This is a genomic window from Burkholderia sp. AU30198 (assembly GCF_020419825.1).
Lineage (GTDB): Bacteria > Pseudomonadota > Gammaproteobacteria > Burkholderiales > Burkholderiaceae > Burkholderia.
The window spans coordinates 281,971-339,241 of sequence record NZ_JAIZSA010000007.1; the positions used below are offsets into that span (position 1 = coordinate 281,971).

The 57,271-nt window shown below is 67.2% G+C and carries 49 protein-coding genes and 1 pseudogene (2 of these 50 running past the window's edge); 32 read left to right on the plus strand and 18 right to left on the minus strand.

Features of this window, described 5'->3' with window-relative positions; all coding sequences use genetic code 11:
• Positions 1 to 1,005, minus strand: the 5' portion of a protein-coding gene (gene glcE / locus LGN19_RS17915) for a glycolate oxidase subunit GlcE (protein ID WP_226216352.1). The gene continues 72 nt to the left of window position 1, outside the view; only the first 1,005 of its 1,077 coding nucleotides appear in the window; the start codon lies at positions 1,003 to 1,005; its stop codon lies off the left edge, out of view.
• Complete coding sequence (gene glcD / locus LGN19_RS17920; RefSeq protein WP_226216354.1) at positions 1,005 to 2,504, minus strand: glycolate oxidase subunit GlcD; 1,500 nt, start codon at positions 2,502 to 2,504, stop codon at positions 1,005 to 1,007. Before glcD ends, glcE begins: the two co-directional genes overlap by 1 nt.
• 223 nt (positions 2,505 to 2,727) lie before the next feature.
• Here glcD and glcC point away from each other — a divergent pair, with 223 nt between their 5' ends.
• Together glcC and LGN19_RS17930 are read left to right on the plus strand one after the other, a co-directional pair.
• Positions 2,728 to 3,498 (plus strand): transcriptional regulator GlcC, encoded by a 771-nt coding sequence (glcC, locus tag LGN19_RS17925; RefSeq protein ID WP_226216356.1) that lies wholly within the window; start codon positions 2,728 to 2,730, stop codon positions 3,496 to 3,498.
• 272 nt (positions 3,499 to 3,770) lie between these two features.
• Positions 3,771 to 4,214: pseudogene (locus LGN19_RS17930) on the plus strand (DUF6306 domain-containing protein); the annotation flags it as partial.
• Positions 4,215 to 4,319: 105 nt separating this feature from the next.
• Here LGN19_RS17930 and LGN19_RS17935 read toward each other — a convergent pair.
• Both LGN19_RS17935 and LGN19_RS17940 read right to left on the minus strand, forming a co-directional pair.
• Positions 4,320 to 5,342 carry a hypothetical protein gene (locus LGN19_RS17935; RefSeq protein ID WP_226216359.1) on the minus strand — a complete coding sequence of 341 codons (1,023 nt, stop codon included), beginning with the start codon at positions 5,340 to 5,342 and terminating at the stop codon, positions 4,320 to 4,322.
• A 351-nt stretch (positions 5,343 to 5,693) separates the two neighbouring features.
• Positions 5,694 to 6,335 (minus strand): GntR family transcriptional regulator, encoded by a 642-nt coding sequence (locus LGN19_RS17940; protein WP_226216361.1) that lies wholly within the window; start codon positions 6,333 to 6,335, stop codon positions 5,694 to 5,696.
• Positions 6,336 to 6,465: 130 nt separating this feature from the next.
• On the opposite strand from LGN19_RS17940, the gene LGN19_RS17945 reads away from it, so the two are divergent.
• Positions 6,466 to 6,942, plus strand: coding sequence for an OsmC family protein (locus tag LGN19_RS17945; protein WP_122948335.1), 477 nt, complete (start codon positions 6,466 to 6,468; stop codon positions 6,940 to 6,942).
• A 156-nt stretch (positions 6,943 to 7,098) separates the two neighbouring features.
• Here the strand turns inward: LGN19_RS17945 and LGN19_RS17950 are convergent, their stop codons facing one another.
• Positions 7,099 to 8,049 (minus strand): LysR family transcriptional regulator, encoded by a 951-nt coding sequence (locus tag LGN19_RS17950; protein WP_226216363.1) that lies wholly within the window; start codon positions 8,047 to 8,049, stop codon positions 7,099 to 7,101.
• 114 nt (positions 8,050 to 8,163) lie between these two features.
• On the opposite strand from LGN19_RS17950, the gene LGN19_RS17955 reads away from it, so the two are divergent.
• The 8 genes from LGN19_RS17955 (at position 8,164) to LGN19_RS17990 (ending at position 17,978) form a co-directional block, all read left to right on the plus strand.
• A complete protein-coding gene (locus LGN19_RS17955; RefSeq protein ID WP_226216364.1) occupies positions 8,164 to 9,915 on the plus strand; it encodes an IlvD/Edd family dehydratase in 1,752 nt (583 codons plus the stop codon).
• 106 nt (positions 9,916 to 10,021) lie between these two features.
• A complete protein-coding gene (locus LGN19_RS17960; protein WP_413227214.1) occupies positions 10,022 to 11,380 on the plus strand; it encodes an MFS transporter in 1,359 nt (452 codons plus the stop codon).
• A gap of 45 nt (positions 11,381 to 11,425) precedes the next feature.
• Entirely contained in the window at positions 11,426 to 12,355 is a 930-nt protein-coding gene (locus LGN19_RS17965; protein WP_226216366.1) for a dihydrodipicolinate synthase family protein, read from the plus strand.
• A 21-nt stretch (positions 12,356 to 12,376) separates the two neighbouring features.
• Positions 12,377 to 13,306 (plus strand): Gfo/Idh/MocA family protein, encoded by a 930-nt coding sequence (locus LGN19_RS17970; RefSeq protein WP_226216368.1) that lies wholly within the window; start codon positions 12,377 to 12,379, stop codon positions 13,304 to 13,306.
• A gap of 74 nt (positions 13,307 to 13,380) precedes the next feature.
• Complete coding sequence (locus LGN19_RS17975; RefSeq protein ID WP_226216370.1) at positions 13,381 to 14,394, plus strand: arabinose ABC transporter substrate-binding protein; 1,014 nt, start codon at positions 13,381 to 13,383, stop codon at positions 14,392 to 14,394.
• Between the two features lie 20 nt (positions 14,395 to 14,414).
• On the plus strand, positions 14,415 to 15,977 hold the full coding sequence (araG, locus tag LGN19_RS17980) for an L-arabinose ABC transporter ATP-binding protein AraG (RefSeq protein ID WP_226216372.1): 1,563 nt from the start codon (positions 14,415 to 14,417) through the stop codon (positions 15,975 to 15,977).
• A gap of 33 nt (positions 15,978 to 16,010) precedes the next feature.
• Positions 16,011 to 17,030 carry an L-arabinose ABC transporter permease AraH gene (gene araH, locus LGN19_RS17985; protein WP_226216374.1) on the plus strand — a complete coding sequence of 340 codons (1,020 nt, stop codon included), beginning with the start codon at positions 16,011 to 16,013 and terminating at the stop codon, positions 17,028 to 17,030.
• A 45-nt stretch (positions 17,031 to 17,075) separates the two neighbouring features.
• Entirely contained in the window at positions 17,076 to 17,978 is a 903-nt protein-coding gene (locus tag LGN19_RS17990; RefSeq protein ID WP_226216376.1) for an SMP-30/gluconolactonase/LRE family protein, read from the plus strand.
• 107 nt (positions 17,979 to 18,085) lie between these two features.
• Here LGN19_RS17990 and LGN19_RS17995 read toward each other — a convergent pair whose 3' ends face one another.
• From LGN19_RS17995 to LGN19_RS18005, 3 genes are read right to left on the minus strand one after another with little or no spacing between them, the layout of a single operon-like run.
• Positions 18,086 to 18,997, minus strand: a complete 912-nt coding sequence (locus LGN19_RS17995; protein ID WP_413227215.1) for a hypothetical protein — start codon at positions 18,995 to 18,997, stop codon at positions 18,086 to 18,088.
• Positions 18,963 to 22,817, minus strand: coding sequence for a type VI secretion system Vgr family protein (locus LGN19_RS18000; RefSeq protein ID WP_226216378.1), 3,855 nt, complete (start codon positions 22,815 to 22,817; stop codon positions 18,963 to 18,965). Before LGN19_RS18000 ends, LGN19_RS17995 begins: the two co-directional genes overlap by 35 nt.
• Positions 22,818 to 23,087, minus strand: coding sequence for a PAAR domain-containing protein (locus LGN19_RS18005; RefSeq protein WP_226216380.1), 270 nt, complete (start codon positions 23,085 to 23,087; stop codon positions 22,818 to 22,820).
• 232 nt (positions 23,088 to 23,319) lie between these two features.
• Between LGN19_RS18005 and LGN19_RS18010 the strand changes: the two genes are divergently transcribed.
• The 7 genes from LGN19_RS18010 (at position 23,320) to LGN19_RS18040 (ending at position 32,625) form a co-directional block, all read left to right on the plus strand.
• Positions 23,320 to 23,823, plus strand: coding sequence for a MarR family winged helix-turn-helix transcriptional regulator (locus tag LGN19_RS18010; protein ID WP_226216382.1), 504 nt, complete (start codon positions 23,320 to 23,322; stop codon positions 23,821 to 23,823).
• A 224-nt stretch (positions 23,824 to 24,047) separates the two neighbouring features.
• Positions 24,048 to 24,878, plus strand: a complete 831-nt coding sequence (locus LGN19_RS18015) for a p-hydroxycinnamoyl CoA hydratase/lyase (RefSeq protein WP_174957923.1) — start codon at positions 24,048 to 24,050, stop codon at positions 24,876 to 24,878.
• A 36-nt stretch (positions 24,879 to 24,914) separates the two neighbouring features.
• Complete coding sequence (locus LGN19_RS18020) at positions 24,915 to 26,363, plus strand: aldehyde dehydrogenase (RefSeq protein ID WP_226216384.1); 1,449 nt, start codon at positions 24,915 to 24,917, stop codon at positions 26,361 to 26,363.
• Positions 26,360 to 28,255, plus strand: a complete 1,896-nt coding sequence (locus LGN19_RS18025) for a feruloyl-CoA synthase (RefSeq protein WP_226216386.1) — start codon at positions 26,360 to 26,362, stop codon at positions 28,253 to 28,255. The genes LGN19_RS18020 and LGN19_RS18025 overlap by 4 nt, the downstream gene beginning before the upstream one ends.
• Positions 28,256 to 28,456: 201 nt before the next feature.
• Positions 28,457 to 29,662, plus strand: a complete 1,206-nt coding sequence (mhpT, locus tag LGN19_RS18030) for a 3-(3-hydroxy-phenyl)propionate transporter MhpT (protein WP_226216388.1) — start codon at positions 28,457 to 28,459, stop codon at positions 29,660 to 29,662.
• Positions 29,663 to 29,726: 64 nt separating this feature from the next.
• Positions 29,727 to 30,875, plus strand: coding sequence for a porin (locus LGN19_RS18035; RefSeq protein ID WP_226216390.1), 1,149 nt, complete (start codon positions 29,727 to 29,729; stop codon positions 30,873 to 30,875).
• A 28-nt stretch (positions 30,876 to 30,903) separates the two neighbouring features.
• Positions 30,904 to 32,625, plus strand: a complete 1,722-nt coding sequence (locus tag LGN19_RS18040) for a tannase/feruloyl esterase family alpha/beta hydrolase (protein WP_226216392.1) — start codon at positions 30,904 to 30,906, stop codon at positions 32,623 to 32,625.
• 69 nt (positions 32,626 to 32,694) lie between these two features.
• On the opposite strand, the gene LGN19_RS18045 is transcribed toward LGN19_RS18040, so the two are convergent.
• Positions 32,695 to 33,171, minus strand: coding sequence for an Lrp/AsnC family transcriptional regulator (locus LGN19_RS18045; RefSeq protein ID WP_122948327.1), 477 nt, complete (start codon positions 33,169 to 33,171; stop codon positions 32,695 to 32,697).
• A gap of 158 nt (positions 33,172 to 33,329) precedes the next feature.
• Between LGN19_RS18045 and LGN19_RS18050 the strand changes: the two genes are divergently transcribed.
• Complete coding sequence (locus LGN19_RS18050) at positions 33,330 to 34,562, plus strand: diaminopropionate ammonia-lyase (RefSeq protein WP_226216394.1); 1,233 nt, start codon at positions 33,330 to 33,332, stop codon at positions 34,560 to 34,562.
• 49 nt (positions 34,563 to 34,611) lie between these two features.
• A complete protein-coding gene (locus LGN19_RS18055) occupies positions 34,612 to 35,787 on the plus strand; it encodes a M20 aminoacylase family protein (RefSeq protein WP_226216396.1) in 1,176 nt (391 codons plus the stop codon).
• A gap of 135 nt (positions 35,788 to 35,922) precedes the next feature.
• Here the strand turns inward: LGN19_RS18055 and LGN19_RS18060 are convergent, their stop codons facing one another.
• The 3 genes from LGN19_RS18060 to LGN19_RS18070 all read right to left on the minus strand — a co-directional run bounded on the left by LGN19_RS18060 (position 35,923) and on the right by LGN19_RS18070 (position 39,067).
• Entirely contained in the window at positions 35,923 to 37,281 is a 1,359-nt protein-coding gene (locus LGN19_RS18060; RefSeq protein WP_226216398.1) for an aspartate aminotransferase family protein, read from the minus strand.
• Between the two features lie 483 nt (positions 37,282 to 37,764).
• Positions 37,765 to 38,274, minus strand: coding sequence for a GNAT family N-acetyltransferase (locus LGN19_RS18065; protein ID WP_122948323.1), 510 nt, complete (start codon positions 38,272 to 38,274; stop codon positions 37,765 to 37,767).
• A 157-nt stretch (positions 38,275 to 38,431) separates the two neighbouring features.
• Positions 38,432 to 39,067: a helix-turn-helix domain-containing protein gene (locus tag LGN19_RS18070; RefSeq protein ID WP_226216400.1), complete on the minus strand. Its 636-nt coding sequence runs from the start codon at positions 39,065 to 39,067 to the stop codon at positions 38,432 to 38,434.
• 293 nt (positions 39,068 to 39,360) lie between these two features.
• Here LGN19_RS18070 and LGN19_RS18075 point away from each other — a divergent pair, with 293 nt between their 5' ends.
• The 3 genes from LGN19_RS18075 to LGN19_RS18085 all read left to right on the plus strand — a co-directional run bounded on the left by LGN19_RS18075 (position 39,361) and on the right by LGN19_RS18085 (position 42,494).
• The gene (locus LGN19_RS18075) at positions 39,361 to 39,714 is read left to right on the plus strand and encodes a RidA family protein (protein ID WP_043186509.1); all 354 of its coding nucleotides are present in this window, start codon (positions 39,361 to 39,363) and stop codon (positions 39,712 to 39,714) included.
• A gap of 31 nt (positions 39,715 to 39,745) precedes the next feature.
• Complete coding sequence (locus LGN19_RS18080; RefSeq protein ID WP_226216402.1) at positions 39,746 to 40,996, plus strand: NAD(P)/FAD-dependent oxidoreductase; 1,251 nt, start codon at positions 39,746 to 39,748, stop codon at positions 40,994 to 40,996.
• Between the two features lie 106 nt (positions 40,997 to 41,102).
• A complete protein-coding gene (locus tag LGN19_RS18085) occupies positions 41,103 to 42,494 on the plus strand; it encodes an amino acid permease (RefSeq protein ID WP_226216404.1) in 1,392 nt (463 codons plus the stop codon).
• Positions 42,495 to 42,720: 226 nt separating this feature from the next.
• Here LGN19_RS18085 and LGN19_RS18090 read toward each other — a convergent pair whose 3' ends face one another.
• Entirely contained in the window at positions 42,721 to 43,371 is a 651-nt protein-coding gene (locus tag LGN19_RS18090) for a glycine zipper 2TM domain-containing protein (protein ID WP_122948319.1), read from the minus strand.
• 463 nt (positions 43,372 to 43,834) lie between these two features.
• Here LGN19_RS18090 and LGN19_RS18095 point away from each other — a divergent pair, with 463 nt between their 5' ends.
• From LGN19_RS18095 to LGN19_RS18105, 3 genes are all read left to right on the plus strand, one after another.
• A complete protein-coding gene (locus LGN19_RS18095; protein WP_175222721.1) occupies positions 43,835 to 45,034 on the plus strand; it encodes an amidohydrolase family protein in 1,200 nt (399 codons plus the stop codon).
• An 85-nt stretch (positions 45,035 to 45,119) separates the two neighbouring features.
• The gene (locus LGN19_RS18100; protein ID WP_226216406.1) at positions 45,120 to 46,304 is read left to right on the plus strand and encodes an amidohydrolase family protein; all 1,185 of its coding nucleotides are present in this window, start codon (positions 45,120 to 45,122) and stop codon (positions 46,302 to 46,304) included.
• Positions 46,305 to 46,371: 67 nt separating this feature from the next.
• Entirely contained in the window at positions 46,372 to 46,845 is a 474-nt protein-coding gene (locus LGN19_RS18105) for a nuclear transport factor 2 family protein (protein WP_226216408.1), read from the plus strand.
• A gap of 148 nt (positions 46,846 to 46,993) precedes the next feature.
• Here LGN19_RS18105 and LGN19_RS18110 read toward each other — a convergent pair whose 3' ends face one another.
• Positions 46,994 to 47,854 carry a LysR family transcriptional regulator gene (locus LGN19_RS18110; protein ID WP_122948315.1) on the minus strand — a complete coding sequence of 287 codons (861 nt, stop codon included), beginning with the start codon at positions 47,852 to 47,854 and terminating at the stop codon, positions 46,994 to 46,996.
• 583 nt (positions 47,855 to 48,437) lie between these two features.
• On the opposite strand from LGN19_RS18110, the gene LGN19_RS18115 reads away from it, so the two are divergent.
• Together LGN19_RS18115 and LGN19_RS18120 are read left to right on the plus strand one after the other, a co-directional pair.
• Complete coding sequence (locus tag LGN19_RS18115) at positions 48,438 to 49,241, plus strand: ABC transporter substrate-binding protein (protein ID WP_174957907.1); 804 nt, start codon at positions 48,438 to 48,440, stop codon at positions 49,239 to 49,241.
• Positions 49,242 to 49,272: 31 nt separating this feature from the next.
• Complete coding sequence (locus LGN19_RS18120; RefSeq protein ID WP_011353689.1) at positions 49,273 to 50,121, plus strand: phytanoyl-CoA dioxygenase family protein; 849 nt, start codon at positions 49,273 to 49,275, stop codon at positions 50,119 to 50,121.
• Between the two features lie 82 nt (positions 50,122 to 50,203).
• Here the strand turns inward: LGN19_RS18120 and hutC are convergent, their stop codons facing one another.
• Together hutC and LGN19_RS18130 are read right to left on the minus strand one after the other, a co-directional pair.
• The gene (gene hutC / locus LGN19_RS18125) at positions 50,204 to 50,941 is read right to left on the minus strand and encodes a histidine utilization repressor (RefSeq protein WP_122948313.1); all 738 of its coding nucleotides are present in this window, start codon (positions 50,939 to 50,941) and stop codon (positions 50,204 to 50,206) included.
• Positions 50,942 to 50,971: 30 nt separating this feature from the next.
• Positions 50,972 to 51,514, minus strand: a complete 543-nt coding sequence (locus LGN19_RS18130; RefSeq protein ID WP_226216410.1) for a helix-turn-helix domain-containing protein — start codon at positions 51,512 to 51,514, stop codon at positions 50,972 to 50,974.
• Positions 51,515 to 51,648: 134 nt separating this feature from the next.
• Between LGN19_RS18130 and LGN19_RS18135 the strand changes: the two genes are divergently transcribed.
• From LGN19_RS18135 to LGN19_RS18145, 3 genes are read left to right on the plus strand one after another with little or no spacing between them, the layout of a single operon-like run.
• Positions 51,649 to 52,431 carry an aldolase gene (locus LGN19_RS18135; RefSeq protein WP_226216412.1) on the plus strand — a complete coding sequence of 261 codons (783 nt, stop codon included), beginning with the start codon at positions 51,649 to 51,651 and terminating at the stop codon, positions 52,429 to 52,431.
• Positions 52,432 to 52,481: 50 nt separating this feature from the next.
• Positions 52,482 to 53,378, plus strand: coding sequence for a dihydrodipicolinate synthase family protein (locus LGN19_RS18140; protein ID WP_226216414.1), 897 nt, complete (start codon positions 52,482 to 52,484; stop codon positions 53,376 to 53,378).
• On the plus strand, positions 53,375 to 54,082 hold the full coding sequence (locus LGN19_RS18145) for an MOSC domain-containing protein (RefSeq protein WP_226216416.1): 708 nt from the start codon (positions 53,375 to 53,377) through the stop codon (positions 54,080 to 54,082). Before LGN19_RS18140 ends, LGN19_RS18145 begins: the two co-directional genes overlap by 4 nt.
• 13 nt (positions 54,083 to 54,095) lie before the next feature.
• Here the strand turns inward: LGN19_RS18145 and LGN19_RS18150 are convergent, their stop codons facing one another.
• Positions 54,096 to 54,860, minus strand: a complete 765-nt coding sequence (locus tag LGN19_RS18150) for an SDR family oxidoreductase (RefSeq protein ID WP_226216418.1) — start codon at positions 54,858 to 54,860, stop codon at positions 54,096 to 54,098.
• Between the two features lie 380 nt (positions 54,861 to 55,240).
• Between LGN19_RS18150 and LGN19_RS18155 the strand changes: the two genes are divergently transcribed.
• A complete protein-coding gene (locus LGN19_RS18155; RefSeq protein WP_089451609.1) occupies positions 55,241 to 55,948 on the plus strand; it encodes a YceH family protein in 708 nt (235 codons plus the stop codon).
• 90 nt (positions 55,949 to 56,038) lie between these two features.
• Here the strand turns inward: LGN19_RS18155 and LGN19_RS18160 are convergent, their stop codons facing one another.
• Positions 56,039 to 57,271, minus strand: partial view of a hypothetical protein gene (locus tag LGN19_RS18160; RefSeq protein ID WP_226216420.1) — the 3' portion only. Its footprint extends 33 nt past the window's final position; 1,233 of the gene's 1,266 nt are visible here — the last part of the coding sequence; its start codon lies beyond the right edge, outside the window — the gene reads right to left on this strand; its stop codon occupies positions 56,039 to 56,041.

The window sequence follows — 57,271 nt, forward strand, 5'->3', positions numbered from 1 at the left end:
TACGCGCAACAACGCGGGCGGCAGCGGCTGGAACGGCTCGCGCGTCGTGCCCGGTGTGAAGCAGGTCGCGTGCCCGCCCCATTGCGCGGCGAGCCGCTGCACGTCGGCCGGCGCGGCATCGCTCTTCAGCCAGCGCTGTGCGCCGCCCCAGTCGGCAAGCAGCGCGCCGGGCAACGCGTCGAGCGGCGCGGCGGCCGGCACCGAGACGCGCCACAGCGGGCGCGGATCGTCGAAGAACGGCAGCGCCAGGTCGCGCAGCCGTGCCCAGAACGCATCGTCGCGCTCGTCCATGCGCTCGCCGCCGATCGTGTCGCGCGCGGCCTTCACCGAGCCCTCGCCGCCTTCGATCCGCACCCGCAGCACGCCGTTCGCGTGGCATGCGCCCGCGAGCGGCAGCCCCGCGCGCCGCCATGCGGCGACGCGCTGCACGGCTTCGTCCACGGCAAGCGGCAATGCGAGATCGCCCGTCGCACGCGGCTTCGGCAGCACCTTCAGCGACACCTCGGTCACGACGCCGAGACAGCCGAAGCTGCCGGCGAGCAGCCGCGACACGTCGTAGCCCGCGACGTTCTTCATCACCTCGCCGCCGAAACGCAGGTGCTTCGCGTGGCCGGTAATCACGCGGCAGCCGAGCACGAAGTCGCGCACCGCGCCGGCCCAAGGGCGGCGCGGGCCCGACAGCGCCGCCGCGAACATGCCGCCGACCGTTGCCGCGCCGCCGAACGTGGGCGGCTCGCACGGCAGCATCTGGCCGGCCGCGTCGAGCATCGCTTCGAGTTCGGCGAGCGGCGTGCCCGCGCGCGCGGTGATGACGAGTTCGGTCGGGTCGTACGACACGACGCCGCGATGCGTGCGCACGTCGAGCATGCGGCCTTCGACGGGGCGGCCGAGGAACGCCTTCGTGCCGGCGCCGCGGATGTGCAGTGGCTGGCGGTCGTGGATCGCCGCGTCGACCTGGGCGACGAGCGCCGCGCTGTCGTCGATCGATTCGATTTCGCGTCGCATCAGAAGCGCTCCAGTTCGGGAAACGGCAGCTTGCCGTGATGGACGTGCATCGCGCCGAATTCGGCGCAGCGGTGCAGCGTCGGGATGTTCTTGCCGGGATTGAGCAGGCCCTGCGGATCGAACGCGGCCTTCACCGCGTGGAAGAACGTGATTTCGTCGGCGTTGAACTGCACGCACATCTGGTTGATCTTCTCGCGCCCGACGCCGTGCTCGCCGGTGATGCTGCCTCCCGCCGCGACGCACAGCTCTAGGATCTTTCCGCCGAGCGCTTCCGCACGGTCGAGTTCACCGGGCCGGTTCGCATCGAACAGGATCAGCGGATGCATGTTGCCGTCGCCCGCGTGGAATACGTTCGCGACCGGCAGCCCGAATTTGGCGGACAGCGCGGCGATCCCCTCGAGCACGCGCGGCAGCTCGCGGCGCGGGATCGTGCCGTCCATGCAGTAGTAGTCGGGCGACATGCGGCCGACCGCCGGGAACGCGTTCTTGCGGCCGGCCCAGAAGCGCTGGCGCTCGGCTTCGTCGCGTGCGACGCGGATCTCGGTTGCGCCCGCGTCGCGCAGCAGCGCGGCGACGCGTTCGGCGTCTTCGTCGACGTCGGTCGGCGAGCCGTCGAGCTCGCACAGCAGGATCGCCTGCGCGTCGACCGGATAGCCCGCGTGGATGAAATCCTCCGCCGCGCGGATCGCGAGGTTGTCCATCATCTCGAGGCCGCCGGGGATCACGCCCGCGCCGATGATTCGCGCGACCGCGGCGCCCGCTTCCGCGACATCGTCGAAGCTCGCCATCAGCACCTTCACGCTCGGCGGCTTCGGCAGCAGCTTCACGGTCACTTCCGTGACGATGCCGAGCATCCCTTCCGAGCCGGTGAACAACGCGAGCAGGTCGAAGCCGGGTGCGTCGAGCGCGTCGGCGCCGAGCGTGAGCGTATCGCCGTCGATCGTCAGGATCTCGACCTTCAGGATGTTGTGCACCGTGAGCCCGTATTTCAGGCAGTGCACGCCGCCGGCGTTCTCGGCGACGTTGCCGCCGATCGAGCACGCGATCTGCGACGACGGATCGGGCGCGTAGTAGAGGCCGTGCGGCGCGGCTGCCTGCGAGATCGCGAGGTTGCGCACGCCGGGCTGCACGCGCGCGACGCCGGCATCGGGGTCGATGTCGAGAATCCTGTTGAACTTCGCCATCACGAGCAGGAGGCCCTTCTCGAGCGGCATGGCGCCCCCCGACAGTCCGGTGCCCGCGCCGCGCGCGACCACCGGCACGCCGAGCGCGGCCGCGACGCGCAGCACCGCGCGCACCTGCTCGACCGTGTCGGGCAGCACGACCGCGAGCGGCACCGTGCGGTACGCGGCGAGGCCGTCGCATTCGAACGGCTTGAGCGCCTCGCGTTCATGCAGCACGTCGAGGCCGGGCGCCGCCGCGTGCAGCGCGGCGACGAGCGTGTCGCGGCCGACGGTCGCCAGCGGGCCGTCGATTCGTTCGTCGTAGGTGAAACTCATCGGGGTGTCTCCGTCTCCTTCATGCGGCGGCCACGCGATGGGCGGTGCGCCGGATGGACGGGATTCTTGGCGGGCAGCGTGTGCGTGTCCAGATGTGCTTGGCGTGGTCATACCAGTTTTTGAAAGGCGACTCGAAAGCCGCTGCGATCTCTGCCTTTGAGTCCAATAGCTGAAAGGGTTTGTGAGAAAATCGCCGATATCCTTCCGAAGTGGTCATACCAGTATGGAAATGCAGGATCGAGCGGGCCCGGCGCGGAACGTGGCCGACGTCGTTGCCGAGCGCATCGAGAAGCTGATCGTCGACGGCGTGCTGAAGGCCGGGCAGGCGCTACCGTCCGAACGGCGGCTGACCGAGAAGCTCGGCGTATCGCGCACGGCCGTGCGCGAAGGAATGAAGCTGCTGCGTGCGCGCGGCATCATCGACACCACGCACGGCAAGGGCTCGTTCGTGGCGAGCCTGACCCCGCAACGCGAGATCACGCCGATGATGCATCTGCTCGGCTCGCAGCCGCGCACGCTGTACGACCTGTTCGAAGTGCGCGGGATGCTCGAGACGGAGGCTGCGCGGCTCGCGGCGCTGCGCGGCACGCCCGCCGATTTCATCCTGATCAAGCGTCGCTACGAGGAGATGACCGCGGCCGATGCGCAGGATCTCGATCCGGCCGCGCGCGCGAAGCTCGATCATGCGTTTCATCTCGCGATTTGCGAGGCGTCGCATAACCCGGTGCTCGTGAATACGCTGCAGTCGTTGACCGATCTGCTGCTCAGTTCGGTGTTTGCGTCGGTGAACAATCTCTATCACCGCGAGCCGTTGAAGAAGCAGATCGACCGGCAGCATGCGCGGCTCTATAACGCGGTGACCGGGCGGCTGCCTGACCAGGCGCGCAAGGCGGCGAGCGAACATATTCGTCAGTGCGTCGAGTATCTGCGGGAGATCGAGCTGGAAGAGCAGCGGCTCGTGCGGTCGACGTTGAGGCTTGAAGGCTGGACGTGATGTCGGCGGCGCGTTGCGCTGTGTCTTGATGCGCATCACGCACAGCGGGCCGTCTGGCGACGCGTGTCACATGGCTATGTCAGACTGTGAGCCATTCTTCGTGTGGCCCGCTGTCGTCCGCCATGATGCGTGGCGCAGTCGCGTGAGCAGTGCCTGACGGCATCACGCAGGACGAACCGGTGCGCCACCCTTCCCGAAACGGAGGACATCGCATGTCGAACCGGACCCACGACGACGGGCACGACGCCCGTCCCACCCAGGCGGCGGACAAATCCGCCGATGCGCAGCGCGACGCGTTGCTTGCGTTGCTGAATGAGCTGCTGGAAGCCGAGCGCGCCGGCGCGCGGGTTGCGTCGGAGACGGCGGCGGAAATCGGCGATCCCGAACTTCATCGGCTGGTAGCCGGTATTCGGCAGGATGAGGCGCACTGGTGTGCGGTGCTGGTCGATGCGATCCGGTCGCTCGATGCGACGCCGACGCATGCCACAGGTGCGTTCTATGAGAAGGCGATGGCGATCGAGGATTTGCCGGAGCGGCTGGCGTTCCTGAATCGCGGGCAGCGGTGGGTCGTGCGGAAGTTGCAGGCATTGCTGCCGACGCTCGCGCAACCGGACATGCATCATGCGCTCACGCAGATGCTCGTGTCGCACGAGAAGAACATCGGGTCGGTCGATGTGCAGTTGCGGATCAAGGGCGGCGAACCGGGCGCAGTGTAGCGGCAGCAGGTGGGGAAACGTTCATCGCGGATTGCCGCGGCTGCGGCCTCCTGGCCCGCAAGCGCCGCTCGGCAGCGCAACGCTTCGATGAGCCCGGCTCGACGATCACTCGGCCTGTGCCGGCGCGGGATACGGATCGCAACCCTTTCGATAGGCCTCTGAAGGCCCGCCGCGCGGGCCTGAATCCAGCCAGCCCAGGTTGAACTGGGTATGGCTGTAGCGGCACCGCAGCGTTGGCGCGCCGGACACGGTCTTGTCATCCAGGGTCAGGGTGTCCAGTTTGAGCGGCACTGACGGAAACACGACCTCCGCCAGCGTGATCTGATTCGCGGGGTGTTTGACCTGATACTTGTCGAGCCACCATTCCTCTGCCTTGCCGGAAACGACGCGATAGCCGGTAAAGGACATCCTTGTCTGCGTGTAATAGAGTGCCATTGGCTGGTTCAACCGTGCATCGTTGCCGGCTTCGAAGTGAAACAGCTTGCTGGGAACGTATAGATCGGTGGGGTGCTCGCCGGTGTTCGGTTTGAACTTGGGCGGGTTGACGAAAACCCATTGATGATCGTCGTCGTAGATCACCAGTTGCACGTCGATATCTGCGGGGTAAACGAGATCGTTGAAGCTCTCGATGTGCATGTCACGGCTTCCCTGCACGTAACGATAGGCGCTATTTTTGCTGAGCAGTTCTTCCGGATCTGCGAGCACGATTTTGGGATGATGGCCGAACGAACCCACCAGGCGATAGCGCGTACCCGGTACATACGCAGAGAGCGGGCGACGGATGGGGATATCCACATTCTTGACATTCCAGTTGATCGCACGAGCGTCGATCAGGTTTTTCCAGTCAGGCGGTGTGCCTGTCTTCAACGCCACCAGATTTTGCCAGGGGCACACGTCCGATGCTGCACTGCAATCCTGATAGATGTAAAAACTGATTCCGTCGCGTTCCAGTGTCAGCCAGGGTTGCGGATCGGCAGGAAAGCGATATGTCGCATTGTATTTGTGCGTCTCGACATTCGGCATGATCAAGGGCGGGCAGCCCGCCAGCAACGCACATATCGGCGCCAATGCAAGCCACATTGCCGCTTTCGAATACTTGGACCTGGGATTCCCGGAATGCATGTTCATATCGTTTCGTCGTTGTTGTTGTCGAGTCGCTGTTACTGATTTCGACGATTGTCTTGTTTGTCGCCGGCGACCTTGGCGACATTCTCGCTTCGAATGTGTCGAATATTGATTCCGGAAGCAAGTCTGTCAACTGCTATAGATTGCAGGTTCCGGGGTTTCGCGGTACATCTCGCCCGCTCAATCCACGAGCGACAACCTGAAAGAGAGCGCCCGTCGAAACGGATGACCTCGCGATTCGCAGCGCGAGCGACGCCCGTGCGAGTGTGATTCCCCGTTCTTCGGTCGCGCCGCCCGGCGATCCCGGCCGGATTCTTGCCGCGCCCGGCATAACGAGCGGCGTGCCCGCCGGCTTCAACCGCCTTCGACGAGCCGCATCACGATGCTTCTGGCCGATTCGAGATGCGCGACCGTCATCGCACGAGCCGCACGCGCATTGCGTTCGCGGCACGCCTGCAGGATCCCCTCGTGCTCGACCTGGAACGAAGGCGTATCCGCGAGCAGCGTGGCCTGCAGGCGCTCATACCGTTCGACCTGACTGCGCAGCTCCGCGATCGTCCTCAACTGCCGCGCGTTGCCGCAGCATGAATACAGCAGCGCGTGGAATTCGCGGTTCAGTTCGCCCTGCCGGCGCGCCACGGCCGCATCGCCGAGCAGGCGATGGACGAGTTCGGCGCGCGCGAGCGTCTCGTCGTCGAGCCGCTTCACGCTCCGGTAGATCGCATCACCTTCGAGCAGCGCGCGCAGGTCGTAGATCTCCTGCACGTCGGACGCCGTCAGCATGCGCACGACAGCGCCGCGATTCCTGAAGATGTCCAGCAATCCTTCGCGTTCCAGGCGCTGGATCGCCTCGCGCATCGGAATCCGGCTGATGCCGAACCGGTCGGCCAGGTCGCGCTCGACGAGCCGCTCGCCAGCTTCCAGCTCGCCGTTGATGATCATGTCCCGCAACGAGGCGGCAACCGCGTCCGCGGTGGAATCGAGTTTGGCTTCCATGCCTGCATGTTCCGTCAATTTGGAATAATGGTATACCAAACGGCAATCCGATGCCAAAATGGCGAGCGCAGGCGGGCTCGTACAACGACATCCGGCCCGGTCGAAGCAACCCACATCAATGGAGAGCGCAATGGCATCTGGCGAACACAAGTATCGCGTCGCAGTCGAGTGGACGGGCAATCGCGGCACCGGCACGTCGGGGTATCGCGAATACGGGCGGGATCACGTGATCCGGGCCGGTTCCAAGCCGGATATTCCCGGTTCGTCGGACGCGGCGTTTCGCGGCGACGCGTCGCGCTGGAATCCGGAAGACCTGCTGCTGGCGTCGGCATCGGCATGCCACAAGCTCTGGTACCTGCACCTGTGTTCCGACGCGGGGATCCGCGTGCTCGCCTATGTCGACAACGCGGAAGGCACGATGATCGACAGCCCCGATGCGGGCCGCTTCACGGAAATCGTGCTGCGCCCGCACGTGACGATCCAGGCCGGCGACGATCGCGAGCGGGCGGAACATCTGCACCATGATGCGCACGCGCAGTGCTATATCGCGAACTCGGTCAATTTTCCGATCCGCTGCGAGCCGGTCGTCGTGTTCGCCGCCGCGTGACGTTCGCGCGCCCGGCGATCCAGCGGGCGTTGCAGACCGAAGGGCTCGCGCAGCCCTGGGTGTAACGCGTGACCGGGGACGCGTGCGCGTCAGCCGGCGCGCATCGGTTCCGGGCAATCCGGAGACGGCTGCGACGCCGCGTCGCCCGCGCGAGGGTCACAGCTCGACGCCGTACACCTCTCGCGCCGCCGCGCGGATCGCGTCGGCCATCACCGCGACGGCCGGCGAATGCAGCCGGTCGGTGCGCGTGATGATCCCGAAATCGTCCATCCGGCAATCCATCTCCAGCGGCAGTACCGTGACGATCCCGTGTCGCGCGTAGTAGTGCGCGACGTCCTCGGCCAGCACCGCGATCATGTCGCTCTGTTCGAGCAGTTGCGTGATGAACAGCAGCGCGGACGTCTCGACGAGGTTCGCCGGCGGCGCGAGGCTCGCGCGCTGGAACACGAGTTCGAAGCGGTGGCGCAGCACGCTTCCGGCCGGCGGCACGACCCATGCGGCGCGCTGCACGTCCGCGAGCGACAGCGGCGCCAGCGCGAGCAGCGGATGGCCCGGCCGCACGACCGCAGCGACCGGCTCGCCGGTCAGCGGTTCGTAGCGAAGGTGAAGCTTGTCGTGTTCGGCGGAGAGCCGGCCGAGCACGATGTCGATCTTCTCCTGCGCGAGATGTTCGAGCAGCACGTTGCTGGTGTCGATCTCGACTGACACATGCAGGCCGGCATGCGTGCCCTTCACGGCGGCGACGGCCGGCGGCACGAGCCGCAGGCCCGGCGACGTGATCGCCCCCACCGCCACGTGCCCGAGATGGCCGGCCTTCAGCGCGGCCAGTTCTTCGTGCGCCTGGTCGAGGCTGCCGAGCGCGGCGCGCGCATGGCGGATCAGCGCGTCGCCGTACAGCGTCGGCCGCATCCCGCGCGGCAGGCGCTCGAACAGCACCGCGCCGATCGATTCCTCGAGTTCGCGCAGCAGCTTCGATGCGGCCGGCTGCGTCATGTTCAGCGCGGCCGCCGCGCGGTGAATGCTGCCTTCGTCGGCGAGCGCGACGACCAGCAGAAGCTGGCGCGTCTTCAGGCGGCCACGGTTTCCCCACGGGCTGGCATCGGGCATCGTACGGGTTTATATCGATATCGAAATAGGTATCGTAATCGCCCAAAACGTCATTAGCGAGTTATCAAAATTCTGCCTAGACTGCGCCGGTATCCCGTCACCACAGGACTGACGATGTCGGCAACAAAACCCAGGCTGCGCTCCGCCCAATGGTTCGGCACGAACGACAAGAACGGCTTCATGTACCGGAGCTGGATGAAGAACCAGGGCATCCCCGATCACGAGTTCGATGGCCGGCCGATCATCGGCATCTGCAATACGTGGTCCGAACTGACGCCGTGCAATGCGCACTTCCGCAAGCTCGCCGAGCACGTGAAGCGCGGGATCTCCGAGGCGGGCGGCTTCCCGGTCGAATTCCCGGTGTTCTCGAACGGCGAATCGAACCTGCGCCCGTCGGCGATGCTCACGCGCAACCTCGCGTCGATGGACGTCGAAGAGGCGATCCGCGGCAACCCGATCGACGCGGTCGTGCTGCTCGCCGGCTGCGACAAGACCACGCCCGCGCTGCTGATGGGGGCGGCGAGCTGCGACGTGCCGGCGATCGTCGTGTCGGGCGGCCCGATGCTGAACGGCAAGCTGGAAGGCAGGAACATCGGCTCGGGCACCGCCGTGTGGCAACTGCACGAAGCGCTGAAGGCCGGCGAGGTCGACCTGCATCACTTCCTGTCGGCCGAAGCCGGCATGTCGCGCTCGGCCGGCACCTGCAACACGATGGGCACCGCGTCGACGATGGCGTGCATGGCCGAGGCGCTCGGCGTCGCGCTGCCGCACAACGCGGCGATTCCGGCCGTCGATTCGCGCCGCTACGTGCTCGCGCACATGTCCGGCATCCGCATCGTCGAGATGGCGCTGGAAGGGCTCGTGCTGTCGAAGATCCTCACGCGCGCGGCGTTCGAGAACGCGATCCGCGCGAATGCGGCGATCGGCGGCTCGACCAACGCGGTGATCCACCTGAAGGCGATCGCGGGCCGCATCGGCGTGCCGCTCGAACTGGAAGACTGGATGCGTATCGGCCGCGACACGCCGACGATCGTCGACCTGATGCCATCGGGGCGCTTCCTGATGGAAGAGTTCTATTACGCGGGCGGGCTGCCGGCGGTGCTGCGCCGGCTCGGCGAAGGCGGGCTGCTGCCGAACCCGGACGCGCTCACCGTCAACGGCAAGTCGCTGTGGGACAACGTGCGCGAAGCGCCGAACTACGACGACGAGGTGATCCGCCCGCTCGACCGGCCGCTGATCGCCGACGGCGGCATCCGCATCCTGCGCGGCAATCTCGCGCCGCGCGGCGCGGTGCTGAAGCCGTCGGCGGCGAGCCCCGAACTGCTCAAGCATCGCGGCCGCGCGGTCGTGTTCGAGAACTTCGAACACTACAAGGCGACGATCAACGACGAGGCGCTCGACGTCGACGCAAGCTCGGTGCTCGTGCTGAAGAACTGCGGGCCGCGCGGCTATCCGGGGATGGCCGAGGTCGGCAACATGGGGCTGCCGCCGAAGCTGCTGCGCCAGGGCGTGAAGGACATGGTGCGGATTTCCGACGCGCGGATGAGCGGCACCGCGTACGGCACGGTCGTGCTGCACGTCGCGCCGGAGGCCGCCGCCGGCGGGCCGCTCGCGGCGGTGCGCAACGGCGACTGGATCGCGCTCGACTGCGAGGCCGGCACGCTGCATCTCGACATTCCGGATGACGAACTGCAGCGCCGCCTGTCGGACGTCGATCCGGCCGCGGCGCCGGGCGTGGCCGGCCAGCTCGGCAAGGGCGGCTACGCGCGGCTGTACATCGATCACGTGCTGCAGGCCGACGAGGGGTGCGACCTCGACTTCCTGGTCGGCACGCGCGGCGCGGACGTGCCGAGCCATTCGCATTGAGCATGACGAAGCGCCGCGCGAGCCGGCACGGCATGCGCGCGGCGATGAACAGGCGAAGCAGGACAGACCGGTGACGACGCCGGCGCAGCCCACCCTTGGAGACAGCATGACGACGCAACAACCGTTCGCGACATCGGCCACGCCTCGGCCCGGCATGCCGGCCGCCATCGACGAGCGGCATCTGATGCGCGTGCTCACACGCAAGCTGGTGCCGTTTCTCGCGCTGATCTACGTGGTCGCGTACGTCGATCGCACGGTCGTCGGATTCGCGAAGCTGCACATGAACGCGGCGATCGGTCTGAGCGACGCGGCGTACGGGCTCGGTGCGGGCCTGTTCTTCATCGGCTACTTCCTGTGCGAGGTGCCGAGCAATCTTGCGCTGGGCCGCTTCGGCGCGCGCGTGTGGTTCGCGCGCATCCTCGCGACGTGGGGCGTGATCACGATGGCCATGGCGTTCGTGCAGGGGCCGACCAGTTTCTACGTACTGCGCTTCCTGCTGGGGGCGGCCGAGGCCGGCCTGTATCCGGGCATTCTCTATTTCCTCACGCAGTGGTTTCCGATGCGCGATCGCGCGCGGGTGATCGGGTTGCTCGTGCTCGCGCAACCGGTTGCGGGCATCGTGACGGGCCCGCTCGCAGGATGGCTGTTGTCGACGCACGGGCTGTTCGGGCTGTCGAACTGGCAGACGCTGTTCGTCGTCAGCGGCCTGCCGGCCGTGCTGCTCGTGTGGCCGACGCTGCGGCTGCTGCCCGAATCGCCCGATCGCGCCCGCTGGCTGAACGATTCGGAACGCCGCTGGATCGCCCGCCAGCTTGCCGCCGATCGCGATGCCTATCGCCCCGACACGCACCGCAATCCGCTCGCGGCGCTGCGCGACCGGCGCGTGCTGCTGCTCGCCGCGCTGTTCCTGCCGTTTCCGCTGTGCATCTACGGGCTGTCGCTGTGGCTGCCGACGATCATCAAGGCGTTCGGCACGGGCGATGCGGCGACGGGCCTGCTGTCGGCCGTGCCGTACCTGTTCGCGGTGGTCGGCCTGCTGGTCGTGCCGCGCCATTCGGACCGCACACGCGAACGCTACTGGCACATCGTCGTCGTATCGGCCGCGGCCGCGCTGACGATGGCCGCGAGCGCGTGGGTACGGCAGCCGGCACTGCAGTTCCTGTTCATCTGCCTCACGGCGTTTTCGCTCTATTCGATCCAGGCCGTCGTGTGGACGCTGCCCGGCGAGTTCCTGACCGGAACGAGCGCGGCGGTCGGCATCGCCGCGATCAATTCGCTCGCGAATCTCGGCGGCTACGTCGGGCCGTACGGAATCGGCCTGATCAAGCAGGCGACCGGCAGCCTGGCGGCCGGCCTGTATTTTCTTGCGGCGACGCTGCTGTTCGCGGTGCTGATCACGTTCGTGGTCCGTGCGGCGCTGCGCATACCGCAACCCATCGACGGCGCGCTCGCCCGCGAATCGTGATGCCTTGCGGCGACGCATCGTCTTGACTGACGCAGGACCCGACCCATGACATCGAGCAGCACGCCGCGCTACCGCGGCATCTTTCCCGTCGTTCCGACGACGTTTACCGACACCGGCGAGCTCGATCTCGCGAGCCAGAAGCGCGCGGTCGATTTCATGATCGACGCGGGCTCGGACGGGCTGTGCCTTCTCGCGAACTTCTCCGAGCAGTTCGCGATCACCGACGACGAACGCGACGTGCTCACGCGCACGATCCTCGACCACGTCGCGGGGCGCGTGCCGGTGATCGTCACGACGTCGCACTACAGCACGCAGGTGTGCGCGGCGCGTAGCCTGCGCGCGCAACAGCTCGGCGCCGCGATGGTGATGACGATGCCGCCGTATCACGGCGCGACGTTCCGCGTGCCGGAAACGCAGATCTTCGATTTCTATGCGCGCGTGTCCGACGCGATCGACATCCCGATCATGATCCAGGACGCGCCCGCGAGCGGCACCGCGCTCTCCGCACCGTTTCTCGCGCGGATGGCGCGCGAGATCGAGCAGGTCGCGTATTTCAAGATCGAGACGCCGGGCGCCGCGAACAAGCTGCGCGAGCTGATCCGGCTCGGCGGCGACGCGGTCGAGGGGCCGTGGGACGGCGAGGAGGCGATCACGCTGCTGGCCGACCTGCATGCGGGCGCGACCGGCGCGATGACGGGCGGCGCGTATCCGGACGGCATCAGGCCGATCCTCGCAGCCTTCCGCGAGGGCCGGCACGACGACGCGTTCGCGCATTACCAGGCGTGGCTGCCGCTGATCAACCACGAGAACCGCCAGTCCGGGATCCTGACCGCGAAGGCACTGATGCGCGAAGGCGGCGTGATCGCGTGCGAGCGGCCGCGGCATCCGATGCCGGAACTGCATCCGGACACGCGCGCGGAGCTGATCGCGATCGCGCGCCGGCTCGATCCGCTCGTGTTGCGCTGGGCGCACTGAGCGACACAGGAGGAACGCACGATGAGCGACGCGATTTCGCTGGGCGTGGTCGGGATCGGCAAGATCGCGCGCGACCAGCATCTGCCGGCGATCGATGCCGAACCGGGCTTCAAGTTGACCGCGTGCGCGAGCCGTCACGCGGAAGTCGCCGGCGTGCGCAACTACCCGGACCTCGGCGCGCTGCTCGCGGCCGAGCCCGACCTCGACGCCGTGTCGCTGTGCGCGCCGCCGCAGGTGCGTTACGCGCAGGCGCGCGCCGCGCTCGAAGCCGGCAAGCACGTGATGCTCGAGAAGCCGCCGGGCGCGACGCTCGGCGAAGTGGCCGCGCTGGAGGCGCTCGCGCGCGAGCACGGCCTCACGCTGTTCGCGACCTGGCATTCGCGCTGCGCGAGTGCGGTGGAGCCTGCCCGCGCCTGGCTTGCGACGCGCGCGATCCGTGCGGTGCAGGTGCGCTGGAAGGAAGACGTGCGGCGCTGGCATCCGGGGCAGCAGTGGATCTGGGAGCCGGGCGGCCTCGGCGTGTTCGATCCGGGCATCAATGCGCTGTCGATCGTCACGCGGATCCTGCCGCGCGAGCTGGTGCTGCGCGAAGCGACGCTCATCGTGCCGCGCGACGTGCAGACGCCGATCGCGGCCGAACTCGATTGCGCGGACACCGACGGCGTGCCGGTGCACGCGGAATTCGACTGGCGGCACGGCCCGGTCGAGCAATGGGAGATCGCGGTCGACACGGCCGATGGCGTGCTCGCGATCAGCCGAGGCGGCGCGCAATTGTCGATTGCGGGCGAGCCGGTCGAGATCGGGCCAGAACGCGAGTATCCGGCGCTGTACGCGCACTTCCATGCGCTGATCGCGCGTGGCGAAAGCGACGTCGACGTGCGGCCGCTGCGGCTCGTCGCCGATGCATTCCTGTTCGGCCGGCGCGTACAGACCGAAGCGTTCGGCCGCTGACCATGCGGACGCGCTGCGGCGCGATCACGCACGACGAATCATTACGGCATGAGCCGACACAAAGGAGACACCGCATGAACCGCACGACCCACACGATCCGCCGCCATACGTTGCGCGCGCTGCTCGCCGCGCTTTGCATCGCACCGCTCGGCATGCAGGGCGCCGCGCGCGCCGATGCACCGCTGAAGATCGGCTTCCTGGTGAAGATGCCCGAGCAGGCCTGGTTCATCAACGAGCAGAACGCGGCGTCCGCGCTCGGGCAGAAGCAGAATTTCTCGGTCGTGAAGATCGGCACGCCCGACGGCGAGAAGGTGCTCGCCGCGATCGACAACCTCGGCTCGCAGGGTGCGCAGGGCTTCGTGATCTGCGCGCCGGACGTGCGCCTCGGCCCGGCGATCGCCGCGCGCGCGAAGCGCTACAACATGAAGTTCGTGACCGTCGACGACCAGCTCGTCGATTCGACCGGCAAGCCGCTGCCGAACGTGCCGCACCTCGGGATGTCGGCGACCAAGATCGGCAACCAGGTCGGCCAGGCCATTTCCGACGAGATGAAGCGGCGCGGCTGGAAGCCCGAGGAAGTCGGCGCGCTGCGGATCACCAACTACGAGCTGCCGACCGCGAAGCTGCGTACCGACGGCGCGACCGAGGCGCTGCTCGCGAACGGCTTCCGCAAGGAGAACATCTTCGACGCGCCGCAGAAGACGACCGACGACGAAGGCGGCTTCAGCGCGGCCGCACCCGTGCTCGCGCGGCATCCGAACGTGAAGAAATGGGTGGTCTACGCGCTGAACGAGGAAACCGTGCTCGGTGCGGTGCGTGCGACCGAGCAACTGCACATCCCGGCGGCCGACGTGATCGGCGTCGGTATCAACGGCGCGGGCGAGGCGTTCGCCGAATTCCAGAAGAAGGAGCCGACCGGCTTCTACGGGACGATCGCAGTCAGCTCGACGAACCACGGCAAGGACAGCACGCAGAACCTCGTCGACTGGATCCGTAACGGCAAGGCGCCGCCGGCCGACACGCAGACGAGCGGCAAGCTGATGACGCGCGCGAACTGGCAGGCCGTGCGCAGCGAGCTCGGCATCTGAGCGCACGAGGCGAGAACGCGATGACGACGCAGACGATGACGGCCGTATCCGGCAGCGACGGCGACACCGGCGGCGACGCCGGCACATCGCCGCCGGGCGGCCCGCTGCTCGCGCTCGACGGCATCACGGTGACCTTCCCGGGCGTGCGCGCGCTCGACGCCGTGTCGCTGTCGGTGCGCGCGGGCGAAGTGCATGGGCTGATGGGCGAGAACGGCGCGGGGAAGTCGACGCTGCTGAAGGTGCTGTCGGGCGTGAACCAGCCGCAGGCCGGCACGCTGACGCTGAACGGCACGGTGCAGCGCTTCGCGTCGACGCGCGCGGCGCTGGAGGCCGGCATCGCGATCATCTACCAGGAGCTGCATCTGGTGCCCGAGCTGACGGTTGCCGAAAACCTGATGCTCGGGCAACTGCCGAGCCGGCTCGGCGTGGTCGACGAACGCACGCTCGCCGCGCGCGCGCTCGATGCGCTGGAGCGGCTCGGCGAGCACATCGATCCAGGCATCCCGGTGAAATATCTGTCGATCGGCCAGCGCCAGATGATCGAGATCGGCAAGGCGCTGATGCGCGACGCGCGCGTGATCGCGTTCGACGAACCGACGAGTTCGCTGTCCGCGCGCGAAACGACGCAACTGTTCCGGATCATCCGCGCGCTGCGCGCGGAAGGCTGCGCGATCATCTACGTCACGCACCGGATGGAAGAGGTGTACGAACTGTGCGACCGCGTGACGGTGTTCCGCGACGGCCGCCGCATCGACACGTTCGATTCCGTGACCGATCTCGACCGCGACCGGTTGATCGGCTGCATGGTCGGCCGTTCGATCGAGGACGTGTACGGCTACCGGCCGCGCGCAGCCGGCGACGTGCTGATCGAGGCGAAGGGGCTGGCGGGGCCCGGGTTGTCCGAGCCCGTGTCGTTTTCCGCGCGGCGCGGCGAGATCGTCGGCTTCTTCGGGCTCGTCGGCGCGGGTCGCTCGGAGCTGATGAAGCTGCTGTACGGCGCCGCGCGCCCGAGCGCGGGGCATGTCGAGCTGAACGGGAAGCGGGTTGCATTCGGCAGCCCGCGCGACGCGGTGCGCGCCGGCCTCGCGCTGTGCCCGGAAGACCGCAAGCAGGAAGGCATCGTCGCGATCGCGTCGGTGGCCGACAACCTGAACATCAGCGCGCGCCGGCATTTCAGCCCGGCGCGGATGCTGCTCGACGCGCGGCGCGAACGCGAGCTTGCGCAACGCTACATCGAACGGCTCGCGATCAAGACCCGCGACGGCGACACGCCGATCGGCGCGCTGTCCGGCGGCAACCAGCAGAAGGTCGTGCTCGCGCGCTGGCTGGCCGAGCGGATCGACGTGTTCCTGATGGACGAACCGACACGCGGCATCGACGTCGGTGCACGCGCGGAAATCTACAACCTGTTCTACGAACTCGCGGAAGCGGGCCGCACGGTGATCCTCGTGTCGAGCGACCTGGCCGAGGTGATCGGCGTGTCGGACCGCATCATCGTGATGAAGGAAGGACGGATCGCGGGCGAGGTCGCGAAGGCGCAGGCGACGCCCGACGCGCTGATCAAGCTCGCGCTGCCGCGCTAGCGCCCCGCAACGATCAACCGGAATGCAAATGACATGAGCCAGGCCATGCAACCCCAACGCACTTCCCCGTCCCCCGATGCCGCCGCAATGCCCGCACGTGCACGCGGCGGCGTGTGGCAGCTGATCAACCGCTCCGGCATCGTGATGGTGTTTCTCGTGCTGTTCGCGACGCTGTCGCTGACCGTGCCCGACTTCCTCACGCCGCGCAACATCCAGGGCTTGCTGCTGTCGGTCACGCTGATCGGCTCGATCGCGGTAACGATGATGTTCGTGCTCGCGCTCGGCGAGGTCGACCTGTCGGTCGCGTCGATCGTCGCGTTCTCGGGCGTCGTCGCGTCGACGCTGATCACCGCGACGCACAGCGTCGTGCTCGGCATCGCGGGCGGCGTGCTCGCGGGCGGTGCGGTCGGGCTCGTCAACGGCGTGCTGATCGCGCGCTGGCGGATCAACTCGCTGATCGTCACGCTCGCGATGATGGAAGTCGTGCGCGGGCTCGCGTTCATCACGTCGAGCGGCGACGCGGTGATGATCTCCGAGGAACGCTTCTTCGATCTCGGCGGCGGGTCGTTCCTCGGTATCTCGTATCCGATCTGGAGCAACATCGTCGGCTTCGTCGTGTTCGGCTTTCTGCTGCGCAAGACGGTGTTCGGCAAGAACGTGCTGGCCGTCGGCGGCAACGGCGAGGCCGCGCTGCTCGCGGGGCTGCCGGTGATGCGCATCAAGATCACCGTGTTCGTGCTGCAGGGGCTGGTGACGGGTTTTGCCGGCGTGATGCTCGCGTCGCGGATGAGCCTCGGCGATCCGAAGACGTCGGTCGGGCTCGAGCTCGGCGTGATCTCTGCATGCGTGCTCGGCGGCGTGTCGCTGACGGGCGGCGTCGCGACGATCTCCGGCGTGCTGGTCGGCGTGCTGATCATGGGTTCCGTCCAGGACGCGATGAGCCTGCTGAACGTGCCGACGTGTTACCAATATCTGATACGCGGCGGAATTCTGTTGCTCGCGGTGCTGTTCGACCAGTATCGTCGCAACCAGCGGCGCGCGATGAAGATCTGACGAAAGCGCGGCTGCTCGCGAACGCGACAGATATCGGGAGACGGCATGCCACAGAACCATCCGGCCACGCAGGCGACGCTGCTGGCCGACAGCCGCAACACGCTCGGCGAAGGCGCGACGTGGTGCGACAAGACGCACGCGCTGTATTGGGTGGACATCGAAGGCGCGCAACTGTGGCGCTGCCGCGCGGACGGCTCCGACCTCACGCCGTGGGCGATGCCCGAACGGCTCGCATGCTTCGCGCTGACGCACGATCCGGACGTGCTGCTCGTCGGGCTCGCGACGCATCTCGCGTTCTTCGACCTGCGCAGCGGCGCGTTCACGCGGATCGTCGACGTCGAGCCCGAGCTGCCGACGCGGCTGAACGACGGGCGCTGCGATCCGTCCGGCGCGTTCGTGTTCGGGATGAAGGACGAAGGCAGCGAGCCGCCGCAAGCCGTCGGCGGGTTCTACCGGCTCAATGCCGACCTCACGCTGGAGCGGCTCGCGTTGCCGCCGGCTGCGATCGCGAACAGCATCGCGTTTTCGCCGGACGGGGCGAGGATGGTTTTCTGCGATTCGCTCGCGCGTGAGATTTTCGTCTGCGATTACCGCGCGGGCGGCGACGTCGCAAACGTGCGGCCGTTCGCGCGCCTGACCGATCCCGACGGCGACCCGGACGGCTCGATGATCGATCGCGATGGCGGCCTGTGGAACGCGCAGTGGGGCGGCCGGCGTGTCGTGCGCTACGGGCCCGACGGTGTCGAGACGGATCGCGTGGCCGTACCGACCGCACAGCCGAGCTGCGTGACGCTCGACGGCGAAGGCCGCCTGTACGTGACGAGCGCCCGCATCGGGTTGAGCGACGATGCGCTGGCCGGCGACCCGCATGCGGGCGGCGTGTTCGTCGCGCAGACGCGGTATGCGGGGATGGCGACGGCGCGGTTTGCGGGGACTCTTACGAGATGATTGGCGGGTGTCGACGACAGGATTGTGTCGACTGGCAGGCACGCATGCGGATCGTTCTGAGAACACACCCTGAACGCGGAATTACTGATTGCCCCCGTCTTGCCGGTTCACGTCTGAACATATTCCGGGTCGTCTTGCATCCACCATGCCGGATGGTCGTGTGGTTCTCTCAACCACATCCACCGACCCGCCACATGATCCGTAACCCGCCGCTGTTCGTGTTCTTCCCGAGGTGTCAACGTACGGACCGTTGGAAATTTTCGCCCCTTGTAGACGACCAACTGGTCCGAGCTGGAAATCGTGGTGAATCCCTCCCACAACCCTGTCTCAGGACATAGCATGCCCGTGCACAGGTTCATTTCACCGTATTTCTGGCGCTTGGCATGCCGCTGTTCAAGGCGGCGTTGCCTGCGTTCCTCCGGCGTCAAGATTTCGTAAACACGGCTTATTCTGACTTCGTCTAGTATCGCTGGAAATGATCCATCCGGCGGATTGATATAAAAAAGCTCGACATCGATAGGAAATTTACTCCCCGGAATATCTTTCGAGCGGTAGCGAAAGGGCTGCAAATTGGGAGCATTGGGAGTGCGCCCTCTTATTTCATTCCCATATCGGCGATTCTCGTGAGAATCAATCCAATAGTTCTCTAGCTCGAGAAGCAATTTGATTTCTGTGTCCGGCAAGCTAGCAACCCTTGCGTCAAGGACAATTCTTACCCCGATCGGGACGATTTTCACCTTATTTCGATTATCGCTGTAATCCTCCGGATCGTCGCCAGTGGAAAATTCAATCTTCGTCCCGCGCAGCGCACGATTTGCGTATTTATAAAGAAACCCTTTTGCAGGAGGATGCGTCCACGTTGTGTAGTTTGTTCCGAAGACAGTATATTCGGGGTCGTATGACGCATCGTCACGCAGGATCGCCATTGCTGTTTTAAGGATAGTCCGCAGCACGACGCGCTGCTCTTCGTCGGTCGTCTGCATTTCAAATTCCTCTCCCAATGGCTTCAAGTGAAGCATCGTAGTCTCCTGTGCATGTGCCGGGGTTACGCACAAAAGCGCGATCAGGACGATCCCAATAGGCTTGCACCACTTCCGCGCAAGCATACGCATCTTCTTCATGTAACTGGCTCCGGTATCCCTCTTCGAAACTCACCATCCTGGCCGCCGTTTCTGGCGACACTCGCAAAAGCTTGCACACTTCGGCCTGTGCAATTGGTACATCGGGCTTCACATAGGCTCCGCCTGTCTGATTTTGCATGTAAGAAATCATCCAGTAGTAGTGAAAAACCAACATGCGATGAAGACCCGTGGCAACGCGAGCATCATCGGGAATTTTGACTTTATCGGCCAATTTGGAGACACTTTTTAGCACACTATCTTCATACACCTGCATTGCATGTGAGAATGCTGCATAGTCGGCTGCATGTTGCCGAAATAGCGCAATCATCCAAAATGTTTGTTGGCAATGTCGCGCTTCGTGATAAAGCGTGTCGGCGAGTGCCTTCAGTGCACCATCCAAAAGAGCATCATTTTTCGTCGCTGCGATGACCTTCGCGATTTCCGCCTCTTGAATGACTATCGTCCACTTTAATGTGGAAAACGATGCACTGACATCAGGGCGCGTGTTGTATCGGGACTGACCTTTCTTTGCATTAACAATATCGATCTTGGGAGCGGCGCCATTGGATCTGGTCGAATCGGTTAACGAATCTCCAGGTAATCCAAATGGCCCCGCAGCAAGAGAGATATTCAATATATTGCCAACTGCAAGCACGATGCTTTCCTTTAGATCGCCCGGTACTTCGCCACTCAACGTATTGAACTTGCCCCACTCGATCCCATTGAGTGCCTTCTTGGTCGCCGCCGTATAGGCCTTCGTCACCGGATACTCGACATCTCGGCGCACCGGCATGTCCGGGGGCGTGTCGCCATGTTTCGCCCCGTCGACGAAGCGATGGAAACGCAACCCGAAGTTGAGCGGATCGCATGTCGCGAACATTGCTGGGTGACTCTCAGACGTGGCTCCCTGCTCCGGTGTGCTGACCTTCTTGCCCTTGATCTTTGTGGTGCGCTTGTCGGCGTTCGGTGCTCGGGCGGTGTAAGGTGTCGTGTTGTCTCGCACGACGGCGGCCCGGTTCACCGCAATCACCTTGTCAGGGTCGCTCGCCGCCAGCATTTCCACCGTGCCGAACGCGATGTCGTGGCTCGTCACTACTTCCGTTTCGCCGAACTCGTTGCTCACCCCCTCGATCACGCGGCCGTTGTCGAGCGTGACCCGGTACGGCTGGTTCGGCAGAGCAAACCCGCTGTCGTGTTCCAGCAGCACAAAGTGCGCGGCATACTGCCCTGGATGCTCGGATGTGACCGGCAGGCGCATCGGTCGCACCTGCGCAGCGTCGGTCTGATGGCTGCCTGCGTGGATCGTATGCTCGCCGGCCGTCTTTACGACATACCCCCGTTCGCTGATGCGAACCTCCGTACTTCCTGCGTGCAGCACGATTTCCTCTGCCGCATGCAGGTGGATGCTGTCGGTCGTACTCGTGATGTTGATGGTCTTCCTTGCGGTGAGGTCAACACCGTCGGTCTGCGCTTCGATCCGCACTTTTCCGGCTGCCGCGACGAGCGCCATGCCGGCCTTGTGCACGAACAACGAGAACGCATTCGACACGCTCGCGAACAGCGAACGCCCCACGGCAAGCCCGACATGCCGGCCGCTCGTTATGGCGACATCCTCGCCGCTCGTAATATGAGCGCTACGCTCGGCCGCCAGGCTGAACCCGGCTGGTCCGGCCAGTACGATGTCCGCCTCCGTCAATTCCGGGAAATCGTCTGCTGCGCCGGACGGTGTTCCTCGAATCGCATCGTTGCGTGCCTTGATCGACTTGGTCACATCGCTCTGATCCGCGTGGGGCTGTTGCACCTGATGCCGTTGCGCCAGACCCGCGAGGCCTTCTTGTAGTTCACGCGCCCGCGTGAGCCGACCGATAGCCTCCTTGGCGTCCTTCGCATGACCCGGGCCGCCCGGTTGACCATCCGCCAGCACGAATAAGCCCTTCAGCGCCCGAACGACGCCCCAATCGTCGGTGCGAAGATCGAACCCTATGCCACGCGCATCGGCGCGCCCCTTCTTTCGGGTAATGCGCCGGATATGGCCGAGACTCAGCTGCGACATCCCTGCATCGCTCGCAAGCTGCGTCTGGATTTGCTCCCGCGTATCGTCGATCGCCAGATGGCCGGATGCCGTGCCATGGAGCTCCCGACCACGAATGACCGACACCGCGTGGTTGTGCGGTTGGTCTAGTGCAGGCTGGCGGAACGCGTTGACGGCGCTTCCGATGATCACCGGCAAATCCGGGTCGCCGTAGTAATGCGACACCGCCACCTCATGACCGATACGCGGGATGAGCGTCGCGCCCATGTCCACGCCTTGCCAAGGCGACAGCACACGCAGCCAGATGCCCGAATTCTCGTCGTGCAGGCCTTGCCGGTCCCATTGGAACTGTACTTTTACCCGACCGTATTGGTCCGTCCAGATTTCCTGCCCGGCGGGGCCGACGACAATCGCTTTCTCGGGGCCGCCCATAATGGGCTTGCGTACGCTGCGCTCGAGCCGGAACGGCTCGTTCGTCGGTAACAGTTCGAATTGCGCTTCGGCGCGATAGGTCTGCGCGCTGCCGGCTCGCCCTGCGACTTCCTCGATATCGAGCGTGCAGGACACAACCACGTACTCGCGATTCGCCGCCTGCTGCGGATGGCCGATGAGCGTAAAGGTGTGGCCGACCGTGAGGGCGCGCAGACCCCCTTTGCCGTTCGCCCGTCGCCCGGCACAACGCTGCGCCTCAAGCCGCACACGCGCGAAGTGCCGCGCCTCCCACTCCGTATCGTTCGGCTCGCCCGTCAGCCCTTGCGCGCCGGCGAGCGGCTGACTGTAGTCTCCCCAGTCGTAAATCTCGCCATCGGAGCTGGCCGTCGGACGAGGGTCTTCTACGGTAACGCCCAGCCTCGCGCGTGGCCGCGTGTAGTCGTAATCCGTGACGCTCGCGGACCCTGCCGTCAATCGACTGGTCACGGACAGCGTGTGAATGTGTTCCTCGTCGATGCGCTGGCCGCCGGGCGGCAGATAGCGGAGCGTCTCGTAGGCCTCCCCGTGCGGTTGGTGTCCGCCCATCGTGTCGCACAAGACCAGACGGTGATGGCCGTCATCATGTTCGAACCACCACCAGATGCCCCATTCTTCCCAGAGGCGTTGCAGGAACGCCCAGTCCGATTCAAACGCCTGTCGCTGTACGTCGCGTTTCGGATAGACGCCCCGAAAGGCGCCCAGCCGCTTGTCGATGGGGTACGGATATTTCGAAAGCACCGCGTCGGTGATTTCGACGACGGTCATATCCTGAAACAGGCGGCAATCCTGCGTCAGGGTCGCGCGATAGAGCCACGGCCGCAGTTCCAGTTCGTACAGGATCGCCTTGCGATCCTGACCGGCGAGCCGTGCTGTTTCGACCAATCCTGTGATTTCACGCGTACCCGCGCCGATATTGCCAAGTCCGGCGGCACCCGCCAGCCCCGGAATGAACCAACCTTTGCCCTCGAGTTGGATCGACACGGTGACTTCCGTGCCGACCATCTTGTCCAGATCGAGATCGGCAGTGCGGCTCGGCGAAACCGCATAGGCATCGTCGGTGCGCAGCGTGACGAGGTAGCGGCATTCGTCGAGGCGGCCGATGGTTTCTGTGCCTTGTAGGCGTACCGGAATGAATACCGGTAGCCGGTCCATCCCATAGGTCGGCAGCGACGCACCCGCAAGTGACAGCGTGCGAGCCTGAGCAAAAAGCGCCATTTACTCTGCCCCCGCCGTTCGCTGACCAATGACGGTCGCGCCGCACCCGGTCTTGTCGCCGTAATAACCCACGCGCCGGCCGTGATGCGTACGCGGGCCACTCGCCAGCAACGGAAAAATGCCGCCGCATTTCGGACAATGAACGCCGTGGCCATCAAGCGCCACACCGATGCCATGATGTTTCAGATCACGGCCAGCCTCGATGACGGTGCCGCCATGATCGGTAGCGTCTCCAAGTCGAACCATTTCGAGGCCTTGTGCGTTCTTCATCGATGACACCTTCGAGGAATTGAGTCGCTCTTTTACCTCGCATCAAAGCGCCGCACAATTTTCAAGATGAGGTTTGATAATTTTCAATATTTTAATTAGTAGATCGACTGATGTTTTCGTACTTATATGAGCTCATTGTGAATTTGACCCGTGTCGAGACTGATGTCGCGCCTATGCGATTCGACACCCGACGTGCTGGTAAGATGGCCCGCAATTCCATCCTGCCCGCACCATGAGTTCCGCACCGACCAAACCCGCGAACCCGAAAAACGCCACGAAGAACGTCACCCGCGCGACGGGCGACAAGCCGAAGGCGCGCGTGCAGCAGCGCCTGACCTACGTGATCGGCGGTCTCGACCGGCTGCTGCGCCGCCACATGACCGACGCGCTCGCCCCGCTTGGCATCACGCTCGCGCAATACACGGCGCTGTCGGTGCTCGAGGCGCGCGGCGCGTCGTCGAACGCGCAACTGGCCGAGCGCTCGTGGATCACGCCGCAATCGGCGAACGAAGTGATGAGCGTGATGGCTGCGCGCGGTTTCGTCACGCGTGAAGCCGACCCGTCGCACGGCCGCATCATCCTGCTGACGCTGACCGACGAAGGCGCGGCGATGCTGCGTGAATGTGAAGCCGTGCTGCGCCCGCTCGAGACGCGCATGCTCGGCGATGTCTCCGCCGACACCGCCGCGGACGTGCAGCGCGCGCTCGAACTGTTCTCGCGCAACCTGCGCGGCTGACCGCCTTCCGGAACGAACCTTCATCCCGCGGGCCCGTGCGGCCCGCGTTCGCGTTGCCGGTCGCCTGACCGTTCCCCGATTCCGTCGTTTCCACCGCTTTCCGATCCGGGTTTACACCGGCGCTCGTGCCGCTTGCAATATCAGGTAGCCTGATATTAAATGAAGCCGTCCGCAGCAGGGATGCTGCGCACCGAATCGCACAGGAACGAACGACAGGAAACGATATGAGCAAGTACGACAACCGCTGGCAGACCGTTGAAGTGAAGGTGGAGGCTGGCATCGCGTGGGTTACGCTGAACCGTCCGGACAAGCGCAATGCGATGAGCCCGACGCTCAACCAGGAGATGCTGCAGGTACTCGACGCAGTCGAATTCGACGACGAAGCGAAGGTGCTCGTCCTCACCGGCGCGGGCGCCGCGTGGACGGCCGGCATGGACCTGAAGGAATACTTCCGCGAGATCGACGGCGGCTCCGACGCGATGCAGGAAAAAGTGCGCCGCGACGCATCGGAATGGCAGTGGCGCCGCCTGCGGATGTACAACAAGCCGACGATCGCGATGGTGAACGGCTGGTGCTTCGGCGGCGGGTTCTCGCCGCTCGTCGCGTGCGACCTCGCGATCGCGGCCGACGAAGCCGTGTTCGGGCTGTCGGAGATCAACTGGGGCATCCCGCCCGGCAACCTCGTCAGCAAGGCGATGGCCGATACGGTCGGGCACCGCCGCGCGCTGCACTACATCATGACCGGCGACACGTTCACCGGCGTGGAAGCCGCCGAGATGGGCCTCGTGAACAGCAGCGTGCCGCTCGCCGGGCTGCGCGACGCAACGATCGCGCTCGCCGCGCGACTGATGGACAAGAACCCGGTCGTGCTGCGCGCGGCGAAGCACGGCTTCAAGCGCTCGCGCGAACTCACGTGGGAGCAGTGCGAGGATTACCTGTACGCGAAGCTTGACCAGGCGCAACTGCGCGATCCGGAACACGGCCGCGAACAGGGGTTGAAGCAGTTCCTCGACGACAAGACGATCAAGCCGGGCCTGCAGGCCTACAAGCGCTGACGCAACCGACGAGAGACACGCATGGCAGGAGACAACATGACCGACAGACGGATGCTGATCGCCGGCGAGTGGTGCGTCGCTCGCGACGGGCGCACCTTCGACCGATTCAATCCCGCGACCGGCGCGCTGGCGTCACGCGCGCCGGCGGCCGGCCTCGCCGACGCCGACGCGGCGATCGACGCTGCGCACCGCGCGTTTCCCGCGTGGTCGGCACTGGCGCCGACCGAGCGCCGCCGGCTGCTGCTGAAGGCGGCCGACCTGATGGACGCGCGGATCGACGCGTTCATCGCGACCGGCGTGGCCGAAACCGGCGCGACGCCCGGCTGGATCGGCTTCAACGTGACGCTTGCGGCGAACATGCTGCGCGAGGCCGCGTCGATGACGACGCAGATCGCGGGGGACGTGATCCCGTCCGACGTGCCCGGCAATCTCGCGCTCGCGATGCGCGTGCCGTGCGGCGTCGTGCTCGGCATCGCACCGTGGAATGCGCCGGTGATCCTCGGCACGCGAGCGCTGGCGATGCCGCTCGCATGCGGCAACACGGTCGTGCTGAAGGCATCCGAAGCGTGTCCCGGCGTGCACGCGCTGATCGGCGCGGTGCTGGACGAAGCGGGGCTCGGCGCGGGTGTCGTCAACGTGATTACGCATGCGGCGGCCGACGCACCCGAACTCGTCGAGCGGCTGATCGCGCATCCGCACGTGAAGCGCATCAACTTCACCGGGTCGACGCATGTCGGGCGCATCATCGCGCGCCACGCAGCGGCTCACCTGAAACCGGTGCTCCTCGAACTCGGCGGCAAGGCGCCCGTGCTCGTGCTGGACGATGCCGATCTCGACGCGGCCGTCGACGCGATCGCGTTCGGCGCGTTCTTCAACCAGGGGCAGATCTGCATGTCGACCGAGCGCGCGATCGTCGCGCGGCCGATTGCCGATGCGCTCGTCGAGCGCCTCGCCGCGAAGGCGCGCACGCTGGTCGCGGGCGATCCGCTGGCCGGCCATCCGCTCGGCACGATGGTCGATGCGGGTGCCGCCGCGCGTGCGGCGTCGCTCGTCGAGGATGCGCGTGAGCACGGTGCGCGGCTGCCGCTCGGTTGCCGTGTTGAAGGCGCGACGATGCAGCCGGTGATCGTCGACGGTGTGACGCGCGACATGCGCCTGTATCGCGAGGAATCGTTCGCGCCGGTCGTCGCGATCCTGCGAGCGGACAGCGACGACGAAGCAGTCGCGCTCGCGAACGACAGCGAGTTCGGGCTGTCGTCGAGCGTGTTCAGCCGCGACGTCGCGCGTGCGATGGCGGTCGCGCGTCGGATCGAATCGGGGATCTGCCACATCAACGGGCCGACCGTACACGACGAGGCGCAGATGCCGTTCGGCGGCACGAAGGCGAGCGGCTATGGCCGCTTCGGCAGCCGCGCGTCGATCGCCGAATTCACCGAGCTGCGCTGGATCACCGTGCAGACCACGCCGCGTCACTACCCCATATGAGCGAACCGACGATGAATGATGCGACGCTCGCCGGCGGGCCGGTGAACGACACGGACGGCGTGCGCTATCGCGCGGCGGCCGTCGCAATAGGCGCGGCCGAGATTCGCCGCGCGGAAAACGGCGCGTGGTACCTGCGCTCGCGCGAACCGCTCGGCGACTACCCGACGCGTCTGACCGACTGCCTCGTGCGCGGCGCGCAAGCGCATCCCGATCGCGTGCTGGCCGCGAAGCGCGGCGACGATGGTCGCTGGATCGAGATCACCTACGCGCAGATGCTCGAACGCGCCCGTGCGCTCGGCCAGGGCCTCGTCGATCTCGGGCTGTCGGTCGAGCGTCCGCTCGCGGTGCTGTCCGGCAACGATCTCGAGCATCTGCAACTGATGTTCGCCGCGATGCTGGCCGGCGTGCCGTACTCGCCGATCTCGCCTGCGTATTCGCTGGTGTCGACCGACTACGGCAAGCTGCGTCACACGCTCGGCGTGCTGCGGCCGGGCGCCGTATTCGTCGCCGAGCGCGCGCCGTTTGCGCGTGCGCTCGACGCCGTGTTGCCGGCCGATGCGGCCCTGATCGTCGCGCACGATGCCGATGCCGAGGGCCGCGCGGTGCCGCTCTCGCGCCTGCTCGCCACCGTCCCGCGCACGATCGACGCGATCCACGCGGCGGTCGGCCCCGATCATCTCGCGAAGATCCTGTTCACGTCCGGCTCGACGAAGCAGCCGAAGGCCGTGCCGACCACGCACCGGATGCTGTGCAGCAACCAGCAGATGCTGCGCCAGACGATGCCCGAACTGACGCGCGAACCGCCGGTGCTGGTCGACTGGCTGCCGTGGAATCACACGTTCGGCGGCAGTCACAACCTCGGCATCGCGCTGTACAACGGCGGCACGCTTTATATCGACGATGGCCGTCCGGTGCCGGGTCGCTTCGACGAAACCGTGCGCAACCTGCGCGAGATCGCGCCGACGATCTACTTCAACGTGCCGAAAGGCTGGGAAGAACTGACGGCTGCGCTCGAACGCGATGCCGTGCTGCGCGACACGTTCCTCTCGCGCGTGAAGCTGTATTTCTTCGGCGGCGCGGGGCTGTCGCAGGCCGCGTGGGACCGTCTCGACCGCGTGACCGAGGCGCATTGCGGCGAGCGGATCCGGATCATGGCCGGCCTCGGGATGACGGAGGCGTCGCCGTCGTGCCTGTTCACGACGGGGCCGCTGATGCGGGCCGGCTATATCGGGCTGCCGGCGCCCGGCTGCGACGCGAAGCTCGTGCCGTGCGGCGGCAAGCTCGAACTGCGTTTCAAGGGGGCGAACGTGATGCGCGGCTACTGGCACGCGGACGTCGATCCGCGCGACGTGTTCGACGACGAAGGGTATTACCGCAGCGGCGACGCGGGAGTCTTTGTCGATCCGGAGCGGCCGGAGCTCGGGCTGTTGTTCGACGGGCGGCTGACCGAGGATTTCAAGCTGAGCAGCGGCACCTTCGTCAGCGTCGGGCCGCTGCGCGCGAACGCGGTGTCGAGCGGCGCGCCGTACGTGCAGGACGTGGTCGTCACCGGGATCAATCGCGACGACATCGGGCTGCTGGTGTTTCCGCGCGTCGACGCGTGCCGTGCGTTGGCGGGACTCGCCGCCGATGCCGCCGTGATCGACGTGCTGCGCGCGCCTGCCGTGCGCGCGGTGTTCGAGCAATGGCTCATCGCGCTGAACCGGCATGCGAGCGGCGGTTCGACGTTCGTCGCGCGCATCCGGCTGATCGACACGCCGCCGTCGCTCGATCTCGGCGAAGTGACCGACAAGGGTTCGCTCAACCAGGCGGCCGTGCAGCAGCATCGCGCGGCGACGATCGACGCGCTGTACGACCCGGCGCGGCGCGATCCCGACGTGATGTACGCGTAACCGGAAGTACCCCGAAGCAAGCAGGCACAACGACCGGCCGGCCACGATACCGGCAGGCATTCTTGCGGCCAGTGAATCAGGCTGCCTGATAATGGCGGCCGTTCAGACGACACCTTGCGCGCCGCTTCGCCACTGGCCGGCGACGGCGCGCGGCGGCCGTTACCGGGCCGACCGACTACAAGACATGGGACTGGAGACAGGATGAACACTTACGTTGCCGAAAAACCCACGGTCGCGACCACGCTCGCGCTGTGTTTCGCGATCGCCCTCCTCGAGGGGCTCGATCTGCAGTCGGTCGGCGTCGCCGCGCCGCGCATGGCGCGCGAATTCGGGCTGAGCGTGTCGCTGATGGGTATCGCGTTCAGCGCGGGCACCTTCGGGCTGCTGCCGGGCGCGATGCTGGGCGGGCGGCTCGCCGACCGGATCGGACGCAAGCGCGTGCTGATCGTGTCGGCCGCGCTGTTCGGGCTGCTGTCGATCGCCACCGCGCAGGTATCGACCTTCGCGATGCTCGTCGTCGTGCGCGTGCTGACCGGTATCGGTCTTGGCGGCGCGATGCCGAACCTGATCGCGCTGTCGTCCGAAGCGGTCGAGCCGCGCTCGCGCAGCAGCGCGGTGGCGACGATGTACTGCGGCATCCCGTTCGGCGGCGTGATCGCGTCGCTGATCGGCGTGCTGCTTGCCGGCGACACCGAATGGCGGCACATCTTCTACGTCGGCGGCGTGGGGCCGCTGCTGCTCGTGCCGCTGCTGGCGTGGTTCCTGCCGGAGTCGCGCGCGTATCTCGACGTCGCCGGCACGCCGGCCGCGCGCACCAGCGTCGCGCGCACGCTGTTCGGCGACGGCCGCACGACGTCGACGGTCGCGCTGTGGGTCAGCTACTTCTGCACGCTGATCGTCCTGTACTTCCTGCTGAACTGGCTGCCGTCGCTGATGGCCGCGCGCGGGCTCGATCGCGAGCACGTCGGCCTCGTGCAGATTGCGTTCAACGTCGGCGCGGGGCTCGGTGCGCTCGGCATCGGCGCGGCGCTCGACCGGATGCGCGCGTCGCACGTGGTCGGCGGCATGTACGTCGGGATCGTGCTGTCGCTCACCGCACTGGCGGCCGCGCCCGGCTTCGCGTCGCTCGCGGCCGCCGCGTTCGCGGCCGGGATGTTCGTGGTCGGCGGCCAGTCGGTGCTGTATGCGCTCGCGGCGATCTACTACCCGACCGCGATGCGCGGCACGGGTGTCGGCGCGGCGGTGGCCGTCGGCCGGCTCGGCTCCGTCGTCGGGCCGCTCGCGGCCGCGACGCTGCTGGCCGCCGGCCGCAGCGCGCCCGTCGTGATCGGCGCGAGCATCCCCGTCACGCTCGTCGCGGCCGTCGCCGCGCTGCTGCTGATTCGCCGCCCGCAAGCCGGTGACTGAGGTTTCGTTTTTATCAATGCACGCCGTCAGAGCGCGCTTACTCAAGGTCTGGAGACGCAACGAAATGAAAACGAAGACAAGGAACGGCCTGCTGGCCGCCGGCGCGTGCTGCGCACTCGCCGCGCCGGTCGCGCACGCGCAGTCGAGCGTGACGCTGTACGGGATCATCGACACGGGTGTCGAATTCGTGTCGCACGCGAACGCGGCTGGCGACCACGTCGTGCGCATGCCGGGCGTGACGGGCGAGCTGCCGTCGCGCTGGGGGCTGCGCGGTGCCGAGGATCTCGGCGGCGGCTACCAGGCGGTGTTCACGCTCGAAAGCGGCTTCAACGTGCGCGGCGGCGATCTCGGCCAGGGCGGCCGGCTGTTCGGGCGGCAGGCGTTCGTCGGGCTGAAGGGCGGCTACGGCACGCTCGCGTTCGGCCGCCAGTACACGATGACCTATCTCGCGCTGCAGGGCGCGGACATCATCGGTCCCGACATCTACGGGCTCGGCTCGTTCGACGCGTACGTGCCGAACGGTCGCGCCGACAACGCGGTGACCTATATCGGCACGTACCGCGGCGTGACGCTCGGCGCCGCGTATTCGTTCGGCCGCGACGGCGCGGGCACCGGCAACTCGCCGGGGCAGGGCACGTGCGCGGGGCAAGTGCCGGGCGACGCCGTCCAGTGTCGCAACTGGTCGGTGATGCTCAAGTACGACAGCGCGTATTTCGGTGCGGCAGCCTCGTACGAGGAACAGCGCGGGGGCACCGGCGCGGCCGCGAACTTCTTCGACGGCATCGCGCCGGTCGCTTTCACCAGCAGCGGCGGCAAGGACGCGCGCACGCACGTGAGCGCGTATGCGCAGGCGGCCGGCGCGCGGATCGGCGCTGGCTGGATCGGGCGGCGCGTGTCGACCGGTTCGCCGGCGGCGCCGGGCGCGCATTCGGACCTGTTCTTCGTCGGCGCATCGTATGCGGTGAAGCCGGATTTCGTCGTCGACGGCGAAGGCTACCGGATCGTCAACAGCGCGCACGACACGCGCGCGACGATGGCCACGCTGCGCGCGACCTATCTGCTGACGAAGCGCACGGCGGTCTACGCGCAATCGTCGTATCTGTGGAACAGCGCGCATGCGCGCTACGCGGTCAGCGGCGGCGGGGCCGGTACGACACCCGGCGAAGGGATGGGGCAGCTCGGCGCGATGGTCGGCGTGCGGCACATGTTCTGATCCGGCAGCCTGACGAACGGGAGATATCTTGAACAGACAATCCGGATTCCTCTACATTGCACCGCTCGCCGCCGCGATCCTCGCCGGTTGCGGCGGCGACGACTCGGTGAATTCCGTGCCGACGCACCTGAGCGCCGCGACACCGGCCGCGATGGCGCAGACCTGCGACGCGCTCGCCGCGAAGCTGGCGTATGCGAACACGTCGTTCACGTCGGTGACGACCGCAGCCGCCGGCGCGCTCACGGTGGCCGGCAAGCCGATCGCCGAGCACTGCGTGATCGAAGGGAAGATGAACGAGCGCGTGAGCGCGGTCGATGGCAAGACTTACGCGATCGGTTTCGAAATGCGCTTGCCGAAGGCGTGGAACGGCCGCTTCTTCTACCAGGCGAACGGCGGGCTCGACGGCAACGTCGTGACGGCGACGGGCGAGATCGGCGGCGGCGGGCCGCTGACCGACGCGCTGAACCAGGGCTTCGCGGTGATCAGCTCGGATTCGGGGCACAGCGCCGCGCAGAATCCGTTGTTCGGCATCGATCCGCAGGCGCGCATCGACTACGGCTACGGCGCGGTCGATGCGCTGACGCCGATGGCGAAGCAGGTGATCCGGCTCGCATACGGCAAGGCGCCCGACCGCAGCTATTTCGATGGCTGCTCGAACGGCGGCCGTCACGCGATGGTCACGGCGGTGCGCAACCCGGCCGACTACGACGGCATCATCGCGGGCGATCCGGGCTTTCATCTGCCGAAGGCGGCGATCGGCGAAATGTACGGTGCGCAGCAGTTCGCGAAGATCGCATCGGCGACCGGATCGAACGGGCTGCCGGATATCCGCAGCGGCTTCACCGATGCGGAGCGGCAGTTCGTCGGCGCGAAGATCCTCGAGAAATGCGATGCGCTCGACGGCACGGCCGACGGGATGGTGCAGGACGTCGCCGCGTGCCAGGCGCACTTCAGCGTCGATGCGGACATCCCGACCTGCGCGAACGGTACGCGCACGGGCGCCTGCCTGACGACCGCGCAGAAGACCGCGCTCGAGAACGTGTTCACGGGTGCGCGCAACAGCGCAGGCACGGCGCTGTACGCGGGCTTTCCGTACGATCCGGGCATCGCCGGCAGCGGCTGGGCCGCGTGGAAGCAGTCGAATTCGATCACGCTCGACCCGGCCGCGATGGCGTTCACGTTCATGACGCCGCCGAAAACCGCCGCGACGCTCGCGAACCTGCCCGGTTTCGCGCTGGGCTTCGACATGGACAACGACGCGCCGGCGATCTTCGCGACCAACGGCGTGTACACGCAATCCGCGTGGTCGTTCATGACGCCGCCCGACGAGACCAACCTGTCCGCGCTGAAGGCGCGCGGCGCGAAGCTGCTCGTCTATCACGGCACGGGCGACCCGGTGTTTTCGTTCGACGACACGCGCGACTGGTACACGCGGGTCGCGCAGGCGAACGGCGGCGATGCGTCGGATTTCGCGCGCTTCTATCCGGTGCCGGGGATGAACCACTGCTCGGGCGGGCCGGCGGCCGACCAGTTCGACCTGCTGACGCCGCTCGTCGCGTGGGTCGAGCAGGGGCAGGCGCCCGGTGCGGTGGTGGCCACCGCGCGCGATGCGACGAACGCGGTGCCGAACGCGGATGTGCCCACCTCGTGGGGCGCCGGGCGTACGCGGCCGCTGTGCCCGTATCCGCAGGTGGCGCGCTACAACGGGGCGGGCGACGTGAATTCGGCGGCGAGCTTCAGTTGCCGCTGACGTAGCCGTCGATGGGAGGTGGCTGGTGCGCTATCGCGCGCCGGTCGCCTCATGTGTGCAAACGCTCACTCACTCGCCCGGTTCGACCGGCACCTCGAGCCCGACCTTCACGCGGCTCATGCTCACCAGCGTCTTGAACCGCTTCACGTTGTTGTTCGCGAAGAACAGCTCGCGCGTGAGCGCGTTGTACTGATCCATGTTGCGCACGGCCAGGATCAGCACGAAATCCCATTCCCCCGTCACGTAGTAGCACTGCTGGATCTGCGGGCAGCGCTCGAAGGAGCGCTTCATTGCGTCGAGCTGGTCGATCTGCTCGCTTTCGACCTCGACGTTGACGACGATCGTCAGCGGATGATCGACCTTGTCCGGCGCGACGATGGCCGTGTAGCGCTCGATCACGCCGTCGTCCGCGAGACGCTTCAGGCGCCGGTTCACGGCCGCGGTCGACAGGTTGACGCGCGCGCCGAGTTCGCTTTGCGGCGTTTGCGCGTCGCGCTGGATTTCCATCAGCAGCTTGCGATCAAACGCATCGAGTGGGGTGGTCATGATGGCGCGTGAAGCCTCGAAAGAATGAGAAATTTTTGCGTGACGGCCGCCGAATTGGCGAATTTATTGACCCGACTGCGCAATATTATTTTTCGAACCGGCGGCGCGTGCAACCCGTGCGCGCCCGACCCGAACCGACTCACGGAGTGCTGCCCGCCATGCTGATCGCCAACCCCCGCGCATCGCGCGCCGCCTATCCCCACGCGCTGCGCCGCGTGATGAACATCGCATCGGCCGACGAAAGCGGCGCGTGGCTGTCGCACTGGCCGCTCGTCGGCAACGCGCGCACGCCGCTGCGCACGTTGCCGGATCTCGCCGCGCGGCTCGGCGTCGCGAGCGTCAGCGTGAAGGACGAGTCGTGCCGCTCGCCGCTCGGCAGCTTCAAGGCGCTCGGCGCGCCGATCGCGCTGGTGCGGCTCGTGAAGCGCCTGCGCCGCACGCAGGATCTCGATCCGCAAGGGCTCGTCACCGGCCGCTACGCGGCGGAGCTGGCCGACCTGACGGTGATCAGCGCAACCGACGGCAATCACGGCCGTGCGCTCGCCGCCGCCGCGCGTGCGATCGGCTGCGGGTGCGTGATCGTGCTGCACGCGAACGTCGAGGCCGAGCGCGAACGCGCGATCTCGGCGTACGGCGCGCGGATCGTGCGCATCGAGGGGAACTACGACGAGTCGGTCATCTGCGCGGCGCAGCTCGCGCAGGCGAACGGCTGGTATGTCGTGTCGGATACGTCGTACGACGGCTACGAAGCGATTCCGCGCGACGTGATGCAGGGCTATGGCGTGATCGCGGCCGAGGCCGCCGCGCAGGCGGCGCAGGACGACGGGCGGCCGTTCACGCATGTGCTGCTGCAGGGCGGCGTGGGCGGCCTCGCCGCGGGCGTCGCGAGTTATCTGTGGGAGCGCGACGGCGTGCAGCGGCCGCACTTCATCGTGGTCGAGCCGCGCCAGGCCGACTGCCTGTACCAGAGTGCACTGGCCGGTCGCGCGACCAAGGCGACCGGCAGCGTCGATTCGGTGATGGCGGGGCTCGCGTGCGGCGAGGCGTCGCCGCTTGCGTGGGATTTCCTCGAGATGTGCGTCGACTACTTCATGCTGATCGATGACGAAGACGCGGTGCAGGCGATGCGCGGCCTCGCGGCCGGCAGCGAGCGCGACGTGCCGCTCGTGGCCGGCGAATCGGGGGCGGCTGGCGTCGCGGGGCTGGAGGTGCTGATGCGCGACCCCGTGCTCGCGCGGCAGGTGGGGCTCGACGCGCATTCGCGCGTGCTGGCGATCAATACGGAAGGCGCGACGGCGCCGTCCGTGTACCGGCAGTGCGTCGGCGAGACGGCCGACGCAGTGCTCGCGCGGCAGCGCGACTGGCTGGACCGCGCGTCGGTCGCGGCCTGAACGACATCCCGACCGATCCCGACCGACCACGACTGACGAGGCAAACGCCATGGACGCAATCGAAGAAAGCACGCTGCAGGGGCAATTGAAGACCTGGCGCCGCCATCTGCACCAGCATCCGGAGACGGGTTTCGAAGAGGTGAACACGTCGGACTACGTCGCGCGCATCCTGACGACGCTCGGGCTCGACGTGCATCGCGGGATCGGCGGCACGGGGCTCGTCGCGAACCTGACGGCCGGCACCGGCAAGCGCGCGATCGGTATCCGCGCGGACATGGACGCGCTGAATATCGCCGAGCACGCGCCGGGCCGCGAATACGCATCGTGCACGCCCGGCAAGATGCATGCGTGCGGGCACGACGGCCACATGTCGATGGTGCTCGGCGCCGCGCAGTTGCTGGCCGAGCGCAAGGATTTCGACGGCACGGTGCGTTTCATTTTCCAGCCGGCCGAGGAGCATGGCCGCGGCGCGAAGGCGATGATGGCCGACGGGCTGTTCGAGCGCTTTCCGGTCGACGCGATCTTCGGCGCGCACAACATGCCGGGGATGCGCGCGGGCACGTTCTCGACGCGCGCGGGCGGCATCATGGCGAGCGAGGACAACTTCGTGATCCGGATCGACGGGCGCGGCACGCACGCGGCGCGTCCGCACATGGGTATCGATCCGATCGTGATCGGCGCGCAGGTCGTGCTCGCGCTGCAGACGATCGTGTCGCGCAATCTCGATCCGGGCCAGCAGGCCGTGATCTCGTGCACGGAGTTCATCACCGACGGGCTGCGCAACGTGCTGCCGTCGACGGTGACGATCAAGGGCGACACGCGCAGCTATTCGCGCGACGTGCAGGCGCTGCTGGCCACGCGGATGCGCGCGATCAGCGAAGGGATCTGCCGCACGCACGGCGCGACCTGCATGTTCGACTACACGCACGAGTTCGCGCCGACGGTGAATTCGCCGGAATGGGTCGACACGGCCGTGCAGGCCGCGGCGCAGGTCGCGGGCGCGGAGTCGGTGAACGCCGACGTGCAGCCGATGATGATCTCGGAGGATTTCGGCGCGTTCCTGCAGGCCGTGCCCGGCAACTTCGTGTTCATCGGCAACGGTGAGTCGGCCGATCGCGGCGGCGTGCCGCTGCACAACGCGGGCTACGACTTCAACGACGAGATCCTGCCGGTGGGGGCGCGGTATTTTGCGGAAGTGGCGCGGCGGGCGTTGCGGGTGGCGTAGTGCGTTGCCGCGCGATTCGCACACGACGGGAAACGGCTCGCCATTCGGCGAGCCGTTTCACTGTCAAGCGACACCGCAGGCAACGCACCGTGGCCGCACTCGCGCGATGTGTATCCGACCGCGAGTGTCACTGCGTCAGACCAGCTCCCCCAGACACGCGTCGAACTGCGCGACGAGGCGATCGACATCGTCGGCCGTCGTTTGCGGACACACGAGCATCATGTTGTGGAACGGCGTGATCAGCACGCCGCGATTCAGCAGGTACAGGTGCACGATGTGCTCGAGTTCGCTGTCGAGCTGCTTGCCGGCGATCGTGCCGTTGCGCGGCGGCGTGGGTGCGAACTGGAACTCGGTGCGCGCGCCGATGCGCGTCACGCACCACGGCAGCCCGTGTTTCGCGATCGCCTGTTCGAGACCGCCGGCGAGCCGCGCGGCGAGTTCGAACATGTGCGCGTAGGCCGAGTCGGTCGCGACTTCGGCCAGCGTCGCGCGCATCGCATGCATCGCGAGCATGTTCGCGGTGAGCGTCGTGCCGATGCCCGAGTGGCCGGGCGGCGCGTTCAGCTTCGCCTGCTTCGCGCGTTCCGCGAATTCGGCGCTGAATCCGTACACCGCGCACGGCACCCCGCCCGCGATCGGCTTGCCGACCACCAGCATGTCCGGCTCGAGATCGTGCGCGACGGCGTAACCGCCCGGGCCGCTGCTGATCGTGTGCGTCTCGTCGATCACGAGCAGCGTGCCGTAGCGGCGCGTCAGTTCGCGCGCCGCTTCCCAGAAGCCCGGATCGGGCAGCACCATCCCGATGTTCGTCATCGCCGGTTCCGCGAGCACGCAGGCGACGTCGCCGTGCTTCAGCGCGGCTTCGAGCGCGGCGAGATCGTTGAATTCGACGACGCGCGTGTTCGCGAGCAGGTCGTAGGACTGCCCGAGCAGGCTGTCGCGCTGCACGGGGCGACCGTCGACGAGGTCGACGAATACGTCATCGACCGTGCCGTGATAGCAGCCGTTGAACACGACGATCGTGTTGCGGCCGGTGGCCGCGCGCGCCCAGCGCAGCACGAAGCGGTTCGCGTCGCTCGCGCTCAGCGCGAATTGCCAGACCGGCAGCCGGAAACGGCGCGCGAGTTCGCGCGACACCCACGCGGCATCCTCGCTCGGCAGCATCGTCGTGTAGCCGCGCGTGGCCTGCTCGATGAGTGCCCGCGCGACGGGTTCGGGCGCATGGCCGAACATCGCACCGGTGTCGCCGAGGCAGAAGTCGGCGTAGCGGTGGCCGTCGGCGTCGGTGAACGTCGCGCCGCGCGCTTCCTTCACATACAGCGAGAACGGCGTCGACCAGTCCTGCATCCAGTGCAACGGCACGCCGAACAGCAAGTGCTCGGATGCTTCCGCGGACAGTGCGCGGGAGACCGGCATGGCTTCGGTGAATGCGCGGCGCTCGCGGTCGAACAGCGCGCGGGCGCGGATGAGGTCGACTCCGTGACGGGAAGGCAAAGGCAGCTCCTGGGCTGTGAAGATGGCGAAGACGATAGCGCGGAGCGCGGGGGGCTGAATAGAGGCGGAATTACCGAGGCGGACGCAGGTGCTCGGGCGCGGCGATTGAATGATGCGCACGGTGACGTGCGTGAAGCAGGAAAGCCCGGCTCATGTTTCCGATCGATCCAATTTTCGCGTCGGTGGGGGACGATGCGGTCCCGGGCGGCCGGGTGGTGGCGGCAGACCGGTCAGGATTTGGCCGGCCGATTTGTTGTAATTAAAGTTTTTGCGCATAAACCGACAGCGGTACGCCTTGCCGCTGTCGTATTGCATGGAAAGTTAGTGGGTGCTCACATTCGGATTGTTGCGTTCGACGTGTGTTCGGCGCCGGTCCATGGTGCGCCGCCGTCGCTGCGAATGACGGGAGTGCCGGCGCGTGATGCAGGTGAGCAGCAGCTTGCCTGATGGTGCCTGGCGCTTCGCGTTCGCAGCAGCGGCGCGCTACGCCAGTGTCTTGACCATGTGATGCTCGTCGTAGAACCGCCCATCGACGTACATCGAGCGCGGTTCCGTGCCGAACCGGACGAACCCTTGCGACGCATACAGCCGCTCCGCGGTTGCGTTGACCTCGTTCACGCACAGCATCAGCTGCTTGCACTGCCAAGCCTGCGCCGCGTGCGCGGTCGCGCTTTCGAGCAGTGTCTGCGCGATACCTTGCCCGCGATACGCGGGCTCGACGAACACGCCCCAGATGGTCGCCTTGTGCGAAATCTTCACGCGCGCATCGCGGCGCACGCCGGTGATGCCGACGAGCGTATCGCCGTCGAACGCGCCGAACACGGCGCGTTCGCGGGTCGGCGTGATGCGCGTCGCGAATTCGTCGACGGGCACCTGCGATTCTTCGTCGAGCGTCGGCAGGAAAGAAGTGGGCGCGGTGTCGATCGCACGCAGGCGAACGGTCTGGAAACGGGCGGCGTCGGCCGCGTCGAGCAGGCGGGTCGTGATTGTCATCGGGGCGTTCCGGTTGAGGGTCGTGCATGCCGGCGCGGGCCGTTGCGGCCGCGGGATGCATCGTCCTTATCGTAATAGGAATCCGGGTGCCGCGTGGCGGCGTTCGATGCATTGCGCATCCCGACCGCGTCAGGCGTCGGGCGCCGCGCGGCAGTCTTCAGATCGCGTCGTGCGGCCGCCTTGCATCGCCGTCGACACAGCACGCGAGCACCTCGGCATCGGTGTCGCCGAGGCTCAGGTACACGTGCCCGACCGCGCTGTCGAAATACAGGCTGTCGCCGGCGCCGAGCCGGTACGCATGGCCGTTCTCGAAGCGCAGCTCCAGCTCGCCGCTCAGCACGAACACGAACTCCTCGCCGCGGTGCCGGATGTAGTCGGCGAAGTCCGACAGCTTGCGCGCATGGATCCGCCCGCGCACGGGCACCATCCGCTTGCCGGCCAGGTCGTTCGCGAGCATCCCGTACGCATAGTTCGGCGTGTCGTAGACCATCTGCTGGCCGGCCGGCGTGAACGACGGCGTCATCGGGCCGGCGGGCGCGGGGCGGCAGAACATCGTGTCGAAGTCGAGCGCGAGCGCATGCGTGAGCGCCGCGAACTTGTCGTAGGTGAGCGCGATGTCGCCGCGCTCGGCCTTCGAAATCGTCGACACCGCGATACCGGAGCGCTCGGACAGTTGCGCGAGCGTCAGGCCGCGCGACTTGCGTGCGTCGCGCAGCCGCGCGCCGACCGTCTGGTGGTCGAGCTGCGGTGCGGCGTCGGTGGGCGGCGGAACGGGAGCGGTGGATTTGGGCATGCGGATACGGGGCGCGACGTGCGTGACGTGAATACGGGTTTTATCGTATACGAGAATAATTTTTCTCATATATGATAATTTCCGTCGAAATCGCCGATGGTGGGCGTGACGGCCACTCTAGCATCGGACGACGCGAAACTCGCGGGGCCGGTGCGGCCGGCGTGAACGACACGTGTGCGAATCGGCGCGGCTCGCCCGTGCGGCGGGTGCGCGACGATTCCGCACACGGCAGCGGTTTTCCCAGCCATTTATTTTCCCGGCCTGTCACGGCCGGGCCCGCGAAGGTGCAATCCATGTCCAGTGAAATCAAACGTCTGCAGACCGGCGCACGCATGAGCCAGGTCGTGATCGCGAACGGCTTCGTCCACCTGGCCGGGCAGGTGCCCGATACGGCCGGCGCGCCGATCGCCGTGCAGGCGACCGAAATCCTCACGCGCATCGACGCGCTGCTCGCATCGGCCGGCGTCGACAAGACGCGCGTATTGACGGCCAACGTGTGGCTCAGCGACGCCGCGCACTTCGACGCGTTCAATGCGGTGTGGGACGCCTGGGTGCCGGCCGGCCACGCGCCGACCCGCGCGTGCGTGCAGGCATTGCTGATGAAGCCCGGTCTCGACGTCGAGATCGCCGTGACCGCGCTCGCCTGACGCCGGCGCCGCCCGCCCCGAGGAATTCCCGATGACATTCGACACGCTCGTCCTGGGCGGCGGCATGATCGGCGTATCCGTTGCCGTTCATCTGCAACAGCGCGGCCTGTCGGTCGCGCTCGTCGACCGCAAGGCGCCCGGCAACGAGACGTCGCTCGGCAATGCCGGGCTGATCCAGCGCGAAGGCGTGTACCCGTATGCATTTCCGCGCGGCTTCGGCACGCTGCTGAAATACGCGTGCAACCGCTCGCCCGACGTCCGCTATCACGTCGGCGCGCTGCCGAAACTGATTCCGTTCCTGTACCGCTACTGGCGCAACTCGCATCCGGCGCGCCATGCGGAGATCGCACGCGCGTATGCGCCACTGATCGAACACTGCGTGACCGAGCATCGCGCGCTGATCGACGCGGCCGGCGCCGGCGCGCTGCTGCGCGAAGGCGGCTGGCTGAAGGTGTTCCGCACCGCCGCGACGCGCGATGCCGAAACGCGCGACGCCGAGCGCTGGCGTGCCGAATACGGCGTGACCTTCGATGCACTCGATGCGGCCGCGCTGCGCGACTCGGAGCCGCACCTGAGCCGCGCGCTGGTCGGTGCGCTGCGCTATACGGGCTCCGATTCGATCAGCGATCCGAATGCGCTCGTGACGGCCTATGCGCGCCACTTCGAGCAACTCGGCGGCCGCATCCTGACCGGCGACGCGCTGACGCTGTCGGCCGCGAACGGCTGGCGCGTCGACACCGCGCAAGGCCCGGTCGATGCGCGCGCGGCGGTCGTCGCGCTCGGGCCCTGGTCGGACCTGCTGTGCGAACGGCTCGGCTATACGCTGCCGCTCGCGGTCAAGCGCGGCTATCACATGCACTACGCGGCGCAGCCGGGCGCGCGGCTGAACCGGCCCGTGCTCGATGCCGACAGCGGCTTCCTGATCACGCCGATGACGCGCGGCATCCGCCTGACGACCGGCGTCGAGCTCGGCTATCGCGATACGCCGCCGACGCCGACCCAGCTCGCCGCCGTCGAACCGATCGCGCGCGAGCTGTTTCCGCTCGGCGCGCGCGTCGACGGCGCGCCGTGGCTCGGCCGCCGGCCGTGCACGCCCGACATGCTGCCCGTGATCGGCGCGGCGCCGCGCCACCGCGATCTGTGGTTCGCGTTCGGGCATGCGCATCACGGCTTCACGCTCGGCCCCGTGACCGGCCGGCTGGTCGCCGACCTGATGACCGGCACGCAGCCGTTCGTCGACCCGGCGCCGTTTCGCGTCGAACGCTTTCTGCACGGCCGCTGAACCGGCGACCGTGCGCTGCAGCAGGGCGGCCGGCACACGACGCCGGCCGCTCCATCCAGCGGCCGGCCGATCCGGCTCGCCGCGACGACCAACGACTGGAGACAACATGCAACAGCACACGATGCGGCGCGAACTCGGCGCGCGCCAGATTTCGTTCATGGCCCTCGGCATGGCCATCGGCGTCGGCCTGTTCCTCGGCTCGGCGTCCGCGATCAAGGCGGCCGGGCCCGGCGCGCTCGTCGCCTACCTGATCGGCGGCGCGATGATCTTCCTGATCATGCGCGCGCTCGGCGAGATGGCCGTGCACCGGCCGGTGTCCGGCTCGTTCGGCGCGTATGCGTTCGAATACGTCGGGCCGTTCGCCGGCTACGTGGTCGGCTGGAGCTACTGGCTGCTGATGGTCGGCGTCGGCGTCGCGGAGACGACCGCCATCGGCATCTACATGGGCTTCTGGTTTCCGGACGTGCCGCAGTGGCTGTGGGTCGTATCGGCGATTGCTGCGATCTCGGCATTCAACCTGCTCAACGTGAAGGTGTACGGCGAGCTGGAATTCTGGTTCGCGATCGTGAAGGTCGTGACGATCGTGCTGATGATCGCGGGCGGCGCGCTGATCGTGTTCACGGGGATCGGCCATGGCGGTGTGCCGGTCGGCCTGTCGAACCTGTGGCGCCACGGCGGCGTGTTCCCGCACGGCGTGCTCGGGGTCGTGAGCGCGCTGCCGATCGTCGCGTATTCGTTCGCGGGCGTCGAGATGATCGGCCTGACCGCCGGCGAGGCGCGCGAGCCGCAGAAGATGATTCCGCGCGCGATCAACTCGGTGCTGTGGCGCATCCTGATCTTCTATGTCGGCGCGCTGTTCATCATCATGGCGCTGTATCCGTGGCACGAGCTCGGCGAGCACGGCAGCCCGTTCGTGACGACGTTCGAATCGCTCGGGCTGCGGCAGGCGGCCGGCATCGTCAACTTCGTGGTCGTGACGGCCGCGCTGTCGAGCTTCAACTGCATCGTGTTCAGCGGCGCGCGCATGCTGTCGAGCATGGCCGGCAACGGCCTCGCGCCCGCGTCGTTCGCGGCGCTGAGCGCAAGCGGGTCGCCGTCGCGTGCGGTGCGGGCGACCGTGCTGTTCATGTCGGTCGGCGTGGTGCTGAACTACGTGATTCCCGCGCGCGTGTTCGGCTGGCTGATGTCGTTCCTGTCGTTCGACGTGGCCGTGATCTGGGCGATGATCGTGCTGACGCACATGCGGTTCCGGCGCGCGCTGGCCGCGCGCGGCGAGACGGTGGCGTTCCGCATGCCGTACGCGTCGGTCACGTCGTGGATCTGTCTCGTGTTCGTCGGGTTCGTGTTCGTGATGCTCGGCGTCGATCCGTCGACGCGCGGGTCGCTGTATGCCGGCGCGGCGGTGATGGCGTTGATGGCGATCATCTACCGGCGTTCGCGGCACCTGCAGGCGGCTGCGCGGTCGACGCGTGTCGGGCTTGGCATCGAGCGCGTGTGACGGTCATGCGCTGAGTCGCGGCTGTTGGTTCGGGGAGTGGTCGTGCAACGGGGCGCGTGGGAGGCGAGTGCGAAGGCGCCGTGGCGGGGGCGGCGGCGCGTCATGCGCGCCGCGCCGGCACGAAGGATGAGGATGGCGTGAAGCCTGCGCGTCGTCGCGCCGAACCGGCGCCCGACGTCAAACGCGCGAAGATGCGCCCGATCTGCTCAGGCGCATCGCATCGAAATCAATACCGCGCCAGCTGATTGCCGTTGATCTGCACGCGATCGCCCGGCCGCAGGTTGCCCGGCGACTGCACGTCGAACGAGCGCATCGTGCCGTCGCTCACCTGCACGTCGATCCGGTAGCTGCTCGGGCCTTGCGCGGCGCCCATCTGCTGGCCGATCTGGTTGCCGGCCACCGCACCGCCGAGCGCGCCGATCACGGTCGCCGCATCGCGGCCGTGGCCGCGGCCGAACTGGTTGCCCACCAGGCCGCCGACCAGCGCACCGACGACGGTGCCGGCGACACCCGACGGGCCGACCGAACCGTTGACCGGCTGGATATTCGAGACCGTGCCGTACTGCGTGCCGTAGCCGTTGCCGTACTGCTGCTGCTGATTGCCGTACTGGTCATACGGCTGCGACCCGTATTGCTGCTGATTGCCGTACTGATCGTACGGCTGCGGCGCCTGGTTCGGATACGGCTGTTGCTGCTGCACGTAGCCCGGCTGCGAATACGCGGGCTGCGCGTAGCCGGGCGTCGCGTATTGCTGCTGCTGCGGATACCCCGGCTGCGCGCCGTAGTAACCCGGCGCGACGCAGGCGGTCAGCGGAAGCGCCGCGACGGCGACGAGCGAGGCGAACAGAACGGTCTTCGTGGAAGGCATGCGCATCATGATGTTTCCTGCATCGGCAACGGGTTCGCCGACGAATTCCGGGACGGGTGGCGAACTCGGCGTGAGTATAAGGAATGGCCGGTGGCGCGTCCGGTGCGGCCGGGTAACAACGTGTAAAGTCTGTTGCCGCGTAAATCGCCGCCCGGGCGGCGTGCTGAAGCGGCGGCCGGCGCGGGCGCGAGACGGCTTTCGGACACCCGCTGACCGGTGATGCCGACGCTGCGCGGCCATCGGTTTTACCGTCGCTTTCACTGCGATCCCGCCCCATCGCCGTGCCAGGCCCGGCGGCCGTGCGCGCCGCGCATCGCGAAATCGAATGCGCGGCATCGCGACATTTAATTGGCCTCGGGCGATGGCGTCCGATATCGTGGCCGGATTCCCTGCCAACGGTCGCGCCGTGCCGGCTGCGGTTCCTTCCCCGTCCGCGCCGGCGTCGCGCCGCGACCGCCCCACATTCCAAGCCATGACCGAACGCTTCTTCATCAACGCCGTCGACGCCGGCGGCCAGCCCATCAACCTCGTCGTTCGTGACGGCCGCTTTACCGCGATCGGCGCCGATTGCGCCGCCGCGCCCGGCGCGGAAACGATCGACCTCGATGGCCGGGTTGTGCTGCCCGGCTTCGTCGATGGCCACATCCACCTCGACAAGAGCTTCGTCGGCGATCGCTGGGTGCCGCACGAACCGGTCGGCACGCTGCGCGAGCGGCTCGCGGTCGAGAAGCGCCAGCTCGCGGCCGCGCCGCCGATCGTCGAACGCGCGAATGCGCTGATCGCGCAGGCCGCCGCATTCGGCACGGTCGCGATGCGCAGCCACGTCGACGTCGATGCGACGACGGGCCTGTCGAACCTGCAGGCCGTGATGGCCGCGCGCGAGCAATGGCGCGGGATCGTCGATATCGAACTCGTCGCGTTTCCGCAGGCCGGCGTCATCACGTGCCCGGGTACCGCCGAGATCCTCGACGCAGCCGTGCGCGAAGGCGCGGACGTGGTCGGCGGGATCGACCCGACGACGCTCGACGGCGATGCGGACGGGCAGCTCGACATCGTGTTCGGCATCGCCGAGAAGCGCGGTGCGAAGATCGACATCCACCTGCACGAGCCGGGCGAAACGGGTATCGCGCAGCTGCTGAGGATCGCGGCGCGCACGCGCGCGGCAGGGCTCGGCGGCCGCGTGAACGTGAGTCATGCGTATGCGCTCGGCCAGGTGAGCGATGACGACGTGCAGCGCACCGCGGCGGCGCTGGCCGAAGCCGGCGTGTCGATCCTGACGAATGCGCCGGGCGACTGCGCGTTTCCGCCGGTGCAGGCGCTTCGCGATGCGGGCGTGCACGTGTTCGCGGGCAACGACAACATCCGCGACGCATGGTGGCCATACGGCAACGGCGACATGCTGCAGCGCGCGATGATGGTCGGCTATCGGTCGGGCTTCTACACCGACGAGGCGCTCGGTATCGCGCTGGACATGGCGACGCACGCCGGCGCGCGCGTGATCGGCAAGGATAACTATGGAATCGCGGTCGGCTGCGATGCGACGTTCGTCGCGGTGCGTGCGCCGAATGCGGCGGCGGCCGTCGCGGGCGTGCCGGCCGAGCGCTGGGTGTTCCGCCGTGGCGAAAGCGACACGGGCGCACCGTTCGCCCCCGCGCTGCGCTTCACGCGCTGACCGACCTGACCGGCGGCACGGCACGCGCCGTGCCCCCTTCGCATTGACTGCACTGACCGTACTGACCGACCACCCCGGAACCGACATGACGAACCTGCTGATCCGCAACGTCCGCCCGAGCGCCGACGCCGCGCTCGACATCCTGATCGAAGGCGATCGCATCGCGCGCATCGGCCCGTCGCTCGACGCGCCCGCCGACTGCGCGATCGAGGACGGCGCAGGCGCGCTCGCGCTGCCTGGCCTCGTCGAAGGCCACACGCACCTCGACAAGACGCATTGGGGGATGCCGTGGTATCGCAACCAGGTCGGGCCGCGCCTCGTCGACCGGATCGAGAACGAGCGCCACTATCGCGCGACGAGCGGCCATGACGCCGGCGTCGCATCGCTCGCGCTGGCGCGCGCGTTCCTCGCGGCCGGCACGACGCGCATCCGCACGCACGTCGACATCGACACCGAAGCGGGGCTGCGGCATCTGCACGGCGTGCTCGCAACGCGCGAGACGCTGCGCGGGGAAGTTGAAATCCAGATCGTCGCGTTTCCGCAATCGGGCGTGCTCAAGCGGCCGGGCACCGATGCGCTGCTGTCCGAAGCCCTTGCCGCCGGTGCCGATCTGCTCGGTGGGCTCGACCCGTGCGCGATCGAAGGCGATCCGGTCGAGGCGGTGGACACGCTGTTCGCGATCGCCGCGCGCCATGGCCGCGGGCTCGACCTTCACCTGCACGAGCGCGGATCGATGGGCGCGTATTCGCTCGACCTGATCCTGCAGCGCACGGCTACGCACGGCATGCAGGGCAAGGTGACGATCAGCCACGGGTTCTGTCTCGGCGATATCGCCGAACGCGAGCGCGATGCGCTGCTCGCGCGGATGGCCGAACTCGGCGTCGGACTCGTCACGACCGCGCCGGCGGCGGTGCCGGTGCCGCCGGTGGCCGCGTGCCGCGCGGCGGGCGTGACGGTCATTGGCGGCAACGACGGCGTGCGCGATACGTGGACGCCGTATGGCTCGCCCGACATGCTCGAACGCGCGATGCTGATCGGCATGCGCAACGATTTCCGCCGCGACGATGCGCTCGAAGTCGCGCTCGACTGCGTGACGCACAGCGCGGCGCGCGGTTGCGGCTTCGATGGTTACGGGCTGCAGCCGGGCAGCAGCGCGGACGTCGTGCTCGTCGACGCGCTGACGTTCGCCGAGGCCGTCGTCGCGCGGCCGGTGCGGCGGCTCGTCGTGTCGTCGGGGAAGATCGTTGCGCGCAACGGCGCGCTGGTCTGAGTGAAGCGTGAGCGCGGCGTCGCCCCGGTATGATCCGGTTTTCAGCCGGATTTCCCGGGAGACGACGATGCGACGCACGACAGCGGCACAGGCCGCACGATGGATGGCGGCGGCCCTGTTCGCCGTGAGCGCCGCGCATGCGGTGGCGGCCGGGCCAACCGACGCGCAGCAGGAAGCCAACCGGCGGACGGTGCTCGCGTTCTACGAAAAAGGCCTGAACGAGAAGGACGCGGACGCCGCACTCGCGTATGTCGGCGATCGCTACGTGCAGCACAACCCGAACGCGGCCGACGGCCGCGACGGTTTCCGCAAGTTCGTCGCATTCCTGCGCGACAAATATCCGCAGTCGCACAGCGAGATCAAGCGCTCGTTCGTCGACGGCGACTACGTGATCCTGCACGTGCACGCGGTGCGCGAACCCGGCACGCGCGGCAGCGCGATCATGGACATCTTCCGGCTCGAGAACGGCAAGATCGTCGAGCACTGGGACGTCAATCAACCCGTGCCCGAGCAGGCCGCGAACGGGAACACGATGTTCTGACGGGTACCGGGTACCGGGTGCTGAGTGCTGAGTGCTGAGTGCTGAGTGCTGAGTGCCGAGTGCCGCGCACCGGGCGTTTCGACGCGCCCGCGAGCCGTGCCGGTGCGGCGCCGCGGCGTCCTTTCCTTTGCCGCATCCGGCTTTCTTGCTACTCCTCGAGCTCCAGCATCGTTGCGAGCGACTTCGTCAGTTCGCTGACCATCGGATCGGCCGTCGGCCGATGCAGGATTGCGATGTCCATGTGCTCGATCGGCGCGAAACCCTGCTTCGCGGTCAGCACGACGTGCTCGTCCGTCACTACGCGCGCCGGCAGCACGCTGATGCCGAGCCCGTCCGCGACCGCGGCCTGGATGCCGCTCAGGCTCGACGTCGTGAAGCTGATCCGCCAGCGGCGGCCGCGCTCCTCGATTGCCTTGATCATGTCGTCGCGATAGAGCCCGCGCGGCGGAAACACGACGATCGGCACCGGGTCGAGATCGATCGACGGATGCTGCGCGCTGTCGATCCAGCGCAGTTTCTCGGGCCAGCGCACGACGGCCTCGCGGCTGTCGCGCCGCTGCTTGATCAGCACGAGGTCGAGCTCGCCCCGGTCGTACGCCGCGCTGATGTCGCGGCTCAGCCCGCACATCACTTCGAGCTTCACCTGCGGATGCTCGCGGTTGAACGCCGCGAGCGCATGCGTCGTGCGGCCTGCCGCGAAATCGTCGGGCACGCCGAGCCGGATCGTCAGCGCGACCGTGGTGCCCGACAGCGCTTCCAGCATTTCGTCGTTCAGCGCGATCATGCGCCGCGCATAGCTGAGCACCGTCACGCCCGCGTCGGTCGGCCGCACGTCGCGCGTGCCGCGGTCGAGCAGGCGGTGCCCGGCGATTTCCTCGAGCCGGCGCACCTTCTGGCTGACCGTCGACTGCGTCGAATGCAGGCGCGCGGAGGCCGTCGTGAAGCTGCCGCAGTCGGCGACCATCACGAGCGCGCGCAGCAGGTCGAGGTCGAACAGGGGTCTATTCATTTCTGCACTTCTGTGGATTCGAACATTTCATTTCCAAATGCGTGCGACGACTTTTAACATGGCCGGACGCCGCGGGCAATCGCGGTTTCGCCGGACGCGGAGTGGCGTCGCGGGTCTGGCGTGATCTGCCGGTAGCGGGGGCGCGCCAGGGGGCCGCGAGGGCGGTCACTGTGACTAGCGGAGTGCATTCGCTACTTTCAATGCGGTATAGGGCGTGTCTCATGTGCCGGATCAGGAAGCGTCGGGCGAAGCCTCGTTTCGACGACTGGTATAGACATCGTGACCCCACTGATATCCGGAAAAACACGTCCTGTGGCGGGCGTGCGTCGCGCAGGGTAAACACCTCAAAAAGGCCAGAAAACCCCCGCCAGACAGTCATTCTGCAAGCACCACTCCGTGCTTCTTTCCCAATCCAAGTCTCCGCTCACCCTTCACCCACCCCACCCCTGTTTCTCCCGCTTGCGCTCAAAAATTGAGCGGTCTAGACTGCAACGCAGTTTCATCGAAGTCCCTGTCTTTCGCGCAACGCTCCCCACCGGACGCCGGCGTTCGCCCGCCGCGTCGAGACTCTCAAGGACATGCCATGAACCGCACTGCAAAGCTCCTCGTTACCGCGCTGGCGTTCGCGCCGCTCGTGTCGTTCGCGCAGGACGCGTCGACGATCCGCTGGGGCATCGACCCCACGTATCCGCCGTTCGAGGCGAAGCAGCCCGACGGCTCGCTTGCCGGCTTCGACATCGACCTGCGCAATGCGATCTGCGAGCAACTGCATGCGAAGTGCGTGTGGGTCGAGCAGGGCTTCGACGGGATGATTCCGGCGCTGCGCGCGCGCAAGTTCGACGTGATCATGTCCGCGATGACCGCCACCGACGAGCGGCTCAAGCAGATCGACTTCTCGAACAAGCTGTATGCGTCGCCGGGCGCGCTCGTCGCGCCGGTCGGCTCGAAGCTGCTGCCGACCGCCGCATCGCTCGCGGGCAAGCGCATCGGGATCGACCAGGGCACGACGCAGGAGACGTACGCGAAGGCCGAATGGGCGACCAAGGGCGTGACGATCGTCTCGTACCAGAATCAGGACCAGGTGTACCAGGATCTCGTCAACGGCCGCCTCGACGCGACCTTCCAGGACAAGACGCAGGCCGGCTACTCGTTCCTGAAGACGCCGCGCGGCAAGGGCTACGCGTTCGCGGGCCCCGACGTGACCGACGTGCGGATCACCGGCTACGGCGTCGCGATGGGCGTGCGCAAGGGCGACGAAGCGATGAAGAAGCGGCTGAACGACGCGATCGTCGCGATCCGCGCGAACGGCACGTACCAGAAGATCGCCGCGAAATACTTCGACTTCGACATCTACGGCGCGAAGCAGCAACTGACTTCGGCACCGTGATTCCGTGATTCATTCAATCGACAGGCACACCATGACGAGTATCCAGGATCGCGTCGCGCAAGCCGTGACGCCCGAACTGATCGCCGCGTTTCGCGAGGAAGGGGCGGTTTGCATCAAGGGCATCTTCTCGCCCGACGAAGTCGCCGCGCTGCGCGCCGGTATCGACACGAATCTCGCACAGCCGAGCGAGCGCGCGAAAGTCGCGAGCCGGCCTGACGATCCGGGCTGGTTCTTCGAGGATTTCTGCAACTGGCAGCACAACGACGCGTATCGCGACTTCATCGTGCGCTCACCGGCGCCGTCCGTCGCGGCCGCGCTGATGGGCACCGACAACGTGCGGCTGCATCACGACCACCTGCTCGTGAAGGAGCCCGGCACGCGGCAGCGCACGCCATGGCACCAGGACCAGCCGTACTACAACATCGAGGGCGACGACAACGTCAGCATGTGGATTCCGGTCGATCCGGTGCCGCTCGAATCGACGCTGGAATTCGTCGCAGGCTCGCATCTCGGGCCGTGGCTGATGCCGCGCACGTTCATGGACAAGGAAGCGAAGTGGTTCCCGGAAGGCAGCCTGGCCGACCTGCCCGACATCGAGGGCGATCGCGCGGCGTTTCCGATCCGCCACTGGGCGCTCGAGCCTGGCGACATGGTGTGCTTCCGGATGCTCACGCTGCATGCGTCGGGTGGTACGCAGAACCGCCGCCGCGCGTTCTCGATCCGCTTCGTCGGCGACGATATCCGTCACGCGCCGCGCCGCTGGAAGACGTCGCCCGATTTCCCCGGGCTTGCGGAGCAGCTGCCCGACGGCGCGCCGCTCGATCACCCGCTGTTTCCGGTCGTGTGGTCGCGTGGCGCGGGGCAGGCCGGCGCGATCTGACACGGGCGGGCGCGCATCACGGACGCGGCGGCCGTTTCCTGACGAAACGGCCGCCGCGCGTTTTTTGTGCGTGGGAAAGGGATCAGGTCGGGTGGCGTCCGGCGCCCGGCTTGAAGCGCGAGCCGAGCCGGTAGCGGTTGCCCGGATGCAGGAAATGCACGAACGTGACGGGCAGCCCGTTCGTCCAGGTGCGGCGCGTGAGCGTGAGGCACGGCTCGTCGGCGCGCATGTCGAGCAGCTGCGCCTGTTCGCCGGTCGGCAGCGACGCATCGACCACGTGCTCGATTTCCAGTTCGTAGTGCGACACGTTGTTGTACAGGTACTCGGAGGGCGGTTCGACCTGGAAATCCTGGTCGATGAAGCCGGGGGCGGCGGCCGGGTTCACGTAACGATCCTCGAGCTGGATCGGGCGGCCGTTTTCCTCGTGCACGCACACCACATGAAACACCGGCGTGTTGACCGGCAGGCCGAACGCGGCCGCGACGTCGAACGACGCCGGTTCGCTCGATCGGCTCAGCACGCGGCAGCGATATTCGTGCCCGCGCGCGCGGATTTCGTCGCGGATGTGCGCGATCATCAGCAGGTTCGACTGCGGCTTCACTTCGGCGACGAAGGTGCCGACGCCCGCGATGCGCTTCAGCACGCCTTCCTCGGTCAGCTCGCGCAGCGCGCGGTTGACCGTCATGCGCGCAACGCCGAACTGCGCGGCGAGATCGAGCTCGGATGGAATGCGGTCCCCGGGGCGCCAGTCGCCTGATTCGACGTTCTGGCGAACGAGCGTCTTGATCTGCTGGAACGGTGCGGTGGCCTTCGTGACCATCGGGGATCCTTGCGCGAAGAGGTGACGATGCTAGTCGTCGTGACTGACGACGACCAGGATCTCCGCCAGCGCGGTGCCGAGGCTGCGCGTGCGGTGCGGGATGAGTGCGTTGAAATAGACTGAATCGCCGGCCTTGAGTTGCACCGTTTCGTTCGGAAATTCGATTTCGACGCGCCCCTTGTGCACGAACAGGAATTCCTCGCCTTCGTGCTCGCGAAGCGTCGATGCGACGAATTCGTGCGGCGGATGCACGATGAACGGCAGCATCTTCTTCGGCGCGACGCCGGCCGCGATGCTCTCGAAGCGGTGCGCGTGGCTGTCGGCCGCCGCGCCCATCGCCGTGCGCTCGCCGGCACGCGTGACCGTGATCAGCTCGCGGTTGTGGCTTTCCGAGAACAATTGCTCGACATCGACATTCAGTGCCTTCGACAGCTTCAGCGCGACCGCGATCGACGGCACGCTCAGGCCGCGCTCGACTTTCGACAGGTAGCTCTTGGTGAGGCCCGTCTCGTCGGCCAGCACGTCGAGCGTCCAGCCCTTCTGTTTTCTGAGCAGCTTCAGGCGAATCGTCATGGGGCGCCAGGTGTCCTTCGAAAAACCGATTGTAACGCATGACACAAAGTGTCCTGTGGTGTATCGTGTGTCACGCGATGCCGGGGAAACGGCCGCGGACGGCGCGGCAGACCCGATCCATTCAGGAGGCGAACATGGCGGAAACGCTGAATTTGACGAAGGAGGCGCTGGTCGCGCTGGCGGAGCGGCGTCTGGACCACGCGGTGGGCGACAGCGGCTGGTCCGCGCGGCAGAAGCTCGCGCTCACGTGCCGGATCCTGTTCGACGCCGGTCACGATTCGGGCCTGGCCGGGCAGATCACCTGCCGCGCGGACGAAGTCGGCACGTACTACACGCAGCGGCTCGGGCTCGGCTTCGACGAGATCTCGGCCGCGAACCTGCTGCGCGTCAACGAGGATCTCGACGTCGTCGACGGCGAGGGCATCCCGAATCCGGCCAACCGGTTCCATACGTGGATCTACCGCGAGCGCCCGGACGTGAACTGCATCATCCATACGCATCCGGCGCACGTCGCGGCGCTGTCGATGCTCGAGCAGCCGCTCGTCGTGTCGCACATGGATACCTGCCCGCTGTACGACGATTGCGCGTTCCTGAAAGACTGGCCCGGCGTGCCGGTCGGCAACGAGGAAGGCGAGATCATCTCGAAGGCGCTCGGCAGCAAGCGCGCGATCCTGCTGTCGCACCATGGGCAACTCGTGGTCGGCAAGACGATCGAGGAAGCCTGCATCCTCGCGCTGCTGATCGAGCGCGCCGCGAAGCTGCAACTGCTCGCGATGTCGGCCGGCGAGATCAAGCCGGTGCCGCCGGCGCTGGCGCGCGAAGCACACGACTGGATTTCGAAGCCGAAGCGCGATGCGGTGACGTTCGACTACTACGCACGCCGGGCATTGCGCACGCATCAGGACTGCGTCGCGTGAATGTGCTCTTCGTTTTCGCCTAGTCCGACCATCACTGAGGAATACCTATCGTGTCCATCTTGCTGAAAGGCATCATTGCCTACCCGGTTACCCCGTTCACCACTGACGGTGAAGTCGACCTGAAAGCGCTCGATGCGCTGATCGACCGCCTGATTGCCGACAGCGTCCACGCGATCGCGCCGCTGGGCAGTACCGGCGAAAGCGCGTACCTGTCCGACGCCGAATGGGAGGCGGTTGCCGCCGCGTCGATTCGCGCGGTGCGCCGGCGCGTGCCGACCGTCGTCGGCATTTCCGATCTCACCACGGCGGGCGCGGTGCGCCGCGCGCGCTTCGCCGAACAGGCCGGCGCCGATGCGGTGATGGTGCTGCCGGTGTCGTACTGGAAACTCGCCAACGACGAGATCGTCGCGCACTATCGCGCGATCGGCGCTGCCATCGGCATCCCGATCATGCTGTACAACAACCCCGCGACGAGCGGCGTCGACATGTCGCCCGACCTGATCGCGACGATCTGCCGAACCGTCGACAACGTGACGATGGTGAAGGAGAGCACCGGCGACATCGGGCGGATGCACCGGCTTGCTCAACTGAGCGACGGCGCGATCCCGTTCTACAACGGCAGCAATCCGATGGCGCTCGCCGCGCTTGCAGCGGGCGCAGCCGGATGGTGCACGGCAGCGCCGAACCTGAATGCGGCGTTGCCGCTGGCGCTGTTCGACGCGATGCGCGCGGGCGACCTGGCGCGCGCCAGGACGGTCTTTCATGCGCAGTTGCCGCTGCTGCAGTTCATCGTCAACGGCGGGTTGCCGGTGACCGTGAAGGCCGGGTTGCGCCTGCGCGGCTTCGATGCGGGCGAACCGAGGAAGCCGCTGATGCCGCTCGGCGACGCGCGCACGCGCGAGCTCGAACGCCTGCTCGCGGCACTGCCGGATGGTGTGACGCCATGAGCGATGCGGCACGGCCGGCGATCTCGGCCGCCATCGGCGCGGTGCGGGTCGGGTCGAGCCGGCCGCTGGCCGGCACGCCGCACGCCAGCGCGATCGACAAGCAGGCGGTCGACTCCCGCCTGTGGCTGGGCACCCTCGGCTTCGCCGGCGACGAGCAGGCCGATGCGCGGCATCACGGCGGCCCCGACAAGGCGGTTCACCACTATGCGCACGATCACTATGCGTGGTGGTCCGCGCAGATCGGCACGCGCGACGTGCTCGCGCAACCGGGTGCGTTCGGCGAGAACCTGTCGACGCACGGCGTGACCGAGCACGACGTGTGTCTCGGCGACGTGTTCACGCTGGGCGGCGCCGTGCTTCAGGTGTCGCAGTCGCGGCAGCCGTGCTGGAAGCTCAATGCGCGTTTCGATCATCCGCGGATGGCCGCGCTCGTGCAGCAAAGCGGCCGAACGGGCTGGTACTACCGTGTGCTGCAGGAAGGCTGGGTGGCGCCGGGCGACGTGCTGGCGCTGCATCGGCGCGACTATCCGCAGTGGCCGCTGGCGGCCGTGCTCGACGTGCTGTACCGGCGCACGCTCGACATGGCCGCACTCGACGCGTTGTGCGACGTGCAGAACCTGCCGCCCGGCTGGCGCAAGATGCTCGACAAGCGTCGAGCGGAGCGACAGGTGGAGGACTGGACGAAGCGGCTCGAAGGGCGTTGACGGGCCGCGTGGCTCAGCGGCTCGGCAGTTCCCGTACGTCGGCGGTCGGCACCGAGCCGAACGCGTCGCTCAGCGCATAGCCGATCAACTGTCGCGCGGCCGCCTCGGGCGTCGCGAGCGCACCGCTCGACTTCAGCTGCTCGAATTTCTCGCGCATCGGGAAGTTGTCTTCGCTGGTCGAGCGGATCGTCACCTGCATGCCTGTATCGACGACGCCCGGCGCGACGCTGCAGATCCGCACGGCGCGGTTCGCGTCGAGCGCGACCGCACGTGCGTGGTGATCGAGTGCAGCCTTGGTCGCACAGTAGACGCTCCAGCCGGCGTACGCGTTGCGTGCCGCGCCGCTCGACACGTGCAGGATCCGGCATTCGGTCGTGGCCGATGCCGCCTGCGCGAGCGCGGCCGACAGCATCAGCGGTGCCGCGACGTTCACGCCGACCGCTCGCGCGACGATCGCCGGATCCTGCGCGGCGAGCGGGCCGATCGGATCGACGATGCCCGCGTTGTTGAACAGCAGCACGATCGACGCGCCGTCGACGAAGCGGCGCAGCGTATCGCCGGCCAGCCAGGCCGCGACGGCCGACGTGTCCGACAGGTCGAGTTCGATTTCGGCGAAACGGTCGCCGGCTTGCGACGCGAGCGACGGATGGCGGCTGCGTGACACGCCGAGTACGGCGACGCCTTCCAGCAGCAGTTGTTCGGCGAGCGACGCGCCGAGGCCGCGGGTGTGTCCGGTGACGATGGCGCGCACGTGCGGGGCGGAAGAGGATGCGGTCATGGCGGTGAGCGGTTCGAAGAGGTGAACGGATAGCGGCGTCGACGCGCGGTGCGCATGCGCGGCGGCATGGCGTGCGGGACGGGCGATGCGTGGTGCGGCGGGCGAAGGCGGTGGCGCGCCGCTGCGGACGCCTGGGTGACGCATATCGTAGCGCCGGGCTGCGCGTCGCGCAAACGCCGCCGGGAGTAAGGAGGTGGAATCCGCCGCGCGGCACCGGCCGGCCGATACGTTGGACGAAAGCCGGCTGCGGCAAGTGCGCGCGTCGGCACGCCGTGCGCCGCCCGGCCACGCGACGCGAGCTATCATATGGCTCGCCCGTGCGCGATGCCGGACGGGCCGCGACCGTTTCCCTTCACCTGCTGCACGCTGCGACGCCACTTATGAACACCACGCCGGATACGCCCACGCCACGCGCTCTTCGCGAACTCACGCCCCTCGAGGCCCGCATTCTCGGTGTGCTCGTCGAGAAACAGCACACAGTGCCGGACACCTATCCGCTGTCGCTGAATGCGCTGACCGCGGGCTGCAACCAGAAAACCGCGCGCTCGCCGGTGATGAACGTCAGCGAGGATGAAGTCACGACCGCGCTCGACGGGCTGAAGCACCTGAGCATCGTGATGGAAGGCAGCAGCAGCCGCGTGCCGCGTTTCGAGCACAACGTGAACCGCGTGCTCGGCATTCCGAGCCAGGCGATCGCGCTGCTGACGATCCTGCTGTTGCGCGGCCCGCAGACGGCCGCCGAACTCCGCCTGAACAGCGCGCGCCTGCACGGTTTCGCGGATATCTCGTCGGTCGAGGCGTTCCTCGACGAACTCGCGGCGCGCGCGCAGCCGCTCGTCATCCGGCTGCCGCGCGCGCCGGGCGCACGCGAGAATCGCTGGATGCACCTGATGTGCGGAGAAGTGAACGTGGCCGACTTCGCAAGCGCGGATGCCGGCGGTGCCGATTCCGTGCCGCCTTCCGAATTCGAAGCGCTGAAGGCCGAACAGAAGCGCCTCGCGGATGAGGTCGCGCGGCTGAATGCGCTGGTTCTGCGGATGGCCGGCGAGCTGGGAATCGACGTCGACGCGCCAGGCGACGCGTCCTGACGTAAATGGCGGCGGCGCATGTGCATCGCCCGGCCCCGTCGCCACGCGGCCGGGCTGGTGCGCGATGCCGATACCGCCCGCACCGCCGCGTTACTTCAGCTTGACGCCCGGGACGAGATAGCGCGAGCCGCCCGGTTTCAGGATCGGCGTGAGCGCTGCAAACGGCACATCGAGTTGCGGCCCGAGACAGGCGCCCGCCGCGTGACCGATTCCGGATACGACGAACGACAGCTTGCCGGGCGCATCGAGTTCGAACGCCAGATACTCGGGGAACACGTCGGCGCACGACAACGAAGTGCCTTCGCCGTCCGTCACTTGCAGAGCGTGTGTTGCCTTGTCACGCAACCGTGTAATGAAGCTCACCAGCGCGGGGCTCGTTCCCGGATCGCCGTCCTTGCCCGCCGTAGTCGCGTCGATCACGCGATTCCAGTCGAGGTACGTACCACGCAGCAGGTCGAACGTGACCGGATCGTAGTGATTGTTCGGATGGGCGCCACCACAGTACGTACTGCCCGATTCGACGATGCCGAGCGCCGCGGGTGACAGCCACGTGACCGTCACCTGTTCATCGTCGTAGTCACCGAGCGAACCGGCGGCCGGCCCGTCGTCGGTGTAGCGGGTCGACGCGCATCCGAGCGCGGCGAGACTCATCCGCCAATGCTGCTGCTCGAGCAGGCGGTTGACCCGTGCCATGACCACCGGATCGGGATGGCGGCTCAGCCGCGGATACATGAGCTTCGTGCGCGGGTCGCGCCACATCCGGTACGCGACGGTGCCGCTTCCGATCTCGGGGCCGGCCGGCTGCGCGTGCCCGGCGAGCTTCAGCGTTGCATAAGGCGCCTGTCGCATGTCGATGGACACGCCGCTTGCGATATCGCTGCCGACGCCGCCGGCGATGCGGTCGGTGATGGCTTCGACGGAGCCGCGCGCAACCGCGTCGGGATCGTATTCAGCGATGCGTCGCAGCGTGAAGCTGCGCGTCTTGCCGGTGCGCGCGTCGCTCCACTGGCCGCGATAGCCGTCCTTGTCCTGTGTGCCGCGCCAGGTTGCCGCGGGATGGTCGAAGTCGGCCTCGCCGCTGTCTCGCGTCATGTCGCGTACATCGTCCGGCAAAGCGCTTCGATCGAGCGGCTCGACGAGCTGCGCGGGCTTGCCGTGCAGCGGAATGTCGACGCCGTACTGCGTATAGAAATAGCGGCCCGAGATCGTGCCGTCGCTCGCTGGACGGCGGTCGAGTTCCATGACGACTTCACCGGCGCCTTGCAGCATGCCGCGATAGACGATGCGCGGCGCGGCGTCGGCTGCCCCCGCACGCAGCGCGAT

Bases quoted from the DNA above. Each gene is read 5' to 3' on its own strand.
- LGN19_RS17945 (WP_122948335.1), top strand. From the start codon at position 6,466: ATGGCATCTGGCGAACACAAGTATCGCGTCGCAGTCGAGTGGACGGGC.
- LGN19_RS18090 (WP_122948319.1), bottom strand. From the start codon at position 43,371: ATGATGCGCATGCCTTCCACGAAGACCGTTCTGTTCGCCTCGCTCGTC.
- LGN19_RS17965 (WP_226216366.1), top strand. From the start codon at position 11,426: ATGACATCGAGCAGCACGCCGCGCTACCGCGGCATCTTTCCCGTCGTT.
- LGN19_RS18025 (WP_226216386.1), top strand. From the start codon at position 26,360: ATGAGCGAACCGACGATGAATGATGCGACGCTCGCCGGCGGGCCGGTG.
- LGN19_RS18095 (WP_175222721.1), top strand. From the start codon at position 43,835: ATGACCGAACGCTTCTTCATCAACGCCGTCGACGCCGGCGGCCAGCCC.
- LGN19_RS18085 (WP_226216404.1), top strand. From the start codon at position 41,103: ATGCAACAGCACACGATGCGGCGCGAACTCGGCGCGCGCCAGATTTCG.
- LGN19_RS18005 (WP_226216380.1), bottom strand. From the start codon at position 23,087: ATGAAGAACGCACAAGGCCTCGAAATGGTTCGACTTGGAGACGCTACC.
- LGN19_RS18015 (WP_174957923.1), top strand. From the start codon at position 24,048: ATGAGCAAGTACGACAACCGCTGGCAGACCGTTGAAGTGAAGGTGGAG.
- LGN19_RS18035 (WP_226216390.1), top strand. From the start codon at position 29,727: ATGAAAACGAAGACAAGGAACGGCCTGCTGGCCGCCGGCGCGTGCTGC.
- LGN19_RS18155 (WP_089451609.1), top strand. From the start codon at position 55,241: ATGAACACCACGCCGGATACGCCCACGCCACGCGCTCTTCGCGAACTC.
- araH (WP_226216374.1), top strand. From the start codon at position 16,011: ATGAGCCAGGCCATGCAACCCCAACGCACTTCCCCGTCCCCCGATGCC.
- LGN19_RS17955 (WP_226216364.1), top strand. From the start codon at position 8,164: ATGTCGGCAACAAAACCCAGGCTGCGCTCCGCCCAATGGTTCGGCACG.
- LGN19_RS18050 (WP_226216394.1), top strand. From the start codon at position 33,330: ATGCTGATCGCCAACCCCCGCGCATCGCGCGCCGCCTATCCCCACGCG.
- LGN19_RS18135 (WP_226216412.1), top strand. From the start codon at position 51,649: ATGGCGGAAACGCTGAATTTGACGAAGGAGGCGCTGGTCGCGCTGGCG.
- LGN19_RS18105 (WP_226216408.1), top strand. From the start codon at position 46,372: ATGCGACGCACGACAGCGGCACAGGCCGCACGATGGATGGCGGCGGCC.
- glcC (WP_226216356.1), top strand. From the start codon at position 2,728: ATGGAAATGCAGGATCGAGCGGGCCCGGCGCGGAACGTGGCCGACGTC.
- LGN19_RS18000 (WP_226216378.1), bottom strand. From the start codon at position 22,817: ATGGCGCTTTTTGCTCAGGCTCGCACGCTGTCACTTGCGGGTGCGTCG.
- hutC (WP_122948313.1), bottom strand. From the start codon at position 50,941: ATGGTCACGAAGGCCACCGCACCGTTCCAGCAGATCAAGACGCTCGTT.
- LGN19_RS18130 (WP_226216410.1), bottom strand. From the start codon at position 51,514: ATGACGATTCGCCTGAAGCTGCTCAGAAAACAGAAGGGCTGGACGCTC.
- LGN19_RS17995 (WP_413227215.1), bottom strand. From the start codon at position 18,997: ATGCTTCACTTGAAGCCATTGGGAGAGGAATTTGAAATGCAGACGACC.
- LGN19_RS17970 (WP_226216368.1), top strand. From the start codon at position 12,377: ATGAGCGACGCGATTTCGCTGGGCGTGGTCGGGATCGGCAAGATCGCG.
- LGN19_RS18020 (WP_226216384.1), top strand. From the start codon at position 24,915: ATGACCGACAGACGGATGCTGATCGCCGGCGAGTGGTGCGTCGCTCGC.
- araG (WP_226216372.1), top strand. From the start codon at position 14,415: ATGACGACGCAGACGATGACGGCCGTATCCGGCAGCGACGGCGACACC.
- mhpT (WP_226216388.1), top strand. From the start codon at position 28,457: ATGAACACTTACGTTGCCGAAAAACCCACGGTCGCGACCACGCTCGCG.
- LGN19_RS18075 (WP_043186509.1), top strand. From the start codon at position 39,361: ATGTCCAGTGAAATCAAACGTCTGCAGACCGGCGCACGCATGAGCCAG.
- LGN19_RS17940 (WP_226216361.1), bottom strand. From the start codon at position 6,335: ATGGAAGCCAAACTCGATTCCACCGCGGACGCGGTTGCCGCCTCGTTG.
- LGN19_RS18045 (WP_122948327.1), bottom strand. From the start codon at position 33,171: ATGACCACCCCACTCGATGCGTTTGATCGCAAGCTGCTGATGGAAATC.
- LGN19_RS18150 (WP_226216418.1), bottom strand. From the start codon at position 54,860: ATGACCGCATCCTCTTCCGCCCCGCACGTGCGCGCCATCGTCACCGGA.
- LGN19_RS18100 (WP_226216406.1), top strand. From the start codon at position 45,120: ATGACGAACCTGCTGATCCGCAACGTCCGCCCGAGCGCCGACGCCGCG.
- LGN19_RS17935 (WP_226216359.1), bottom strand. From the start codon at position 5,342: ATGAACATGCATTCCGGGAATCCCAGGTCCAAGTATTCGAAAGCGGCA.
- LGN19_RS17990 (WP_226216376.1), top strand. From the start codon at position 17,076: ATGCCACAGAACCATCCGGCCACGCAGGCGACGCTGCTGGCCGACAGC.
- LGN19_RS18065 (WP_122948323.1), bottom strand. From the start codon at position 38,274: ATGACAATCACGACCCGCCTGCTCGACGCGGCCGACGCCGCCCGTTTC.
- LGN19_RS18110 (WP_122948315.1), bottom strand. From the start codon at position 47,854: ATGAATAGACCCCTGTTCGACCTCGACCTGCTGCGCGCGCTCGTGATG.
- LGN19_RS18120 (WP_011353689.1), top strand. From the start codon at position 49,273: ATGACGAGTATCCAGGATCGCGTCGCGCAAGCCGTGACGCCCGAACTG.
- LGN19_RS17960 (WP_413227214.1), top strand. From the start codon at position 10,022: ATGACGACGCAACAACCGTTCGCGACATCGGCCACGCCTCGGCCCGGC.
- glcD (WP_226216354.1), bottom strand. From the start codon at position 2,504: ATGAGTTTCACCTACGACGAACGAATCGACGGCCCGCTGGCGACCGTC.
- LGN19_RS17950 (WP_226216363.1), bottom strand. From the start codon at position 8,049: ATGCCCGATGCCAGCCCGTGGGGAAACCGTGGCCGCCTGAAGACGCGC.
- LGN19_RS17975 (WP_226216370.1), top strand. From the start codon at position 13,381: ATGAACCGCACGACCCACACGATCCGCCGCCATACGTTGCGCGCGCTG.
- LGN19_RS18010 (WP_226216382.1), top strand. From the start codon at position 23,320: ATGAGTTCCGCACCGACCAAACCCGCGAACCCGAAAAACGCCACGAAG.
- LGN19_RS18070 (WP_226216400.1), bottom strand. From the start codon at position 39,067: ATGCCCAAATCCACCGCTCCCGTTCCGCCGCCCACCGACGCCGCACCG.
- LGN19_RS18080 (WP_226216402.1), top strand. From the start codon at position 39,746: ATGACATTCGACACGCTCGTCCTGGGCGGCGGCATGATCGGCGTATCC.
- LGN19_RS18115 (WP_174957907.1), top strand. From the start codon at position 48,438: ATGAACCGCACTGCAAAGCTCCTCGTTACCGCGCTGGCGTTCGCGCCG.
- LGN19_RS18055 (WP_226216396.1), top strand. From the start codon at position 34,612: ATGGACGCAATCGAAGAAAGCACGCTGCAGGGGCAATTGAAGACCTGG.
- LGN19_RS18145 (WP_226216416.1), top strand. From the start codon at position 53,375: ATGAGCGATGCGGCACGGCCGGCGATCTCGGCCGCCATCGGCGCGGTG.